Annotated in this window: 50 protein-coding genes, 4 tRNA genes, 1 pseudogene, 1 riboswitch and 1 other annotated feature (2 of these 57 running past the window's edge); of the genes and pseudogenes, 51 read left to right on the plus strand and 4 right to left on the minus strand. The window is 58.8% G+C overall.

The genetic code is table 11. The features are described 5' to 3' along the window. The 33 genes and pseudogenes from ACTQY5_RS08845 to leuA form a co-directional block, all read left to right on the plus strand. A protein-coding gene (locus tag ACTQY5_RS08845; protein WP_154487896.1) for a PIN/TRAM domain-containing protein crosses the window boundary here: on the plus strand, positions 1–479 show its 3' portion. It extends 631 nt beyond the left edge of the window; only the last 479 of its 1,110 coding nucleotides appear in the window; its start codon lies beyond the left edge, outside the window; the stop codon is at positions 477–479. A gap of 16 nt (positions 480–495) precedes the next feature. Then, positions 496–1,683 carry a 2-C-methyl-D-erythritol 4-phosphate cytidylyltransferase gene (gene ispD, locus ACTQY5_RS08850; protein ID WP_022487006.1) on the plus strand — a complete coding sequence of 396 codons (1,188 nt, stop codon included), beginning with the start codon at positions 496–498 and terminating at the stop codon, positions 1,681–1,683. A 23-nt stretch (positions 1,684–1,706) separates the two neighbouring features. Further along, entirely contained in the window at positions 1,707–3,179 is a 1,473-nt protein-coding gene (gltX, locus tag ACTQY5_RS08855; protein ID WP_308664094.1) for a glutamate--tRNA ligase, read from the plus strand. Positions 3,180–3,194: 15 nt separating this feature from the next. After that, the gene (cysS, locus tag ACTQY5_RS08860) at positions 3,195–4,640 is read left to right on the plus strand and encodes a cysteine--tRNA ligase (protein ID WP_279127501.1); all 1,446 of its coding nucleotides are present in this window, start codon (positions 3,195–3,197) and stop codon (positions 4,638–4,640) included. Then, positions 4,637–5,116, plus strand: coding sequence for a Mini-ribonuclease 3 (locus tag ACTQY5_RS08865; RefSeq protein WP_302575001.1), 480 nt, complete (start codon positions 4,637–4,639; stop codon positions 5,114–5,116). The genes cysS and ACTQY5_RS08865 overlap by 4 nt, the downstream gene beginning before the upstream one ends. Further along, entirely contained in the window at positions 5,116–5,823 is a 708-nt protein-coding gene (gene thyX, locus ACTQY5_RS08870; protein WP_374047528.1) for an FAD-dependent thymidylate synthase, read from the plus strand. The genes ACTQY5_RS08865 and thyX overlap by 1 nt, the downstream gene beginning before the upstream one ends. 6 nt (positions 5,824–5,829) lie before the next feature. Then, positions 5,830–6,513 (plus strand): hypothetical protein, encoded by a 684-nt coding sequence (locus tag ACTQY5_RS08875; RefSeq protein ID WP_308664092.1) that lies wholly within the window; start codon positions 5,830–5,832, stop codon positions 6,511–6,513. 84 nt (positions 6,514–6,597) lie between these two features. Next, positions 6,598–6,674: transfer RNA gene (locus ACTQY5_RS08880), tRNA-Asp, on the plus strand. A 2-nt stretch (positions 6,675–6,676) separates the two neighbouring features. Further along, a tRNA-Phe gene (locus tag ACTQY5_RS08885) sits at positions 6,677–6,752 on the plus strand. Positions 6,753–6,761: 9 nt separating this feature from the next. Further along, positions 6,762–6,836 (plus strand) — tRNA-Gly (locus ACTQY5_RS08890). Positions 6,837–6,845: 9 nt separating this feature from the next. After that, positions 6,846–6,919, plus strand: a tRNA-Cys gene (locus ACTQY5_RS08895). 60 nt (positions 6,920–6,979) lie between these two features. After that, positions 6,980–7,492 (plus strand): phosphatase PAP2 family protein, encoded by a 513-nt coding sequence (locus ACTQY5_RS08900; protein WP_154487894.1) that lies wholly within the window; start codon positions 6,980–6,982, stop codon positions 7,490–7,492. A 366-nt stretch (positions 7,493–7,858) separates the two neighbouring features. Continuing rightward, entirely contained in the window at positions 7,859–8,320 is a 462-nt protein-coding gene (rimP, locus tag ACTQY5_RS08905) for a ribosome maturation factor RimP (RefSeq protein ID WP_022487820.1), read from the plus strand. A 30-nt stretch (positions 8,321–8,350) separates the two neighbouring features. Continuing rightward, on the plus strand, positions 8,351–9,439 hold the full coding sequence (gene nusA / locus ACTQY5_RS08910) for a transcription termination factor NusA (RefSeq protein WP_279127009.1): 1,089 nt from the start codon (positions 8,351–8,353) through the stop codon (positions 9,437–9,439). Beyond that, the gene (gene rnpM, locus ACTQY5_RS08915; protein WP_022487822.1) at positions 9,436–9,708 is read left to right on the plus strand and encodes an RNase P modulator RnpM; all 273 of its coding nucleotides are present in this window, start codon (positions 9,436–9,438) and stop codon (positions 9,706–9,708) included. The genes nusA and rnpM overlap by 4 nt, the downstream gene beginning before the upstream one ends. Further along, entirely contained in the window at positions 9,695–9,991 is a 297-nt protein-coding gene (locus ACTQY5_RS08920; RefSeq protein ID WP_022487823.1) for a L7Ae/L30e/S12e/Gadd45 family ribosomal protein, read from the plus strand. The genes rnpM and ACTQY5_RS08920 overlap by 14 nt, the downstream gene beginning before the upstream one ends. Positions 9,992–10,007: 16 nt before the next feature. Next, a complete protein-coding gene (gene infB / locus ACTQY5_RS08925) occupies positions 10,008–12,611 on the plus strand; it encodes a translation initiation factor IF-2 (protein ID WP_303226399.1) in 2,604 nt (867 codons plus the stop codon). 9 nt (positions 12,612–12,620) lie between these two features. Beyond that, entirely contained in the window at positions 12,621–12,977 is a 357-nt protein-coding gene (gene rbfA / locus ACTQY5_RS08930) for a 30S ribosome-binding factor RbfA (RefSeq protein ID WP_022487825.1), read from the plus strand. Then, entirely contained in the window at positions 12,970–13,926 is a 957-nt protein-coding gene (locus ACTQY5_RS08935) for a DHH family phosphoesterase (protein ID WP_441369088.1), read from the plus strand. The genes rbfA and ACTQY5_RS08935 overlap by 8 nt, the downstream gene beginning before the upstream one ends. Beyond that, entirely contained in the window at positions 13,926–14,819 is an 894-nt protein-coding gene (gene truB / locus ACTQY5_RS08940; RefSeq protein ID WP_441369089.1) for a tRNA pseudouridine(55) synthase TruB, read from the plus strand. Before ACTQY5_RS08935 ends, truB begins: the two co-directional genes overlap by 1 nt. Further along, complete coding sequence (locus ACTQY5_RS08945) at positions 14,816–15,769, plus strand: bifunctional riboflavin kinase/FAD synthetase (RefSeq protein WP_441369090.1); 954 nt, start codon at positions 14,816–14,818, stop codon at positions 15,767–15,769. The genes truB and ACTQY5_RS08945 overlap by 4 nt, the downstream gene beginning before the upstream one ends. Positions 15,770–15,864: 95 nt before the next feature. Continuing rightward, positions 15,865–16,128 (plus strand): 30S ribosomal protein S20, encoded by a 264-nt coding sequence (rpsT, locus tag ACTQY5_RS08950; RefSeq protein WP_012938698.1) that lies wholly within the window; start codon positions 15,865–15,867, stop codon positions 16,126–16,128. A gap of 140 nt (positions 16,129–16,268) precedes the next feature. Then, positions 16,269–18,074: a translation elongation factor 4 gene (gene lepA / locus ACTQY5_RS08955; protein WP_441369091.1), complete on the plus strand. Its 1,806-nt coding sequence runs from the start codon at positions 16,269–16,271 to the stop codon at positions 18,072–18,074. Between the two features lie 21 nt (positions 18,075–18,095). Continuing rightward, positions 18,096–18,281: pseudogene (locus ACTQY5_RS08960) on the plus strand (GntR family transcriptional regulator); the annotation flags it as partial. Between the two features lie 144 nt (positions 18,282–18,425). Further along, positions 18,426–19,100 carry a GntR family transcriptional regulator gene (locus ACTQY5_RS08965; RefSeq protein WP_368509238.1) on the plus strand — a complete coding sequence of 225 codons (675 nt, stop codon included), beginning with the start codon at positions 18,426–18,428 and terminating at the stop codon, positions 19,098–19,100. 424 nt (positions 19,101–19,524) lie between these two features. After that, positions 19,525–20,616, plus strand: a complete 1,092-nt coding sequence (locus tag ACTQY5_RS08970) for an SLC13 family permease (protein WP_441369092.1) — start codon at positions 19,525–19,527, stop codon at positions 20,614–20,616. Between the two features lie 61 nt (positions 20,617–20,677). Beyond that, positions 20,678–21,577: a L(+)-tartrate dehydratase subunit alpha gene (ttdA, locus tag ACTQY5_RS08975; RefSeq protein WP_022487832.1), complete on the plus strand. Its 900-nt coding sequence runs from the start codon at positions 20,678–20,680 to the stop codon at positions 21,575–21,577. Then, the gene (gene ttdB / locus ACTQY5_RS08980) at positions 21,577–22,197 is read left to right on the plus strand and encodes a L(+)-tartrate dehydratase subunit beta (RefSeq protein ID WP_022487833.1); all 621 of its coding nucleotides are present in this window, start codon (positions 21,577–21,579) and stop codon (positions 22,195–22,197) included. Before ttdA ends, ttdB begins: the two co-directional genes overlap by 1 nt. Positions 22,198–22,281: 84 nt before the next feature. Next, a complete protein-coding gene (locus tag ACTQY5_RS08985) occupies positions 22,282–23,163 on the plus strand; it encodes a DMT family transporter (protein ID WP_154487890.1) in 882 nt (293 codons plus the stop codon). A gap of 1,178 nt (positions 23,164–24,341) precedes the next feature. Further along, complete coding sequence (locus tag ACTQY5_RS08990) at positions 24,342–24,980, plus strand: hypothetical protein (RefSeq protein WP_308664404.1); 639 nt, start codon at positions 24,342–24,344, stop codon at positions 24,978–24,980. A 56-nt stretch (positions 24,981–25,036) separates the two neighbouring features. Further along, entirely contained in the window at positions 25,037–25,951 is a 915-nt protein-coding gene (locus tag ACTQY5_RS08995) for a radical SAM protein (RefSeq protein WP_441369093.1), read from the plus strand. A gap of 65 nt (positions 25,952–26,016) precedes the next feature. Then, positions 26,017–26,095, plus strand: a riboswitch (ZMP/ZTP riboswitch). Positions 26,096–26,142: 47 nt separating this feature from the next. Next, complete coding sequence (locus ACTQY5_RS09000; RefSeq protein ID WP_308664402.1) at positions 26,143–27,318, plus strand: phosphoribosylaminoimidazolecarboxamide formyltransferase; 1,176 nt, start codon at positions 26,143–26,145, stop codon at positions 27,316–27,318. Between the two features lie 122 nt (positions 27,319–27,440). Beyond that, positions 27,441–27,686, plus strand: a binding site (T-box leader). Positions 27,687–27,745: 59 nt separating this feature from the next. Next, the gene (gene leuA, locus ACTQY5_RS09005; RefSeq protein ID WP_022487210.1) at positions 27,746–29,434 is read left to right on the plus strand and encodes a 2-isopropylmalate synthase; all 1,689 of its coding nucleotides are present in this window, start codon (positions 27,746–27,748) and stop codon (positions 29,432–29,434) included. Between the two features lie 45 nt (positions 29,435–29,479). Here the strand turns inward: leuA and sfsA are convergent, their stop codons facing one another. The 4 genes from sfsA to ACTQY5_RS09025 all read right to left on the minus strand — a co-directional run bounded on the left by sfsA (position 29,480) and on the right by ACTQY5_RS09025 (position 32,979). Continuing rightward, positions 29,480–30,157, minus strand: a complete 678-nt coding sequence (sfsA, locus tag ACTQY5_RS09010) for a DNA/RNA nuclease SfsA (protein ID WP_154487889.1) — start codon at positions 30,155–30,157, stop codon at positions 29,480–29,482. 17 nt (positions 30,158–30,174) lie between these two features. Next, complete coding sequence (locus ACTQY5_RS09015; RefSeq protein ID WP_154487888.1) at positions 30,175–30,798, minus strand: Flp family type IVb pilin; 624 nt, start codon at positions 30,796–30,798, stop codon at positions 30,175–30,177. A gap of 25 nt (positions 30,799–30,823) precedes the next feature. Then, positions 30,824–31,624: an MBL fold metallo-hydrolase gene (locus ACTQY5_RS09020; RefSeq protein WP_022487203.1), complete on the minus strand. Its 801-nt coding sequence runs from the start codon at positions 31,622–31,624 to the stop codon at positions 30,824–30,826. A 179-nt stretch (positions 31,625–31,803) separates the two neighbouring features. Then, positions 31,804–32,979, minus strand: a complete 1,176-nt coding sequence (locus tag ACTQY5_RS09025) for an ATP-binding protein (protein ID WP_022487204.1) — start codon at positions 32,977–32,979, stop codon at positions 31,804–31,806. A gap of 84 nt (positions 32,980–33,063) precedes the next feature. Here ACTQY5_RS09025 and ACTQY5_RS09030 point away from each other — a divergent pair, with 84 nt between their 5' ends. The 18 genes from ACTQY5_RS09030 to ACTQY5_RS09115 form a co-directional block, all read left to right on the plus strand. Continuing rightward, a complete protein-coding gene (locus tag ACTQY5_RS09030) occupies positions 33,064–34,437 on the plus strand; it encodes an SLC13 family permease (protein ID WP_022487205.1) in 1,374 nt (457 codons plus the stop codon). Positions 34,438–35,314: 877 nt separating this feature from the next. Continuing rightward, positions 35,315–36,355 (plus strand): hypothetical protein, encoded by a 1,041-nt coding sequence (locus ACTQY5_RS09035; protein ID WP_229778429.1) that lies wholly within the window; start codon positions 35,315–35,317, stop codon positions 36,353–36,355. A 249-nt stretch (positions 36,356–36,604) separates the two neighbouring features. After that, positions 36,605–39,616 (plus strand): PD-(D/E)XK nuclease family protein, encoded by a 3,012-nt coding sequence (locus tag ACTQY5_RS09040; RefSeq protein WP_441369094.1) that lies wholly within the window; start codon positions 36,605–36,607, stop codon positions 39,614–39,616. A gap of 4 nt (positions 39,617–39,620) precedes the next feature. Beyond that, the gene (locus ACTQY5_RS09045; protein WP_441369095.1) at positions 39,621–42,959 is read left to right on the plus strand and encodes a UvrD-helicase domain-containing protein; all 3,339 of its coding nucleotides are present in this window, start codon (positions 39,621–39,623) and stop codon (positions 42,957–42,959) included. Between the two features lie 592 nt (positions 42,960–43,551). Next, positions 43,552–44,214 (plus strand): HAD-IA family hydrolase, encoded by a 663-nt coding sequence (locus tag ACTQY5_RS09050; protein WP_326831108.1) that lies wholly within the window; start codon positions 43,552–43,554, stop codon positions 44,212–44,214. 15 nt (positions 44,215–44,229) lie between these two features. Further along, positions 44,230–45,057: an S-methyl-5'-thioadenosine phosphorylase gene (mtnP, locus tag ACTQY5_RS09055; RefSeq protein WP_022486840.1), complete on the plus strand. Its 828-nt coding sequence runs from the start codon at positions 44,230–44,232 to the stop codon at positions 45,055–45,057. 8 nt (positions 45,058–45,065) lie between these two features. Beyond that, complete coding sequence (locus ACTQY5_RS09060; protein WP_022486841.1) at positions 45,066–46,349, plus strand: amidohydrolase; 1,284 nt, start codon at positions 45,066–45,068, stop codon at positions 46,347–46,349. Between the two features lie 92 nt (positions 46,350–46,441). Continuing rightward, complete coding sequence (locus tag ACTQY5_RS09065; protein WP_326831107.1) at positions 46,442–47,284, plus strand: sulfide/dihydroorotate dehydrogenase-like FAD/NAD-binding protein; 843 nt, start codon at positions 46,442–46,444, stop codon at positions 47,282–47,284. Beyond that, positions 47,269–48,669, plus strand: a complete 1,401-nt coding sequence (gene gltA, locus ACTQY5_RS09070; RefSeq protein WP_288174301.1) for an NADPH-dependent glutamate synthase — start codon at positions 47,269–47,271, stop codon at positions 48,667–48,669. Before ACTQY5_RS09065 ends, gltA begins: the two co-directional genes overlap by 16 nt. A gap of 9 nt (positions 48,670–48,678) precedes the next feature. Continuing rightward, a complete protein-coding gene (locus ACTQY5_RS09075; RefSeq protein ID WP_154487883.1) occupies positions 48,679–49,845 on the plus strand; it encodes a hypothetical protein in 1,167 nt (388 codons plus the stop codon). A 408-nt stretch (positions 49,846–50,253) separates the two neighbouring features. Next, a complete protein-coding gene (locus ACTQY5_RS09080) occupies positions 50,254–51,312 on the plus strand; it encodes an OmpA family protein (protein ID WP_279128023.1) in 1,059 nt (352 codons plus the stop codon). A gap of 96 nt (positions 51,313–51,408) precedes the next feature. Next, the gene (locus ACTQY5_RS09085) at positions 51,409–51,906 is read left to right on the plus strand and encodes an HD domain-containing protein (RefSeq protein WP_022486846.1); all 498 of its coding nucleotides are present in this window, start codon (positions 51,409–51,411) and stop codon (positions 51,904–51,906) included. Positions 51,907–51,909: 3 nt separating this feature from the next. Next, positions 51,910–53,034: a hypothetical protein gene (locus tag ACTQY5_RS09090; RefSeq protein ID WP_154487881.1), complete on the plus strand. Its 1,125-nt coding sequence runs from the start codon at positions 51,910–51,912 to the stop codon at positions 53,032–53,034. 16 nt (positions 53,035–53,050) lie between these two features. After that, positions 53,051–54,622 carry a DUF4127 family protein gene (locus tag ACTQY5_RS09095; RefSeq protein WP_441369096.1) on the plus strand — a complete coding sequence of 524 codons (1,572 nt, stop codon included), beginning with the start codon at positions 53,051–53,053 and terminating at the stop codon, positions 54,620–54,622. Between the two features lie 51 nt (positions 54,623–54,673). Beyond that, positions 54,674–55,972: an amidohydrolase gene (locus tag ACTQY5_RS09100; RefSeq protein WP_022486849.1), complete on the plus strand. Its 1,299-nt coding sequence runs from the start codon at positions 54,674–54,676 to the stop codon at positions 55,970–55,972. Positions 55,973–56,344: 372 nt separating this feature from the next. Continuing rightward, positions 56,345–56,866, plus strand: coding sequence for a hypothetical protein (locus ACTQY5_RS09105; protein ID WP_022486850.1), 522 nt, complete (start codon positions 56,345–56,347; stop codon positions 56,864–56,866). A 2-nt stretch (positions 56,867–56,868) separates the two neighbouring features. Next, positions 56,869–57,303 (plus strand): HD domain-containing protein, encoded by a 435-nt coding sequence (locus ACTQY5_RS09110; protein ID WP_022486851.1) that lies wholly within the window; start codon positions 56,869–56,871, stop codon positions 57,301–57,303. A gap of 37 nt (positions 57,304–57,340) precedes the next feature. Then, positions 57,341–57,671: the start of a tetratricopeptide repeat protein gene (locus tag ACTQY5_RS09115; RefSeq protein ID WP_441369097.1), read on the plus strand. It continues 572 nt past the right edge of the window; the window shows 331 of its 903 coding nt (coding positions 1–331); its start codon is at positions 57,341–57,343; its stop codon lies beyond the right edge, outside the window.

The raw sequence follows: 57,671 nt of genomic DNA on the forward strand, positions 1-57,671 counted from the left end.
AGCTCCAGAAGATCGCCGATTCCGGGGATACCCTGAAACGGAACCGGGGCCGGAGAGGGCTGGACATTGTCCGGGCCATCCAGGGGGACAAAAACGCGGTGGTGGAAATCGCCGACAAGGATTATGACGACATTACGGAAGTGGATACCAAGTTGGTCCGTCTGGCCAAAGAGCGGGGCGGCATGGTGGCCACCAATGACTTCAACCTGAGCAAGGTGGCGGAGATCCAGGGGGTCCGGGTGCTGAACATCAACGACCTGGCCAATGCCCTGAAGCAGTCCGTACTGCCGGGAGAAGAACTCCAGATCTATCTGGCCAAGGAAGGCAAGGAACCGGGCCAGGCCATCGGCTACCTGGATGACGGTACCATGGTGGTGGTGGAAGGGGGCAAGCGCTGTGTGAACTTCACCGTACCGGTGACGGTCACCTCCGTGCTCCAGACTTCTGCCGGACGGATGATCTTTGCCAAACTGAAATAAGATAAGGAATGATGGGATGGAAAAGGAATTGGTTTGCATCATTGCCGCCGCAGGTATGGGAAAACGGCTGGGTTTGGGGTATAATAAAAATTATGCCTCTGTCCGGGGAATCCCCATCCTGGTCCGGAACCTGCATCAGCTGAGCCAGGTGCCCGGCCTGACCCTGGCCCTGGTCACTGTGGCCAAAGGGGAAGAAACGGGAGCCCGGCAGCTGCTCCAGGAGTGGCAGGACCGGCAGTTCCCCGGCCTTGCCTGGCAGGTGGTCACCGGCGGGAAAGAGCGGCAGGATTCCGTGGCCCATGCCCTGGCGGCTCTGCCTGAGGATGCCTCCTGGGTGGCGGTCCACGACGGGGCCCGTCCCTTTGCCGGGCCGGAACTGTTCCAGCGGGTGTGGGACAAAGCCCGGGAAACCGGGGCAGCCATTGCTGCAGTGCCCTGCAAGGATACCATCAAAGTGGATGACTGCGCCGGTTCTGTGGACCACACCCTGGACCGGAGCCGTCTCTGGGCGGTCCAGACTCCTCAGATCTTCCGGCCGGAGCTGCTCCGGGAAGGATTTGCCCTGGCCCGGGAACGCCGGCTGGATGTGACCGACGATGCCAGCCTGGTGGAAGCCCTGGGCGGTCAGGTGGCCCTCATCATGGGGGACTATGACAACCGGAAGATCACTACGCCGGAAGACCTGGCCTGGGCTCAGGATCTGGCAGAACGCAGGGAGGGAAAGCCTATGGAATTCCGGATCGGATCCGGGTATGACGTGCACCGGCTGGTGGAAGGCCGGCCTCTGATCCTCTGCGGGGTCACTGTGCCCTGGGATAAAGGACTGGACGGCCATTCTGACGCGGATGTGGCTCTCCATGCCCTGATGGACGCCCTGCTGGGGGCGGCGGGCCTGGGAGACATCGGCCGGCTGTTCCCGGATACGGACGACGCCTATCTGGGGGCGGACAGCCGGAAACTGCTGGCGGCGGTGCTGGAGAAGCTCCGGGCAGCCGGCTGGCAGGTGAACAACGTGGATGTGACCATCATCGCCCAGCGTCCCAAGCTGGCTCCCTATGAGCCGGCCATGCTGGAGAATCTCATCGCGGACCTGGGGCTGCCCCGGGACGCGGTGAACGTAAAGGCCACCACCACGGAAAAACTGGGCTTTACAGGCCGGGGAGAAGGCATTGCTGCCGAAGCCGTGGCCAGTCTTACAAGATAAAAAACCTTTGGGAGGAAGATACAATGGAAAAGAAACTGAAAGTACGTTTTGCACCCAGCCCTACCGGGCCGTTCCACATCGGGGGCGCCCGGTCTGCGCTGTTCAACTGGCTGCTGGCCCGGAAGGAAAACGGGGTCATGCTGCTGCGGATCGAAGACACCGACCAGGACCGGTCCAAACCGGAATGGGAAGCCAACATCAAAGCGGCCCTGAAATGGCTGGGCATCGACTGGGATGAAGGGGTGGATGTGGGAGGCCCCAACGGCCCCTACCGGCAGATGGAACGGCTGGACATCTACAAGAAATACACCGACAAGCTGCTGGCAGAAGGCAAGGCTTATTACTGCTACTGCACTCCGGAAGAACTGGAAGCGGAACGGGAAGCCCTGACCGCCCAGGGGAAGACGCCCCGGTACATGGGAAAATGCCGGAACCTGACTCCGGAGCAGCGGGCCGCCTACGAAGCGGAAGGCCGGAAACCCACCATCCGGTTCCGGGTGCCGGAAGACCAGGATATTGTGGTCCACGATGAAGTCCGTGGGGATGTGCATTTCGATTCCAACGGCATCGGGGACTTTGTCATCGTGAAAAGCGACGGGATCCCCACCTACAACTACGCCGTGGTCATCGACGACGCCCTGATGGGGGTCAACTGTGTGATCCGGGCGGAAGAACATCTGTCCAACACGCCCCGGCAGCTGCTGCTGTACGATGCCCTGGGATTCGAAAAACCCACTTTCGGCCATATTTCCCTGATCCTGGGACCGGACCACAAGAAGATGAGCAAACGGCATGGGGCCACCTCCGTGGACCAGTACCGGCAGATGGGCTACCTGCCTGACGCCATTGTGAACTTCCTGGCTCTCCTGGGCTGGGCTCCCAATTCCGACCAGGAAATCTTCTCCCGGGAAGAACTGATCCAGCAGTTCTCTCTGGACCATGTGGCCAAGAACCCGGCGGTATTCGACATCAAGAAACTGAACTGGCTGAACGCCCACTACATGCGCCAGCTGTCCGACGAAGACTATGTGGCTTTTGCCGTACCCTTCATGAAGGAAGCCGGGTACATGACCGGGGAAGAAACCGGGGACAAGCTGGAATGGCTGAAGAAAGTCATCCTGACCGCCCGGGACCAGGCGGAATTCGGGAAGGAAATCCCGGAAAAAGTGGCCTTGTACTTCACTGATGAATTCGATTTTGAAACCCCTGAAGCAGAAGCCGTACTGAAGGAAGAAACGGTGCCCCAGGTAATGGGCCTGTTCCTGGACAAACTGGCGGCTGCAGAAAATCTGGACCATGCCAGCACCAAGGCCCTGTTCAAAGCCGTCCAGAAGGAAACCAAACTGGGGGGCAAGAAAGTGTTCATGCCCGTACGGGTGGCCCTCACCGGCAACCAGCACGGACCGGAACTGGCGGAAATGATTCCCCTCCTGGGCAAAGACCGTGCGGCCGCCCGGATCCGGGGCAGCCTGGCCAAAGCCGGCGTGAACCTGTAAGGAAAGGAGCTTTCTATGAGCATCCGTGTATATAATGACATGACCCGGCAGAAAGAGGAGTTCGTGCCTCTCCATCCCGGGAAGGTGGGGATCTATGTGTGCGGGGTCACTCCCTACAACCATCCCCATATCGGCAATGCCCGGCCCTTTGTGGTGTGGGACACCATCCGCCGGTTTTTGGACCATGAAGGGTACGATGTGACCTATGTCCAGAACTTCACCGACGTGGACGACAAGATCATCCGGGCCGCCAACGAGGAAGGGGTCACCTGGGACGTGATCGCCAACCGGTACATCAAAGCCTATTTCGAAGTGATGGACAAGCTCCATGTGAAGCGGGCCCATATCTATCCCCGGGTTTCCGAACACATCCCTGACATCATCCACACGGTCCAGCAGCTGATCGACCATGGCTACGGCTATGTGGTGGACGGGGACGTGTACTACCGGGTGGAAAAGTTCGCCCATTACGGGGAACTGTCCGGCCGGAAGCTGGATGACATGATGGCCGGCGCCCGGGTGGACGTGGACGAACGGAAAGAGAACCCCATGGATTTCGCCCTGTGGAAATCCGCCAAACCGGGAGAACCCTCCTGGGACAGCCCCTGGGGCAAAGGCCGGCCGGGCTGGCACATTGAATGCTCCACCATGAGCACCAAGTACCTGGGCAACACCCTGGACTTCCATGGGGGCGGCAGCGACCTGATCTTCCCTCACCACGAAAATGAAATTGCCCAGAGTGAAGGAGCCACCGGGGTCCATCCCTTCGTCCGGTACTGGGTCCACAACGGATTCATCACCATCAACGAAGAAAAGATGTCCAAATCCCTGGGCAACTTCAAGACCGTGTATGATCTGCTGAAAGAATACGAACCGGAAACCATCCGGTATTTCATCCTGAACACCCACTACCGGAGCCCTCTGGACTTCAGCCAGGAACGGCTGGCGGAAGCGGGACGGAGCCTAGAACGGCTGCGCACGGCCCAGAACAACCTGCGGGAGATCCAGCAGGTGATCACCGTGGGACCGGATGCGGAAAGCCTGGCTCTCCGGGACAAAGTGGCGGAACTGCGCCAGGGGTTCTTCGACGCCATGAGCGACGATTTCAACACTTCTCTGGCCATCAGCTATCTGTTCGCCCTGGCCAAGGAAATCAACGTGTACCACAACGCCATCCTCAGCGGCGCCAGGAAGCCTGACGGCAAACTGGTGGAACAGATGGACAAGGCCTGGAAGGAAATGACCGGGGTCATCGGGATCCTGGAAAGTGAACCGGCCGCCAACAGCGAAGGGGGCGCGGTGAGCAACGAGGAAGCGGAAATCGCCGCCAAGATCGAAGAACGGCAGGCTGCCCGGAAAGCCCGGGATTTTGCCAAAGCCGATGCCATCCGTGACGAACTGGCCGCCAAGGGGATCATCCTGGAAGACACGCCCCAGGGCGTACGGTGGAAGAGAAAGTGAGATACGAACAGTATCAGCGGCTCCTGGACCATGTGCTGCATACCTGCGGTACCCCGCAGACCCTGCCGGAACCCCGGCTGATCCACCCGGTGGAACTGGCCTATATCGGGGATGCGGTGTTTTCCCTGTATGTGAGGATGCGGCTGCTGCCTGTAAGCAGCCATGTGCAGGTGCTCCACGACCTGGCCAGCCGGATGGTATCCGCGGTGATGCAGGCCAAAGCCATGGATGACATGGAAGAAGCCGGGATCCTGACGGAAGAGGAAGCCCAGATCGCCCGGCGGGGCCGGAACACCAAAAGCACGGTGCCCAAAAGTGCCAGTGTCCGGGAATACCGCCAGGGCACGGCTTTCGAGGCCCTGATGGGCTACCTGTACCTGACGGACCGGAAGGACCGGCTCCAGGAACTGATGGACCGGTCCTTTGAGCTGATCCGCCGGGCCATGGAGGACGAAAGGAAACAGAAAAAGAAATGATGCATGTAAAACTGCTCCGCTATACTCCCGAACCGGACCGGACCGTGGCCATGAGCGCCCGGCTCTGCTATTCTCCCATCGGGGCAGCGGAACTGGAAACCAAGATGACCGACCAGGAAGTGGCCAGCCTGGTGCGCCGGCTGGGCCAGATGGGGCACACCTCCACCTTTGAGCATGTAAGCTTCACCTTTGCCATCGAAGGGGTGTCCCGGGTGCTGACCCATCAGCTGGTGCGCCACCGGATCGCTTCCTACAGCCAGCAGAGCCAGCGGTATGTGAAGGAACACGATTTCGAGACCATCCTGCCGCCTACCCTGGCAGCCCGGCCGGAATGCAAGAAGGAATTTGAGGACCTGTGCAGCCGGATCCAGGACCTGTACAACAAATGGACGGAGGCAGGGGTGCCTGCGGAAGATGCCCGGTACATCCTGCCCAACGCGGCGGAAACCAAGATCGTGGTCACCATGAACGCCCGGAGCCTGCTCCATTTCTTCCAGCTCCGGTGCTGCGCCAGGGCCCAGTGGGAGATCCGGGCCCTGGCCTGGGAAATGCTCCGGCAGGTGAAGGAAGTGGCTCCCATCCTCTTTGAGAAGGCCGGCCCCACCTGCGACAGCGACCGGATCTGCCACGAAGGGAAAATGAGCTGCGGCCGGCTGGAAAAACTCCTGGCCCAGGACGCCGCCAAAGCTGCTGAAAAGAAGGCGTAACCGGCCATGGGGTACAAACCGATTGAAGAGATCCAGCAGGAGACCCGTCAGTGGGATTTCATCAAAGGGCTGCCGGACCAGGTGGGAAAGTTCACCAAGAAACTGGTGGACACCATCGACGGCCAGGTGCTCACCATCTGCCGGTATGAAGCTCCGGAACTCCGGGCCAAGCTGGATATCATCTACACTTCCGAGACCTTCGACTATATCGTGGTCCACACCATGGGGATGAATTCCTACCGGGACATCCGGTTCATCTACAAGGACAAGGATGTGTTCGCCAAAAACGTCCAGGCCTACCTGCCCGGGATCCTCCACAGCATGGAAGAACCCACCAGCGTGAACCTGGGAGAGCAGGTGGCGGAACACGGGATCCTGACCTGGGACTACGGGAACCATCTGCCGAAAAAGATCGGCCCCTTTGAACTGTACATCAAACCCGCCAACGCCATCGAGCACATCAACGGGTCCATCATCATGATCGACTATTCCAACTTCGACCGGATGGACCAGCTGATCATCATGTACAACCGGCTGCGGGACCAGTTCTTCGGGGAAGTGAAGATCAACTCCGTATTCCACGCCTCCATGGATTTCGACAGCAAAAATCTCAAGGAGCTGGAAGGCAAACTGAAAGAACACCTGGAAGAAACCCTGAAAAAGGTGGACCAGGCAGATCATACCATTTGACCGGAGAAGGAGAAAAAAGTCCTTGACTTTTTTCTCCTTCTCTCGTATACTATACAAGTCGGCGCTTGAAGAAGACGCCGCAACGGCCCAGTAGTTCAGTTGGTTAGAATGCCGCCCTGTCACGGCGGAGATCGTCGGTTCGAGTCCGTCCTGGGTCGCCAATGCCTCGGTAGCTCAGTTGGTAGAGCAAAGGACTGAAAATCCTTGTGTCCGCAGTTCGATTCTGCGCTGAGGCACCATTTCTTCAAGCGGAAGTAGCTCAGTGGTAGAGCATCACCTTGCCAAGGTGGGGGTCGCGAGTTCGAATCTCGTTTTCCGCTCCAATTTTTTATGGCGACGTAGCCAAGCGGTAAGGCAGAGGTCTGCAAAACCTTTATCCCCAGTTCGATTCTGGGCGTCGCCTCCAAATGAAGTAAAAGGAGCTGTTGCATGCGCAACAGCTCCTTTTTTACAGAAAGGAATCCCCATGCACTTCGAACGCCATTATGACCGTACCTATGCCCGGCTGACCCGGCCTTTCCGGGGCCGGCCCTGGGCTGTCCGGGGGCTTTTTCTTCTGAACGGGGCTCTGGTGGTGCTGATGTACATCGCCTATCCTCTGCTCCTGTGGCAGCTCTATACCCAGGGGGGAATGGCCAGCCCCGGCCTCCGGAAGGCCTTCTGGATCCCGGCCATTTCTTTCCTGCTCCTTACCCTGGTCCGCAGCAGGATCAACCGGCCCCGGCCCTATGAGGCCTGGCCCATTACCCCCCTGATCCCTCGGAACAAACAGGGGGAATCCTTCCCCAGCCGCCATGTGTTTTCCTCCACCATCATCGCCATGACGTATCTGTACTTTCACCCGCCGGTGGGGGCAGCTTTCCTCCTGGTGAGCCTTATCAGTGCCCTGGTGCGGGTGCTGGCCGGAGTGCACTATCCCACTGATGTGGGGGCGGGGATGATGGTGGGGGTTATAGCTGGATTGGCTTTGTGGGGCTGACGCATAACCCCTGGGCGCCATAGCGGGCCATCTGCTTTGTCAGGCGGAATTTGGAAGCCGGGCATGTACCACTTTGTACTATGCCCAACTTCCAAATTCCGCCTTTCGCGCATCTGACCCACTCTGACGCCCAGGGAAAAGGTCGAAAGGTGGGGTGTTTTCGCGCATCTGGGGCCTTCTTGTGTGCAGGGAAGGGGGTTGCCCGGAGGGCCGCCGACCGTTGACACATACCCGGTTTCATCGGGCTTGTTGCCATTTTCCCCGTGGGGTGCTATAATAAATAAGAAAACTGAGGCAGACCTTAGAGAGTGGGTATTTGATACCCGCTCTTTCGTTTACTAGGAAGAAAAAAGCAGAGGTGCCTGAATGGACAAAAAGAAAATCACCGAACGGGTTACGGAACTGGTCTCTCCTATTGTGGAGGCGGCCGGTCTGGAACTGGTGGATGTGGAGTACGTGCGGGAACGGGACTGGTTCCTGCGGGTCTTCATCGACAAAGAGGGCGGCATCGACATCGATGACTGCTCGGCGGTCAGCAATGCTCTGGCCAAGAAGCTGGACGAGGAGGACTTCATCAAGGAGAAGTATTACCTGGAAGTCTCTTCTCCGGGGATCGACCGGCCCCTGAAAAAGGACAAGGACCTGGAAGCCCACTATGGCAAGAAAGTGGACCTGGCCTTCTTTGCTCCTTATGAAGGGAAGAAGCAGCTGACGGCGGTGCTGAAAAGCCACGACGCCGAAAAGCTGGTGCTGGAAGACGCCAAAAAGAAAGAACTGGCCATCGACCGGAAGCTGATCGCTTCGGTCCGGCCCCATATCGATTTTTAAAGGATACAACTGTTAAGGAGGAATTTTGAAGTGAATGCGGATTTCGTGAAAGCCATTGCGCTCCTGGCCAAGGAGAAAAGCATTTCTCCCGACGTACTGTACAGTGCAGTGGAGGAAGCCCTGATCACCGCTTACAAGAAAAACTACGGTTCTGCCCAGAATGTACGGGTTTCCATGCATAAAGAAACCGGGGAGATCCATGTCTATGCCCGGAAGAACATTGTGGAGGAAGTCACGGATCCCACTACGGAAATCAGCCTGGAAGACGCCCAGAAGCTGAATCCCCACTACCAGGCCGGGGATATCCTGGAAACGGAAGTGACCCCCAAGAACTTCGGCCGGATCGCCGCCCAGAACGCCAAGCAGGTGATCGTCCAGCGGATCCGGGAAGCGGAACGGGGGATGGTGTACGAACGGTATTCTGACCGGGAAAACGACATTGTCACCGGTACCGTCCAGCGGATCGAAGGCCACAATGTGTTCATCGACCTGGGCACGGCGGAAGGCCTGCTGCTGCCCAACGAACAGATCCCTCATGAAACCTACGACTACCATCAGCGGCTGAAATGCTATGTGGTGGAAGTGAAGAAGACCACCAAGGGTCCCCAGATCATCCTGTCCCGGACCCATCCCGGCCTCCTGAAGCGGCTGTTCGAACTGGAAGTGTCCGAAATCCAGGATGGCACCGTGGTCATCGACAGTGTGGCCCGGGAACCGGGGATGCGCAGCAAGATCGCCGTCCACAGCACCAATCCCAGCGTGGATCCGGTAGGGGCCTGTGTGGGACCCAAGGGCATGCGGGTACGGGCCATTGTGGACGAACTCCGGGGAGAAAAGATCGACATTGTGAAATACAGTGAAGATCCGGAAGAATATGTGGCCAACGCCCTGTCCCCCTCCAAGGTGGTTTCCGCCCGGGCGGACAAGGACGAAAAGATCTGCCGGGTGGTGGTCCCTGACTACCAGCTGTCCCTGGCCATCGGCAAGGAAGGGCAGAACGCCCGTCTGGCCGCCAAACTCACCGGCTGGAAGATCGACATCAAGAGCGAATCCCAGGCGGCTGCTGCAGAAGCTGCCCAGGCTCAGGAAGCCCCTGAGGAAAGTGGTGAGGACGCATGAAAGTAAAGAAGATTCCCCAGCGGACCTGCATCGGCTGCGGGGAAATCCACAATAAGAAGGAAATGGTCCGGATCGTCCGGTCTCCGGAAGGAGCCGTGAGCCTGGACCGTTCCGGGAAGAAACCGGGCCGGGGTGCCTATGTGTGCCCCCAGGCTTCCTGCATCGAAAAGGCCTTCCAGAGCAAAGCCCTGGAAAGAGCCCTGCAGGTGAAGGTTTCTCCGGAAACGAAGGAAGCATTGCTGGCGGAGCTCACCCATGAAAACGGATGAACAGCTCTGCTTTGCCCTGAGTCTGGCGCAGAAGGCCGGGAAGCTGGCATCCGGCGATCAGGGCGTATGGGACACGCTGAAAAAAGGCCGTGCCCGTTACGTGCTGATTGCCGCTGATGCCTCGCCCCGTACGGTGGAGAAGATCCAGCGCTGGTGCGATGCCGGGAAGATCCCTTACGGGAAGATCCTGGACCGTGCCCGGCTGGGTGCCGCCATCGGAAAAGCGCCCCGGGCGGCTGTGGTCCTGATGGATGACAACTTCCGGAAGATGATGGGCTTTTGACTATGGAGGTGTGCGGATGACAAAATACAGAATCTATGAGATCGCCAAAGAATTGAACCTGGACAACAAAAAGGTGCTGGGGTTCCTGGCTGACCATAAAATCACGGTGAAGAACCACATGAGCACGGTGGAAGCCGGGGTCCGGGACATGATCGTCAAGGGCCTGAAGAACAACCAGGGTGCCGTGAAGGCGGCTGCCCAGAAGGTCCAGGAAAAAGTGACCCAGGCAGCGGCTCCGGTAGCGGCCAAAGTGGCCCAGGTAAAGAGCGATGTGGCAGTGGGCAAAGCGGCCATCCAGGCCCATCATGCGGCCCAGGCCCAGCAGAAGGAACAGAACCGGAACAGCCAGCGTCCGGAAGGCCGGAACGACCGGAATGACCGGAGAAACGACAGCCGTCCGGAAAACCGGTCCAACGACCGGAACCATGGCCAGAACCGGAACGACCGGAGAAACGACCGTCCCCAGAACGGCCAGAACCAGAACCGGGACAACGGCCGCCGGAACGACCGTCCCCAGAATGGCCAGAACCGGAACGGGAACGGCAGCGGGAACAGCCGGTTCAGCCACAACGACCGGAACAACGGCCAGAACCGGAACGGAAACAATGGGAACAACAACCGGAACAAGCCCCAGAACAACCGGGGCGGGAAAGCCGGTGCCCCCATCAACGGCAACAGCGCCCATGCCGGCAAGGATATGGGCAAACGGAACGGCAGCCACAACCATCAGGAAAAACGGGAGAAAATCAAGGGCTCTTACGCCACCCGGGAGGACCGTCCTACCCGCAGTGCTGATCATATGATGAAAAACCATAAACACAAAAACAACAATAACAACAACCGGAACGCGGCTCCTGCCAGAAAGACCGAAGTGGTCCGTCCCACCAGCGTGGAAGTGGGAGAAAGCATCAGCGTGAAGGATTTCGCCAAGCTCCTGTGCCGGGACGTGAACGAAGTGATCAAAAAGCTGTTCATGCTGGGCAAGATGGTCACCATCAACCAGGAAATCGACCATGAAACCGCTGAACTGGTGGGCATGGACTTCAACTGCGAAATCAAGGAACCGCCTCCTGAAGCGGATCCCACGGAAGTGCCGGAAGTGGAAGACGACCCGGCTCTGCGGGTGCCCCGTCCCCCTGTGGTGACGGTTATGGGCCACGTGGACCACGGCAAGACCTCCCTCCTGGATGCCATCCGGAAAACCAACGTAACCGCCCGGGAAGCTGGCGGGATCACCCAGCACATCGGTGCTTACCGGGTGGTGTGCCAGGGCAAGCCCATTGTGTTCCTGGATACTCCCGGCCACGAAGCCTTTACCGCCATGCGTGCCCGTGGGGCCCAGGTGACGGATATCGCCGTGCTGGTGGTGGCCGCTGACGACGGGGTAATGCCTCAGACCATCGAAGCCATCAACCATGCCAAGGCCGCCAAGGTGCCCATTATCGTGGCCATCAACAAAATCGACAAGGAAGGGGCCAACCCGGACTTCGTCATGCAGCAGCTGTCCGAACACGGACTGATCCCGGAAGCCTGGGGCGGGGACACCATCATGGTTCCCGTATCTGCCCGGCAGAAGACCGGTATCTCCGACCTGCTGGAAATGATCCTGCTGGTGGCTGAAATGCAGGATCTGAAAGCCAACCCCAACCTGCCTGCCCACGGCACCATCATCGAAGCCAAACTGGACAAGGGCAGAGGGCCTGTGGCCTCCGTGCTCATCGACCGGGGGACCCTGCACATCGGGGATTCCATCCTGGCCGGCACCTGCTACGGGAAGGTCCGTGCCATGGTCAACGACCGGGGCGAAAAGGTGAAGAAGGCGCTGCCTTCCACCCCTGTGGAAGTACTGGGGCTCAATGACGTGCCGGAAGCCGGGGACATCATGGACGCCTGCGACGAACATGTGGCCCGGACCGTGGCGGAAAAACGTCTGGCCAAGCAGAAGATGGAAGAACAGAAGAAGGCCAAGGTTTCCCTGGACGATATTTTCAACCGGATCCAGGAAGGGGAACTGAAGGACCTGAACATTGTGGTGAAGGCCGACGTACAGGGCACCATCCAGGCCCTGGAACAGGCACTCACCAAGATCAAGAACGATGAAGTGAAAGTGGTCATCGTCCATTCCGGGGTAGGGGCCATCAACGAATCCGACGTGATGCTGGCTTCCGCTGCCAACGCCCTGATCATCGGCTTCAACGTCCGTCCGGATGCCAATGCCCGGAAGACCGCCGAACAGGAAAAGGTGGACATCCGCACCTACCGGGTCATCTACGATGCCCTGAACGATGTGGAAGCCGCCATCAAGGGGATGCTGGCTCCCAAATTCAAGGAAAAGATCATCGGCCATGTGGAAATCCGGCAGGTGATCCCCATCAACAAGATGCTGATCGCCGGTGCCTATGTGAAGGACGGCAAGATCACCCGGTCTGCCAAAGTGCGGCTGGTCCGGGACGGCATCGTGATCCACGAAGGGGAACTGGATTCCCTGCGCCGGTTCAAGGACGATGTGAAGGAAGTGGCGGCCAACTTCGAATGCGGGCTGACCCTGGCCGACTACCGGGATATCAAGGTGGGCGACCAGCTGGAAGTCTACACCATGGAAGAAGTGGCGGCAGAATAAGGAGGGACCATGTCCAAACTTCGTGCGGAAAAACTCCAGGCGCTGATCAAGCAGGAAATGAGCAACATGCTGATCCGGGACGTAAAGGATCCCCGGGTGAAGTTCGTTACCATTACCGGCGTGGAAGTGAGCAACGACCTGAGCTACGCCAAGATCTATGTAAGCCTCTACGGCAGCGAGGAACAGCAGGCGGCAGCCTGGAAGGGCCTCCAGTCCGCCCTGGGCTTCTTCCGTCGGGAAATCGCCCGGCGGATCGATCTGCGGGTGGCTCCGGTGCTCAGCTTCCACAAGGATACCTCCATGGAATACAGCGCCCATATTGAATCCATCCTTCATGAGCTGAAGAAAGAAGAGCATCATGAGTAAGGCACTGGATCTGAAAGAAACCTGGCAGCTGCTCATGAGCGTCCAGGACCTGGTGCTGGTGAGCCATGTGGGGCCTGACGGGGATACCCTGGGTTCCACCCTGGGCCTGGCCCGGGCCCTGCGCCAGGCTGGGAAAAAGGTGCGGCTGCTGGTGGATGATATCCTGCCGGCGGTGTACCAGTTCCTGCCCGGGCTGGATGCCTATGAACAGCCCAAACAGGGGGAGAAGATTGACTGCGACCTGACGGTGGTGGTGGACGCTTCTTCCAAGGACCGGATGGGGGAGGCGGAAAAATGCCTTTCCGCGCCGATCCTGAACATCGACCATCACGTGTCCAACACTCGGTATGCGGATTATCTGCTGCTGGATGACCAGGCGGCGGCCACCGGGGAGATCATGTATCTGATGCTGGAAGAGAACGGGGTGCCCGTGGACCAGGAACTGGCCACGGACCTGTACACGGCCATTGTCACCGACTGCGGCTATTTTAAGTACGCCAACACCACCCCCCGCTGCATGCGGGTGGGGGCGGACCTTTTGGCCCTGGGGGTGAAGCCCAACGAGATTTCCGACCAGCTGGAACTGAAGGCCCGGAATTCCGTGGAGCTGCTGGCCAAGGTACTGCCCAGCCTGAGCTTCTATGCAGGAGGGAAGATCGCCACCCTGGAGGTGCCCCTGGCCCTCTATGACAAGACCGTTTCCACCGAAAGCTTCATCTACCATCCCCGGTACATTGCCGGGGTGGATGTGGCAGTGCTGTTCAAGCAGGTGGAACCCCGGTCCACCCGGGTGAGCATGCGGTCCAAACAGGTGGATGTGAGCAAGGTGGCGGTGGCCTTCAACGGCGGGGGACACCCCAAAGCCGCCGGCTGCACCATCGGGCTGCCTCTGGAAGAAGCCAAGAAGGCTCTCCTGGAAGCTCTGGAAAAGGCCCTGGAGGAACTGTGATGGACGGGATTTTCAACGTACTCAAACCACCGGGCATGACCAGCCATGATGTGGTGGGGGCCCTGCGGAAAATCCTCAACATGAAGAAAATCGGCCACGGGGGCACCCTGGATCCTCTGGCTGCCGGGGTACTGCCGGTGTTCACCGGCACTGCCACCCGGTTCCTGGAATATGCGGCCCATGAGGAAAAAAGCTACCGGGCAGAACTGACCTTCGGGTTCCAGACCGATACCGGGGATACGGAAGGGAAGGTCATTGCCCAAAGTCCCGTGCGTCCGCTGACGGATGAGGAAATCGAAGCAGCCCTGGCTTCCTTCCGGGGAGAGGGGACCCAGATCCCGCCCATGTATTCCGCCATCAGCGTAGGGGGCACCAAGCTGTACAAGCTGGCCCGGCAGGGCATCGAAGTGAAGCGGGAGCCCCGGCCCATTACCCTCTATGAACTGGAAAAGGTGGACTATACCGGGGACACCCTGGTGTTCGACGTGACCTGTTCCAAGGGCACCTTCATCCGGACCCTCTGTGAGGATCTGGCGGAAAAGCTGGGGATGAAGGGGACCATGAGCTTCCTGCTCCGGCGGAAGGCCGGGGTGTTTACCCTGGAAGAGTCCCATACCCTGGAAGAGATCGCCGCCGACCCGGAAGGGTGCTGCACCGGGGTGGAAACGGTACTGGCGTCTTTCCCCAAACTGGTGGTGAACAACCTCCAGGGCCGGCGGATCGCCCAGGGGGTGGCCACCACCTTGCCCGGGATCCATGACGGTACCCTGTACCAGCTGTGGACCCGGGAGGGGCTCCTGGTGGGCGTGGCCAAAGCTGTGGACGGCCGGCTCCGGCCCCACAAGATCATCCACATCCCTGACGTGGAAACAAGGACGGAAGATAGACCATGAAACTGATTACATCGCTGGACGAACTGCACAGCGCCCATCTGCTGCCTTCTGCGGCGGCACTGGGGACCTTTGACGGGGTCCACCGGGGCCACCAGGAGGTGATCGGGACCACCCGGCTCTATGCCCGGGAGCACCATCTCCAGCTGATGGTCTTTACCTTCAGCACCCATCCCCTGGCCAGCCTGAAGCCGGAGCTGGAACCGCCCCGGCTGCTGGACAATCCCGCCAAGGAAAAGCTCATGGTGGAACTGGGGGTGGACATCCTGGTGAACATCCCCTTTACCCGGGAACTGGCGGCCATGAGTGCCGACGCGTTCCTCCAGATGCTGGTGGACTGCGGGGTGAAGGCTGTGGGCATCGGGGACAATTTCAGCTTCGGTGCCGGAGGCAAGGGGAATGTCCGCCTTTTGAAGACGGAACACAGCCGGTTCGGGCTCACCATCCTGTCCCGGCCTCTGCTGAAGCAGGACGGGCTGGTGGTGAGCAGCACCAACATCCGGAAGGCCATCGCCGAAGGCCGGGTGGAGCTGGCGGCCCAGATGCTGGGACGGCCTTATGCCATCCGGGGCCAGGTGGTGCCCGGAGATCACCGGGGACGGCTGCTGGGGTTCCCTACGGCCAACCTGAAGATCCTGGGCCAGCATTTTGCCGTGCCTGCCTTCGGGGTGTACGCCGGCCGGGTACTGGTGGCAGGGCAATGGTATGACGCCATGGTGAACGTGGGGGACAATCCCACCTTTGCCAACCAGGAAGCCCGCCTGGAAGCCCATCTGTTCCGGTTCGAAGGGGATCTCTACGGCCGGGAGGTGCTGGTCCAGCTGGTGGCCCGGCTCCGGGGAGAAGAAAAATTCCCTGACCTGGACCGGCTCCAGGAACAGCTCCGGAAGGACGCCCGGAATGCCCAGAGCCTTTTGGCCATGGAGGAAGAATCCACCGGCCGGAAGGGCTGAACAGAAAGATTGAGAAATAAATGGAAAAATCCCTTGCACAAAGGGAGCATCCATGATATTATATTTTGGTAAAGCTTATTGGTGGAGGTGAGAACATGCCGAATATTAAGTCTTCCATTCGTAGTGTCAAGACTGATGCCGAACGGCGCGCTGCCAATGGCCCGGTGAAAGCTGAAATCCGCAGCACCGCACGCAAGGTTGAAGCTTTTGCTGCTGCAGGATCCAAAGAAGAGGCCCAGGCCACTTTGAAAGTAGCAGCGAGCTTATTAGATAAAGCTGCTCGGAAAGGCACGGTGAACAAAAAAGCCGCAGCCCGCAAGAAATCCCGTTTAGCTAAGAAAGTCAACGCAGTAAAATAAGGCTGAACAGCAGGAAGGCTGACAACTTCGGTTGCCGGCCTTTTTTGTTGCGTGTGGAAGGGTCTCCCCATACATGGTATAATAAAGTATTGAAACATCTCCGCCTGTTTTCCAGGCGTTGACAGAAAGTGAGAGAATCCATGGCAAAACGTGATCATATTCGAAATTTTTCCATTATCGCCCATATCGACCACGGCAAATCCACCCTGGCCGACCGGCTCATTGAAATGACCGGGACCCTGTCCAAACGGGAAATGGAGGACCAGATCCTGGACTCCATGAGCCTGGAACGGGAACGGGGCATCACCATCAAGGACCAGGCAGTCCAGCTGGACTACAAGGCCAAGGACGGGAATGACTACATCCTGAACCTGATCGACACCCCGGGGCATGTGGACTTTACCTATGAAGTTTCCCGGGCCCTGGCGGCCTGTGAGGGGGCGCTCCTGGTCATCGACGCCACCCAGGGCATCGAGGCCCAGACCCTGGCCAATGTGTACCTGGCCATGGACCACGATCTGGAGATCATCCCGGTGATCAACAAGATCGACCTGCCCAGCGCCGACGTGCCCCGGGTGGAAAAGGAAATCGAGGACATCCTGGGCATCGATAAAAGTGACTGTGTCCTGTGCTCCGCCAAAACCGGCCTGGGAGTGGACCAGGTGCTGGAAGCGGTGGTGAACCGGGTGCCGGCCCCCAAAGGGAACCCGGAAGCCCCTCTCCAGGCTCTGATCTTCGATTCCAAGTTCGATGCCTACAAAGGGGTCATGCTGTATGTGCGGGTGGTGAACGGCTGCCTGAAAAAGGGCATGTCCATCCGTCTCATGGCCACCGGCAAGGTCTATGACGTAACGGAAGTGGGAGTGTTCAAGCCGGCCATGGTCAACGTGCCGGAACTGGGAGAAGGCCAGGTGGGTTTCCTGGCGGCAGCCATCAAGACCGTCAAGGACGCCCGGGTGGGGGATACCATCACCGACAACAACCGGCCGGCCAAAGAGCCTCTGCCAGGGTACCGGAAGGCTACCCCCATGGTGTACTGCGGCCTGTATCCCATCGAGAACTCCGACTATGACAACCTCCGGGACGCCCTGGAAAAACTCCAGCTCAACGACGCTTCCCTGACCTTCGAGCCGGAAACCTCTTCCGCCCTGGGCTTCGGGTTCCGGTGCGGGTTCCTGGGTCTGCTCCACATGGACGTGATCAAGGAACGGCTGGAACGGGAATACGGCCTGAGCCTGATCACCACCGCCCCCAACGTTATCTACGAAGTGGTGAAGACCAACGGGGACATCGAAATGGTGGACAACCCTTCTCAGTTCCCCAACCCCACGGTGATCGAGCATGTGGAGGAACCTTTCGTGAACGCCACCATCATCGTGCCCAAGGACTTTGTGGGGCCGGTCATGGAACTGTCCCAGGAAAAGCGGGGAGAATACCAGAACATGACCTACCTGGACGAAACCCGTGTGATGATCCACTATGCCCTGCCCCTGTCGGAAATCATCTTCGACTATTTCGACCGGCTGAAAAGCGTGTCCCGGGGCTATGCTTCCCTGGACTATGAGCTCAGCGGCTACCGGCCTTCGGACATGGTGAAGGTGGATATCCTCCTGAACGGGGATCCGGTGGATGCCCTCAGCGCCATCGTCCATCGGGACCGGGCCCAGTACTGGGGCCGTGCCCTGGTGGAAAAGCTCCGGAAGCTGATTCCCCGGCAGCTGTTCGAAATCCCCATCCAGGCGGCCATCGGCAGCAAGATCATCGCCCGGGAAAACGTCAGCGCCCTCCGGAAGGACGTGCTGGCCAAGTGTTATGGCGGGGACATTACCCGGAAGCGGAAGCTGCTGGAAAAGCAGAAAGCCGGGAAAAAGCGCATGAAGCAGGTGGGCAGCGTGGAACTGCCTCAGGAAGCCTTTATGGCCATCCTGAAAATGGACGACAAATAACCGGTGAAAGGAGGGAGGGCCATGGTGACCCTGCAGAAATCCACCCAGGATCTGATCTGCCAGTCTCTCCGGAGCCGGATCGCCTCCGGTGATCTGGAACCGGGGACGGAACTGAAGCAGGTGGAACTGGCCAAGACCTACGGGGTGTCCCGGATGCCCATCCGGGAGGCCCTCCAGGGCCTGATGCTGGAAGGACTGGTGACCCGGCTCAGCAACCGGCACATGGTGGTGTCTTCCCATGCCCGGGAGATCCTGGAGAACCGGAAGGTGCCCCGGACTGAGGAAAATGAGGCTCCGGCACCGGAAGAAAAGGCGGCTGGTTCCCCGGCTTACCGGGTGGAGACGGAAACGATGCCGGAAACCATCGGGAAGATCCATCTCCTGCCGGCCCGGGAACAGGTGGCCTCCTATCTCCGGAAGGCTATTCTCCGCCGGGAAATCCCGGAAGGGAGCGTCCTGACCCTGGAAGAGACCGCCCGGCACATGGGGGTGTCCACCACCCCGGTCCGGGAAGCCCTCCAGCTGCTGGCCACCCAGGGGCTGGTGAAGCTGCGGCCCAACAAGGGGGCCGTGGTGCTGGGCATCGATGAAAAATCCATCCGGGACCATTTCGCCGTCCGGGAGATCCTGGAACGGGAAGCGGCGGCCCTGGCCGCCCGTCCCGGCAGCGACCTGCGGGAAGTGGAGCGGGTGTACGCCGGGATGCAGGAGTGCCTGGCCCAGCACCGGTACGCCGAATACAAGCACTACAACGAAAGCTTCCATATGGCCCTGTGGGAGGCCGCCGGGAATCCCAAACTGACCCAGATCCTGGCCAGCCTGTGGAACGGCCTGTCCCTGGGTTTCCTGGTGACGGAAACCGATTACGCCAAGATCTCCTTCTTCGAACACGAGCAGCTGATGGAAGCCCTCCGGGCCCACGACCCGGAAAGAGCCAAAAAGCTCATGGACGAACACATGAAACGGAGTATGGACAATATCCTCACCAACTACCGGGAGCAGGTGGGGAAGGGCGGGGGTGCGTGAGCGCCCCTTTTGAGTCGGCAGCCTGGAGTCGGGAGTCGGAAGCCTCAGGAAAGGATCCGCCTGGTTGGACGGATCCTCTCGATTATATGGAACCAGACTCGAAATCGACCTGGGATATCCTTTAATCCAAAGGTTCTACACATTCAAAAATTTGCCTGCAAATTTATCATTTGGCTTCAGACTCCAGACTTGAGCCGTTATGCGGCTCTACAGCTAGAGGCTGTTGCACGTTCTGTGCAACAGCCTCTTTTTGTATTTATGATATTATATCCAAATTTGTAGTCAAAAATCAGATAATTCCATAACCCCATTGACTCTTTCTGCCAATGGGGTTATAGTATCATCAAGAAATGGATACATTATCAAATATCAAAATTAATTCACGCGCGCAGGATTGATGGAGAACAAAGGAGGAGAAAACATAATGTCACCCATTGCCATTACTTTGACTTTGCTGGTACTGGTCATCATCCTGTTTGTCACTGAAAAACTTCCCCTGGCGGTTACGTCCATGATCGCCCTGATGGTTCTGGTCCTTACCGGGGTACTGAGCCCCAAGGATGCCTTTGCAGGCTTTGTGGACAGCAACCTGATCCTGTTCGTGGCCATGTTCGTCATCGGCGGTGCCTTTTTTGAAACGGGCATGGCCAACAAGGTAGGGGGCATCGTCACCCGGTTTGCCAAAACCGAACGGCAGCTGATCGTTTCCGTGATGCTGGTCACCGGCATCATGAGCGGCTTTTTGTCCAACACCGGTACGGCGGCCATCCTGATCCCCGTGGTCATCGGCATCGCATCCAAATCCGGTTTCGCCCGGTCCCGGCTGCTGCTGCCTCTGATTTTCGCGGCGGCCATGGGGGGCAACCTGTCCATCATCGGGGCCCCTGGTAACCTGCTGGGGAAAAGCGCCCTGGAAGCCATTGGCCAGGACATCAGCTTCTTCGAATACGGCTATGTGGGACTGCCCATCCTGCTGATCGGCACCCTGTTCTTTGCCACTGTAGGCTACCAGTTCCTGCCAGACCATCAGGCCAAAGCCGGAGAAAGCATCTATGACAAGGCTCCGGATTTCTCCCAGGTAGCTCCCTGGAAACAGAAAGTTTCCCTGATTGTCATGGTCCTTACCATTATCGCCATGATCTTCGAAAAACAGATCGGCATCAAGTTCTACCTGTCCGGTTGCATCGGGGCTCTGGTGCTGGTGACGGTGATCCTACTGCTCAGCTGCATCATGACCAACTTCATGAGCAACTTCGGCACGGCGGCCCTTTTGATCCCCATCAGCGTGAACATTTCCGAAGCCATGGGGGCTGACCCCAAGGCCGTGATCGTAGCCACTGTCATCGGTGCTTCCCTGGCCTTCGCCACTCCCATCGGGATGCCTGCCAACATGATGGTGTTCGCCCCCGGGGGCTACAATTTCAACGATTATGTGAAGGCCGGCCTTCCCATGGTGATCATCGGCTACATCGTCTCTCTTGTCCTGCTGCCCATCCTGTTCCCCTTCTATCCCTGATGGTACGGGAACATGTGAATAGAAAACAACCTGTGTGTTCAAGTATAAGGAGGAAATGAAAATGTCCAAAGAAGCCCAAGTCAAACAAATGACCGACATTATGGCCAAGTTCGTCGGCTACACCGCCAAGGTGCTGCCCGATGATGTGGCCGCCAAACTGAAGGAACTGGCCGAAAAGGAAACGGTGCCCATTGCCAAGCTGCTGTATGAAACCTACGCCAAGAACCAGAAGCTGGCCAAGGAACTGAACCGTCCTTCCTGCCAGGATACCGGCGTGCTCCAGTATTTCGTGAAATGCGGCACCAACTTCCCCCTCATCGGGGAACTGGAAGGGCTGCTGAAGGAAGCCACTGTACAGGCCACCTTCGCCACCCCCCTGCGCCACAACAGCGTGGAAACCTTCGATGAATACAACACCGGCAAGAATGTGGGGAAAGGGACTCCCACCGTGTTCTGGGAAATCGTGCCCGATTCCGACACCTGCGAAATCGACACCTACATGGCCGGGGGCGGCTGCACCCTGCCGGGCCACGCCATGGTGCTGATGCCCGGGGAAGGGTATGAAGGGGTCACCAAGTTCGTCCTGGAGCGGATGTACACCTATGGACCCAACGCCTGCCCGCCCTTCCTGGTGGGGGTAGGGGTGGCCACCTCTGTGGAAACCGCCGCTCTCCTGTCCAAAAAGGCTCTCATGCGTCCTCTGGGTTCCCACAATCCCAACCCCCGAGCTGCGGAAATGGAAAAACTCCTGGAAGAAGGCATCAACAAGATCGGTCTGGGGCCTCAGGGCATGACCGGCAGCGCTTCCGTACTGGGTGTACACATCGAAAACACCGCCCGGCATCCGTCCGCCATCGGGGTGGCTGTGAACATCGGCTGCTGGAACCACCGCCGGGGCCACATCATTTTCGACAAAGACCTGCATTACACCATCACTTCTCATAAGGGGGCTGAATTATAATGGCTAACAAAGTTGTGCTGCATACACCCATTAAATCCGAAGACATCGAGAACCTGAAAATCGGGGACATCGTCTATCTGACCGGCAAGATCACCACCTGCCGGGACGTGGCTCACCGCCGGCTCATCGAAGAAGGCCGGAAGCTGCCGGTGGACCTGGAAGGGGGCGCCATTTTCCACGCAGGCCCCATTGTCCGTCCCATTGAAGGCCAGGAAAACGCCTATGAAATGGTTTCCATCGGACCCACCACTTCCATGCGGATGGAAAAATTCGAAAAGGATTTCATTCCCCAGACCGGCGTGAAGCTGATCGTGGGCAAAGGGGGCATGGGCCAGGACACCATGGATGCCTGCCAGAAGTACAAAACCATCTTCTGTGTGTTCCCGGCCGGCTGTGCCGTGGTATCCGCCGTCCATTTCAAGAAGATCATCGACGCCCAGTGGAAAGACCTGGGGATGCCGGAAACCCTGTGGACCAGCGAAGTGGAAGAACTGGGGCCCCTGATCGTGGCTGTTGACACCAAAGGCGGCAACCTGTTCGAAGAAAACAAGAAGACCTACAAGAAACGGGCCGAAGAAGTATACGAGGAAATTATCCCCAACGTCCGGTTCATTAAATAAGCAACAAAAAAGGAGCTGCTGCACGTGCAACAGCTCCTTTTTTATGGTATCCTTATTCTTACAATGTGTGAAAAGGGGAATACTATGGATCGCATGAAAGGAAATCTGCTGCTGCTGCTGACGGCCCTGATCTGGGGCAGCGCTTTTGTGGCCCAGAGCGTGGGCATGGATTATGTGGGGCCCTTTACCTTCAACGCGGCCCGGAATCTTCTGGCCACCGGGGTGCTGGTGCCGGTGGTGCTGGCCTTTGGGGGAAAACGCCAGGGAAGCCTGTGGCAGCGGCTGAAGCCGGATGGAGTGACCCTGAAAGGGGGCCTTTGCTGCGGGCTGATCATGGGAATCGCCAGCAACCTCCAGCAGGTGGGCATCGCCCAGACCACCGCCGGGAAGGCCGGGTTCATCACCGCCCTGTACATTATCCTGGTGCCCATCCTGGGGCGCTTCCTGGGCCGGACGGTGCGGAAGATCATGCTGCTGTGCGTACCCATGGCTCTGGTGGGATTCTATCTCCTGTGCGTGAAGGGGGATTTCACCGTTTCGTTCGGGGATTTCCTGGTGTTCTGCTGTGCGGTGTTCTTCGCCCTCCACATCCTTTTTGTAGACCATTTCCTCCGGAAGGGAGCCAGCGGGGTGCGGGTGGCCTGGCTCCAGTTCGCCATGACCTGTCTTTTGTCCGCCCTGGGGGCCGGGATGTGGGAAAGTGTGCCGGCAGGGGGATTGGCCAGTGCCCTGTGGGCGGCCCGGTGGCCCCTTTTCTATACGGCGGGGCTCTCCAGCGGGGTGGCCTATACCCTGCAGATCATCGGCCAGAAATACACGGAACCCACCACCGCCACCCTGATCATGAGCCTGGAATCCGTGTTCGCCGTGCTCTCCGGCTGGCTGTTCCTGGGAGAAGTGATGACAGGACGGGAAATCGCCGGCTGCGTGCTGGTGTTCGTGGCGGTGCTGCTGGCCCAGGTGTGAGGGGGCTGCTGCAGAGACCGCAGGTCCCGTCAGCTGTCAACGGTCAGCGGCCGAAGAATCAATTTGCAGTCAGATTTTCAGGAATGGAAACGCAGCCTGCGGCTGCTAACCCACCACCATTGCGCAAGCGCAACGGTCCCCCGCCCTTGCAAAGGGCGGATATACGCTGGGGCTGGCGCCCATCGCTTTTTGTAAATACCAGGGCGCGAGCCCGCGTATTTTATCCGTCCTTTGCAAGGGCGGGGGACCAGCCGCAAGGCTGGTGGTGGGTTAGCAGCCCAAAGGGCTGCGTTTCTTTTCAAAAGAACCCGTCAGCCACGGGTTCTTTCCATCGGCCAGTGACCGGGGTTGTTCACACAACGTGCCACCTTAGTGTAAAATAGTTCTCGGTGAAATGAATAATCCATTATAAACTTGCAAAAAGAAAGACCTTCATCTTATAGTATAAGTCACGACACCAACACTATAGATAGGAAAAGGTCTTCCATGGATTTTACGGTCCCAGCAGTACTGAACTGGTGATGGGAACGGACCCAAAGTCCGCCCTGTGAGGGGCGGGGGACCAGCCGCAAGGCTGGTGGTGGGGGCATCGGCGACAGCCGATACTTCGCAGGACCGGCAGACAACAAGAAAGCGTATGGCAGGAGCAGGAATATGATGATTTCAGTTTTCGTTGCTGCATTCCCAGCCGATGAGCCCGTACCCCCGTCAAGGTATTCGGTCCTTTCAGGACCTCATGCCCCCACCACCGGGCAAGCCCGGTCCCCCGCCCCTGCAGGGCGGACTTGGCCTCCGGCCTTGCTGGTACTTTTTGCGGGTATACATCGATTCTCCCGGCGGAGAGCCCTCGCGGGTGTATGGGTATAGAAGTTTTGCCCTCTGGGCGGCCGGGACGGGTTTGCCTGCGGCGAAACCCCTACATCGTTGGGGTCAGAGATTCGTACATCTGGCGAGTCGCCGGTTGTGCGGCCTCTACGGGCCCATGCTCTTCACTCTGCACTCTGCACTCTTCACTTTCGGACATGGATGAATAACTATACTGTGATGAAGGTTTTACTGAGAACTTGTTGACACATACCGGTTCTGGCGGTACCCTTGAAATTTCTGCCTTTTTCGCGTATAATTAAAGAGATTTCTTATGCTTTTGAATCTTAACGTTGGGAGATGTGCATGACTGCATGAATAAAGTCGTACTCACTGCTGTTGTCTTTTCTTCGCTGACTGTGTCCGTATCTGCCTCTGCAGCCGGTATGGCCCGCCGTGCCGTGCCTTTTAACTATGGCGCTCGTGCGTCTTCTGCTGCATCGGCAAGGGCTTCCAGCAATCCGGGCTACCGGGTTTCCACCATGGAAAACCGGAGGAAGGCTTTGTCCTATACGCCTATTTCCACCAAGCAGGCCTATGCCTGGCGTCGGGATTTCGGCAAAAGCAACCTGCGGAAGTGGAGCAGCACCGAGGGGATGGATACTCCCTGGCGGAGCAACAGTACTACGGATACGGCTCATTTCAAAGCCTCCACGGTGGCCTTCCTGGACCATCTGAATGAGCTGGCCCGGCGGAACGGAGTCACCTTTGTGATCACCGGCGGGGCGGAACGGGGCTACCATGCGTCCGGCACTTATTCCCACGAAAACGGATACAAGGTGGACATTTCCGATGAAGGCGCCATGTGGGGGTCCAAGTCCTTCAAGGTGCTCCATATGGCGTTGGCGCCCTTCAAGCACCAGATTACCCACGAACTGGAAAATGCCCATTACGACATTACCATTTATCCCTACAATTACCGGGGACGGTATTCCTGGGGGTATAAATACTGAATTGGAGAGGGGCTGTTGCACGTGCAACAGCCCCTTCTTTTACGAAAGGACCCAACATGACCAAATGTACTCTTTGTCCCCATGAATGTGGGGTGGAACGGCCGGAGACTTCCGGGGACCCCGGGCAGCTGGGGTGGTGCCGGATGCCCTGGCGGCCCCGGGCAGCACGGGCGGCCCTGCATCTTTGGGAGGAACCCTGTATCAGCGGCACCTCCGGAGGCAGCGGCACGGTGTTCTTTTCCGGCTGCACTCTCCAGTGCGTGTTCTGCCAGAACAGCGAAATCAGCAGCGGGGGAAAGGGCTGGGAAGTGACCGCCGACGACCTGCGGCGGATCTACCAAAATCTCATCGCCCAGGGGGCCCACAACATCAACCTGGTGACTCCCACCCATTTCCTTCCCACCATCCTGGAATCCCTGGAGCCGAAGCTGCCGGTGCCGGTGGTGTACAACTGCGGGGGCTATGAAAAGGTGGAGACCCTCCGGAGGCTGGAGGGGAAGGTGCAGATCTACCTGCCGGATCTGAAATACGTCAGCGAAGAAGCGGCCTGGCGGTACAGCCATGCAAAGGATTATTTCGCCGTGGCCACGTCAGCCATCCGGGAAATGTTCCGGCAGACCGGGCCTTACGAAATGGATGAGGGAACCGGGCTCCTGAAAAAAGGGGTGATCATCCGGCACATGATCCTGCCGGGGCTTTTGGAAGACAGCAAGCGGATCATCGACTGGGTGGGGTCCAATTTCGGCCCGGGCCAGGTGCTGTTCAGCCTGATGCGCCAGTATGTGCCCTGCGGCCTGGCCAAAGAGGGAAAGTATCCGGAAATCGGCTGGCCCCTGACCGAAGAAGAATACCAGGAAGTGGAGGACTACCTGTTCCAGAGCCCCATCGAGGACGGGTTCGTCCAGGAAGCCAGTTCTGCCGACAGCCAGTTCATCCCGGCCTTCGACGGGACGGGGGTGAAGGGGGAATGAAGGACCCGGCTGCGGGCTGTGACCCCTTCTTGACCATTTCCCGCTGACAATGCTATAATGAAACGGACAGATCATGTGACTGACGGAAGTGGGTTTACCCACAGGGAGCATGGTCGTAGAATGCCGACCGTCTGGGCACCTGCTGTGGCCCGGGGTCGGCTTTTTCTTTTGACCTTAAGGAGGAATCTTTCATGAAAGAACTGAAACTGAAGTATGGCTGCAATCCCAACCAGATCCCGGCCCGGATCTATATGCAGAGCGGGGCGGAACTGCCCATTACGGTGCTCAACGGCAGACCCGGGTACATCAACTTCCTGGATGCCTTCAACAGCTGGCAGCTGGTGCGGGAACTGCGGAGAGCCACCGGTCTGCCGGCAGCTGCTTCCTTCAAACATGTAAGCCCGGCCGGGGCGGCTGTGGGCCTGCCTCTGACGGATACCCTGAAGAAGATCTACAGCGTGGAAGGCATGGACCTGTCCCCTCTGGCCAGTGCCTATGCCCGGGCCCGCGGGGCGGACCGGATGAGTTCTTTCGGGGATTTCGTGGCTCTGTCCGACGTGTGCGACAAATCCACCGCCCTGGTGCTCCAGCATGAAGTGTCCGACGGGGTCATTGCGCCCGGGTACGAACCGGAAGCCCTGGAAATCCTGTCCGCCAAGAAAAAGGGCAAATACAATGTGATCCAGATCGACCCGGCCTATGAACCGGAAGAACTGGAAACCAAGCAGGTCTTCGGCATCACCTTTGAACAGAAACGGAACAACGACCATATTACGGAAGACCTGCTCCAGAACCGGCCTACGAAGAACAAGGAAATCCCGGAAGCAGCCCGGCGGGATCTGCTGATCGCCATGATCACCCTGAAATACACCCAGTCCAACTCCGTATGCTATGTGAAGGACGGCCAGACCATCGGCGTGGGCGCCGGCCAGCAGTCCCGGATCCACTGCACCCGTCTGGCCGGGGACAAAGCGGACAAATGGTGGCTGCGCCAGAGCCCCAAGGTGCTGAACCTGCCCTTCCGGGCGGATATCCGGAAACCGGACCGGGACAACACCATCGACGTGTACACTTCTGACGACTGGGAAGATGTGCTGGCTGACGGGGTATGGGAAAACTTCTTTACGGAAAAACCGGAACCCATGACCCGGGAAGAACGGAAGGCCTGGATTGCCAAGAACACCGGGGTAGCCCTGGGTTCCGACGCCTTCTTCCCCTTTGGGGACAACATTGAACGGGCCCACCGGAGCGGGGTGGAATACATCGCCCAGACCGGCGGCAGCATCCGGGACGACAATGTAATTGCCACCTGCGACAAATACAACATCGCCATGGCCATGACGGGAGTACGGCTGTTTCATCATTGATGGGGAGGGTGCTGTTGCTTATGCAACAGCACCTATTTTTTTTAAACATTTTTCCACAAAACTGTTGACAGCCATTATAAAAGGCTCTATAATAAGCACCATCAAGTTCAAAAGTGTAACCAACAATGACTGCGAAGGAAAGAAGATCAGAAAGGGAATTCACAGAGAGTCGACATTTGCTGGGAGTCGATAGTTCGCTTCTGAATGATAACTGGTTCCAGAGTCGTCCGGGTGATAAGTAGTCCGGAACGGGAGGTCCCGTTACAGACCTTAGCCTTATACTTGCTTGAGTAAGAGGTGAAAGGGCCGGCTTTTTGGCTGGCTGAATCAGGGTGGTACAGCGTGGAATTATTTGCCTCGCCCCTAGAGAAAACAGGGGGCGGGGATTTTTTTATGACCGCCTCGAAAATCCAAGGAGGAATTCATTATGCATAAGCCCATTAAAAAGTACATTCCCTTCCAGGGAGTCAGCCTGCCGGACCGTACCTGGCCGGACAAGACCATCACCAAGCCCCCCATCTGGTGCAGCGTGGACCTGCGGGACGGGAACCAGGCCCTGGTGACCCCCATGCAGCTGGAAGAGAAGCTGCTGCTGTTCACCACCCTGGTGAAGATCGGTTTCAAGGAAATCGAAGTAGGGTTCCCTTCCGCTTCTGATACGGAATATGAAATCCTCCGGACCCTGATCGAGGACAACTACATCCCCGATGACGTGACCATCCAGGTCCTGGTCCAGGCCCGTCCGGAACTGATCAAAAAGACCTTTGAAGCGGTGAAGGGCGCCAAGAACGTGATCATCCACTTCTACAACTCCACTTCCACCCTCCAGCGGAAAATCGTGTTCCGGAAGGACATGGAAGGAATCACCAAGATTGCCGTGGACGGGGCCAAACTGATCCGGGAACTGACGGAAAAGGAAATCGCCAAAAGCGGCATGAACATCCGGTACGAATATTCTCCCGAAAGCTTCACCGGCACGGAAACCGACTATGCGGTGGAAATCTGTGAAGCGGTGATGGATACCCTGGGAGCCACCAAGGAAAAACCGGTGATCATCAACCTGCCTTCTACGGTGGAAATGTCCACCCCCAACACCTATGCGGACCAGATTGAATACTTCATCCGGCACCTGAAGGACCGGGACCGGGCCATTATCAGTGTCCATCCCCACAATGACCGGGGCGAAGGGGTGGCTGCCACGGAACTGGCCATGATGGCCGGTGCGGACCGGGTGGAAGGGACCCTGTTCGGCAACGGGGAACGGACCGGGAACGTGGACATCGTCACCCTGGCCCTCAACATGTACACCCACAATGTGGATCCCCAGCTGGACTTCTCCCACATCAACCGGATCAAACGGATCTGCGAAAGCGTCACCAAGATGAAAGTGGAACCCCGTCATCCCTACGCCGGGGAACTGGTCTTCACCGCTTTCTCCGGATCCCATCAGGATGCCATCCGGAAGGGCTTCAAGTACATGGCAGATACCAACAGCCGGTACTGGGAAGTTCCCTATCTGCCCATCAACCCGGCGGATATCCACCGGGAATATGAACCGGTGATCCGGATCAACAGCCAGTCCGGCAAGGGCGGCGCCGCCTTTGTAATGCAGCAGGCAGTGGGGTATTACCTGCCGAAAGAAATGCATCCGGAATTCGGCCATATGGTGAAGGAAGCCGCCGATGAATACGGGGACGAACTGAGCGCCAGCCAGATCGTGGAACTGTTCAACAAAAAGTATGTGGACTATAAGGGCAAGTTCGAACTGGGAGCCCACAAGGTGTACGACAACCACGAAGGGGATGAGGATACCAGCACCATCTTCGAAGGGGATGTGAAGGCCGACGGTACGGTGATGCACGTGACCGGCAACGGGAACGGGCCCATCGATGCCTTCTTCAATGCCCTGAACAAGATCGGGGTGGACGGGTTCGAGTTCATCAACTATCACGAACACGCCATCAGCCAGGGGTCCAATTCCAAGGCCATTTCCTACATCGAACTGAAGAAACCGGACGGAAACCACATTTTCGGTGTGGGCATCCATCCCAATATCAACACCGCATCCCTGTTGGGCATCGTCAATGCCATCAACCGGGCGATCGGACAGAAATAAAAAAATGTGGGGTGCTGCACGTTTTGTGCAGCACCCCACATTTTTTTACAACACAATCTCCACCTGCTTCCCGATCTCCAGGGTCCCCGGGGTTACGTTACAATCGTAGGCCAGGAGGGTCACTCCTTTGTTTCGGGCTTCCTGGAGGGCCTGGGCGAAATCCGGGTCGGTTTTCCGGTTGGGTTCGAAATGGTCCACATCTGCCATCTGGATCACCAGGAACACATAGGCTCCGTAGCCTTCTTCCGCCGCCCGGATCAGTTCGTGGAGGTGCTTGGCACCCCGGGCGGTGGGGGCATCGGGAAAACGGACCACCCCGTCTTCTTCCAGGGTGACGCCCTTCACTTCCAGGAAGGATTTCCTGTCCCCCTGTTCCAGGTAGAAGTCGAACCGGGACTGGTCGTACCGGAATTCGGGCTGGATTTTGGTCAGGCCGGGGAGGCCTCCCTGTTCCAGCCATTCCTGGACCACCTTGTTGGGAGCCTGGGAATCCATGTTGATGAGCCGGGAGCCTTTTTCCACGGCCACCAGGTCGTATTTGGTCTTCCGTTTGGGATTGTCACTGGCGGTAAGGTACACGGCGGCACCGGGGACCAGCAGTTCCCGGCACCGGCCGGTGTTCTTCACATGGCAGGTTTCTTCCTTCCCGGCAATCTCCACCTGGGCGATGAAACGGTTGGGCCGGGAAAGGAAGGTACCGGCTGTGATGTTGGGATAGTGCATACAGTCAGGTCCTTTCGTCAGGGATTCCAGATTTCTTTCTTGTAGTTGTTGCTGTCGGAAGGCCGGAACCCGTCTTTATTTTCATTGGTGTAACCGGTGCCTTCCCGGTATTTCACCTGATAGGAGTTTTCCCCTGTCCGGGTGATTTCCACGCCGTACCAGTCTACATTTTTCTGGTCCACGGAAGCCCCGGTATAGGATTTTTCCCCGTCAACAGACTTCCAGAAACCGTAAAATCCCCCGTTAGCCATATAGTTTTTTCCGTTGACTGTCACTGAGCCTGTTTTTCCCACCAGGCCGTTGATGTGGTAACCATCGGCGTTCCCGTTGTTGGCATTCTGGGCATAGATGCCCACGGTGGCTCCTCTGTCAAGCTGAACCGTCCCCTTGGCAATGGCTGCCTTCAGCATTTTCGCCATGGCGTCTGCATAGCCCCGGTCGTGGATCACCGCCGGGTCGCTTTCTTTTTCCACGGTGGCCAGCAGGTTGTTGGCATTCCCGAATACGGCCTGTATTTTCTGGCCGAAGTTGTTCTGGCTGTAGATCAGGAATCCGATGCCTACGATAATGGCCAGCATCAGGGCGTATTCAATGATGTTCTGTCCTTTGGAGCGCAGAGCGTGTTTTCTGTTGTGCTGCATGAGAAGGCCTCCTTTCCCTCTCTTCTTACCACAGTTTCATTTGTTCCAAATCATCCGGCACCCACAGATTTCCCCGGTAGTAGTTCTTTCCTTCAGCGGTATACAGCTCTTTCCGCTGGGGCAGGTGGTTGTCTTCGGTGTGGTACAGGATCAGATTGGGCACCTGGAGCCGGTCGGCGTTTTCACAGGCTTCCCGTACAGTGGAATGGTGCTTTTCGTAGGGACGGAACCGGTCCCGGTCCCGGTACAGGCAGAAGGCTTCATGGAGGAGCCACTGGCTGCCGGAGAGCCGGGTAAAGTTATGGTCGTTCATGGGTTCATCCCCGCAGCAGCCCAGTTTGTGGCCGTTGCTTTCCAATACATAGCCGAACTGCTTGGCCTTGGTGGAATGGATGTCGAAAAAGGTCACGTCCCAGCCCCGGATCTTCCGGGTCTCTCCGTCTTCCACGGTGATGAAGTGGAGCCGGGTGTCCAGGTATTTCAGGTCTCCCGGGTCCAGCAGCAGCCGGGCCGTGCTCCGGAGCAGGGTGATCACCTCATCGTGGCCGTAGATCCGGGCTTCTCCCACATAGGTGCCCCGTTTCATGGCCTTCACGATCATCCGGATTACCCAGAAGACCCCCAGCACATGGTCCATATGCCGGTGGGTGACAAAGATGTCCTTGATCTTTTGCCAGGGCAGCCGGGCCCGCTTCAGCTGGCGCAGGATCCCGTTGCCGCCGCCCCCGTCCACCAACAGGTAACGTTCATTCTGGCGCAGGACATAGCAGGTGTTGTAGCACCGGGTGGAGATGGCATGGCCTGTACCTAAAAATAAAATTTCCATACAGTTGTTTTCCTTCCCTTATCTTACCATTAAGTATACTCTATATGGACGCTGTAGGGAAGGGGGAGGTTCCGGATGGGTGTGGTGACAGTGTCTATACGGACATTAACTGTTGGAAGACAGTCGGCCGTTGACCGCTGACAAAAAAGAGACTGTTGCATGCGCAGCAGCCTCTTTTTTTACATGTCCTCCAAAAACGAATGTTCCTTTCCTTTTTCCTTGTACTTCAGTACCGTGTCCAGGTTCACGTTTTCCAGGCTGTGGAAGATGTTGGCGGGGACCTGGGGGTTCTTTTCCGCCAGGGCGGCAATGAGCTTCTTCACTTCCAGCCGCTTGGAATCGGTGGTGCCGTCGGTGTGGCAGGTGGAGCAGGTTTCGGTGAACTTGCAGGCGCACTGGATGAAGTACAGGCCGTTTTCGTCCCGCCAGCTTTTGATGTCGGCTTCCCGTACATAGTACAGGGGCCGGATCAGCTCCATCCCCGGGCAGCTGGTGCTTTTCAGCCGGGGGAGCATGGTGCGGATGGCGCCGGAATAGAGCATGCTCATAAGATTGGTCTCGATCACGTCATCGAAATGGTGGCCCAGGGCGATCTTATTGCATCCCAGGTCCCGGGCCTTCCGATACAGGTACCCCCGGCGCATTTTGGCGCACAGGTAGCAGGGAGAATCCTCCACATGGAACACGGATTCGAAAATGTTGGTGGAAAAGAAGGTCAGGGGCACCTGGAGCAGTTTGGCGTTTTCCTCGATGATCTTCCGGTTCATTTCATTGTATCCCGGGTCCATGCACAAAAACACCAGGTCAAAGGGAATCTTGTTGTGGCGCTTCAGGTCCTGGAACAGTTTGGCCATGAGCATGGAATCCTTGCCCCCGGAAATGCACACGGCGATCCTGTCTCCGGGCTGGATCATGTCATAATCGCAGATGGCCTGGACGAATTTGCTGGAGATCCGCCGTTTGTACTTCCGGCGCAGGGAGGATTCGATCCGTTTCAGCCGCTGGGAATCTTCCGCTGCCAGGGCGTTCTCCCGTTCCAGCTTCTTCTGGAGCCAAAGGGAATAGCCCCCCTGAAGGGAAACGGCGGTCCAGCCCTGGTCCCGGAGGTTGGCGGCAAGGCCCAGGCTGATTTTTCCCCACATGCAGAGCAGGACGATCAGTTTGTCTTCCGGCAGGTCCACGCTGCCTGCCTGGAGTTCCAGGGGGTTCAGGTTCACGGCGCCGGGCACCGTGCCCCGGTCAAAAGCCGCCGGGTCCCGGATATCCGCCAGGAACACCTGTTCCGGGGCCAGGGCCGCCAGTTCCTCCACCGTGATTTCAGTTTTGTCTTCCCAAAGGGAAAGGGTAGTATCCATAGATGCAAAAGCTTCCTTTATAGTAGAATATTTTCCATTTTACCATGCTATAATGAACCTATCAACCAAAAGGGGGGAAGGGTCATGAAGAAACGGATCTGCCTGGGGCTGGGGCCCGGGCTGCTTTTGCTCTGCCGGTGGGTTTTGGCAGGGACCTTTGGGGCCGGCGGGGCCTGGGCTCTGGGAGTGTCCCTGTGGATGATCTTCTGGTGGATCACCCGGCCAGTGGGGCTGACGGTGACGGCCCTGGTGCCGGTGGTGGCCAATGCCTTTCTAAGCCTGGCGCCCATGGACCATCTGCTGGCCCAGTACGCTTCCAGCAGCATCGTCCTGCTGTTTGCCGCCACCCTGCTGACCCTCCCCTGGGAAAAAATCGGCCTGGACCACCGGATCGCCCTCCGGTGCCTGGCCTTTATCGGCCCTTCCATGAAAAGCCAGATCACCGTATGGTTCCTGGCGGCCACCCTGTTTTCTATCGTGCTGCCCAATGCGGTGGTGGTAGCCGTGTTCACCCCCACGGCCCTGGCCATGCTGAAGGCTGCCGGGTACCGGGGCAGCGACCCGGCAACGGGGCCCATCCTCTGCGCCATTGTGTTCGGTTCCGTGGTGGGAGGGGTGGGGACTCCGGTGGGAGGCGCCATGGACGTAATTGCCGCTGCCCTTTACCAGCAGGCCACTGGAGAGGAATTCCTGTTCACCCGGTGGTTCGGAGTCTTCCTGCCCTATCTGGGAACAGCCACCGCGGCCACCCTGGGGGTCCAGCTGCTCCAGAAGGACCCGGTGAGCCGGCTCCAGGGTACCCGGGAATACTTCCTGGCGGAATGCCGGCGGATGGGGGCCATGAGCCGGGATGAAAAGATCTGCCTGGGACTGTTCGGCCTGGCCCTGGCAGGGTCCTTTCTCCGGCCTTTGTATGCCCCTGTGCTGCCCGGGCTCCAGCCGGCCTATCTGTACGGGAGCCTGGGGTTCCTGTTGTTCTTTATCAATGGAAAGGACGGAAAGCCCCTGCTTACCTGGAACTATGCCCAGCAGCACATGATCTGGGGCGTACTGATCCTCTTCGCCGGAGGCCTGGCCATGGGGAATCTGCTGGAAGCCTCAGGAGCCAACGGCCGGCTGGCCCGGTGGGTGGGGGGAATGGCTCCGGCGCCGGGGCTGCCTTTGGTGGCGGGAATCGTCCTTTTGGGGGCCTTTCTGTCCGAAGTGTCCAGCATCACCATCTCTTCGGCCCTGACGGTGCCCCTGGTGATCACCTACACCCAGAGTGCCGGCCTGCCCCTGCTGCCCTACTGGATGGCGGCGGTGATGGGGTTCAACGGAGCTTTTCTGCTGCCCACCGGCATCCGGGCCATTCCCTGCGGCGCCGGCCTGGATACGGCCACCCTGTTCCAAAGAGGGCTGCCCGTGTGTGCGGTGCGGATCTTGTGTGCAGCGGTGATGGGATGGATGGCCGGATAGACGGCAAGCCATCGTCAACGGCCGCTGACTGTTGACCATTGACAGGAAGGAGTTGCCCTGGCACCCTATGCAGGTACTCATCAATGCAGCATTGCCAATTACAGACCCAGCAGCAGTTCCATGGGACACTTGGCCGCAGCACTAAACTGGTGATGGGAACGGACACAATGTCCGCCCAGGGAGGGGCGGGGGACCGTGCGGAGCACGGTGGTGGGGGCATCGGCGACAGCCGATATTTTGCAGGTCCGGCAGACAACAATGGAGTGTACGGGTAGGAGCAAGGCCTCTGGGTCTACAGTTTCCATTGCTGCATTTCCAACCGCTGAGTCCGTTCCCTCGCCAAGGTATTCGGTCCTTTCAGGACCTCATGCCCCCACCACCGGGCAAGCCCGGTCCCCCGCCCCTGCAGGGCGGACTTGGCCTCCGGCCTTGCTGGTACTTTGTACGAGTATACATCGATTATTCGGGAGCCGGGAGGGCAGGCCCAGGAGGAGTCGGCGGGACAACATCGGGTGTTGTCGCTCCTGGGGTGGAGCACGCGGGCGATAGAGTCCGGTTTCCTGGTCCGTAGCCGCAGCCTTTGACCGAAAGGGCAAGGCGATAGGCTGTGAGCCTCCCGCCAGGGACGAACGGGTCTGCCCTCCCGGCGGAGCGCTTTCGCGGATGGAAGAGTATAGAAGCTTTTTGCCTTCTGGGCGGCTCCTACGGTTCTGTGCTCTTCACTCTGCGCTTTCGGCCCCATGAACGAATAACTATACTGTGATGAAGGGTTCACCGAGAACTTGTTGACACATACCTCGTCACTCCCTTCCTGTTGCCCACGCAACAGCCCCATGGTATACTGATAGGAATGAAACAAAGGAGGCTTTTTTTGTCCATGACGGAGGAAAAGAAGAAACGGTCCTGGATCCGGTCCAAACTGCCCTTTCTGGTACTGACCCTTTTGGTGATCCTGGGGGTGGTGGGGTACAATTACCGGACGGACATCGAGATGCGCATCGTCCATTTGAAACCCCAGCCGGTGCGCCAGGTGGAACTGGGAAAAATGGGGCTCCAGCTCCAGCGGTTCAATACCCCGGAAATCACCAGCTACGATGTGGACAAGATCCTCAGCTTCGTGATCCGGGACGACCGGTTCTATCTGGCCCTCCGGAGCCAGGACGGGGACAGCACGGCAGTCCAGGCCTATGAACGGAAAGAGGGGAGCCTGTTTCCTCTCCGGAGCTTCGGGAAAAAGGGCACCTACACCATCCCGGATAAAATGGTCCTGAGCGTGAATATTGCCGAAAACGGGGACATTGTGTATGTGAAGAAGGGACTCCATACCCTCCGGGACGGGAACGACATCATCAGCCTGAAGGGGAACACCACCGCTACCCGGGTGGCCTTCCTGCCCAGTGGGGAACAGGCCTATCTGTACGGCAACGACAATTTCACCCTGGCGGAGTACCATGACGGAGCCTTTGAAAAGAACAAGCCCGCCTTCCTCCACAACCGGGCCAAACCTTTTGCAGGAGGCCTGACCCAGGTGCGGATCACGAAAGACGGAACCATTTTCGGGGGCGGACGGATCAAGCCCAACGGCCTGAATATGGTGGAAGCTTTCAACAGCAGGGGCAAGGCTCTCCGGAGCTTTGGCAGTCCCATCCAGACGGATAAGGATTCCATCTACAACCTGATCGATATGGCGGTGCTGGACCATTATCTGGTGGTCATCGACGGGTTCACCCTGAAGTTCTGGACCCGGGAGGGACAGTACCTGGGGACCCTGAACAGTTCCAAGGTGCTGGGAGACAACCTGAACTGCGCCAAACTGGCTCCCATCGACGGGAACACCCTGGGGATCCTGGCCTTCGTCCGGAATGCCCAGACCCGGCTGGTGGAGATCCGAATCTTCGCACTGACGTTTCCAAGGTGAACCAGCCTCATGAACCCCATATTTTTGAACGTGTAAATCGGTACCGTAGGGGCTGCACGCCGGGCAGCCCGCCAAATCATCGATGATCTGCGCATTTTGCGGGGCGCCGGGCCTGCGCCCCCTACGGTTATACACAGTGATACACAATAAAAAGAACCTGGTCAAAGGACAGGTTCTATCCAGTGGCCCGAGACCTGAAAAGGAGGCTGTTGCTTTTGCAACAGCCCCTTTTACCGAAAGGAGCCAATCATGTCCAACATCCTTCACTGCCTCCAGCTGGGGGAATCCATGGGAGACCGGTTCATAGCCGCGGCCCGGGAGCTGCCTTACGGGGCGGCTCTGTTCCTGGTGCCCAACCGGTACTTCTTCCAGAAGGTCCGGGAAACCGGGGCGGTCCGGGCTGCCATCCTGGATGCCCTGCCCCGGGAAATCCTCCGGTGGAACCGGGCGGAAACGGAATTCACCCGGATCACCCGGCCTGCCCAGAAAAAGATCCTGGAAGACACCCTGGACTATCTCAAGGGGCAGCTGTCCTACTTTTCCTCCCTGGTGGGGAAGGACGGGTTCCGGGACAGCCTGCTGACCCTGTTCGACGAATTTTCCCGGGATGATCTGGACCCGGCCACTTACCAGCAGGTGCTGCTGAACTGGAACCGGGAGGGAGCACTCCGGAACAAAGACATGGACCTGGCCAAGCTGTATCTGGTGTACAGCAGCAAAGTCCGGGAGCGGCGCCTGGAAGACCTGTCCCAGGAATACGCCCGGGCGGCGGAGGTGCTGGAACAGGGAGGCACCGTGCCCTGGGAAAAATGCTTCTTCAGCGAATTCTACCAGTTCACCCCGGTCCAGCTCCGGCTGCTCCGGGCCCTGGGACACTGCTGCGAAGTGGAAGTGGGCCTGTTTTATGATCCCAAACGGCCGGAACTGAGCCAGGTGACGGAAAAGATCTACGGGGATTTGCTGGGGGACGGATTCCTTCCGGTCCAGGAAGAACCGGTGACAGAAAAGCTGGAAGACCTGACCGCCCTGACCCGGGACTGGAAGCCGGGAGCCCGGACGGATACCGGGGCGCCCCACATCCACCTGGGGGAAGGGGTGAGCCAGGAACAGGAAATCCGTCTGGCCCTTACGTCCATTAAAGAACGGCTCCAGCAGGGAGTGAAGCCGGAGGAAATCCTGGTGCTGGTCCGGAAACTGGCGGATTACCAGGGTCTGGTCCGGTCCTTTGCTGAATACGGGATTCCCTGCCGGCTGCCCCAGGCGGCGGACCTGAAAAGCCAGCCTCTCACGGATTTCTTCACCAAGCTGCTGGCAGCGGCCAAAGAAAAGTGGGACCTGGCCCAATGGCAGGCCCTGTTCCGGTGTCCCCTGATGGAAGTGCTGTACCGGACGGACCGGGAAAAACTGGACCTGCTGTACACCCAGGAATATTTTCCCACCGCCGGCAGCCTCCTGTCCCATATCCAGCGGAAGGAACTGGTAGATACGGATTTCTGGACCTTGACGGACTTCCTCCAGGGCTCCCATACCCCGAAAGAATGGCGGGACGCCCTTACGGAAAAACTGGATGGATGGCAGCTGGCCCTGGCCTGGGGAAAACTCCACCAGGAGGGGAAGGTGGACCTGGCCCAGGTGAAGGTGCTGGCCAAAACGGAGGATTTCGTCCGGAAGACTCTGGACAGCCTGGTGAAGACCTGGGAACAACTGGGAAAAGCAGATGAAGAAATCAGTCTGGACCTGGTGCAGAAATTCTGGAAGGATTCCCTGGACCAGGGCAAACTGCCCCTGACCCCCGGGGAACCTCAGGGGGTGCCGGTGCTGGAAGCCGGGGAGATCCAGGGAGTATCCTTTCCCTACGTGTACATCCTGGGTGTCCGGGAAGGGCTGTTCCCGGCGGTGAAACGGGAAAGCTGGCTCTACAGCGACCAGGAACGGGGAGAACTGAATGCCCTGGGCCTGGAACTGAGCCTGACCGCCCGGGCCCTGGATACAGACCGGTACTTTTTCGGGTCCGCCGTGGCCCTGGCCGGCCGGGAGCTCCACCTCAGCTGGTACCGGGATGAGGAAGGGGGCCCCAGTCCCTACATTACTGAACTGGACCATTTCTTCGGGACAGAGGCCCTGCCGGTGACGGTCTATGAAAACACCCCGGACCGGTGTGCCAGTGCGGCCCAACTGGCGGATTTCCTGGGGGAACAGCCCCATCTGGCCCCCCGGGAGAAGGCCTTCCTGCTGGAAGCAGCCGGACAGGACTTTTTGGAACGGTCCCGGACGGAACAGCGCCGGTGGGAAGAGACGGACAGCCCCTGGAACGGTACGGTGCCCGGGGTGGTGAAGCGGCCCCTCCATCTGTCCGCTTCCAGCCTGGAGGGATATCTCCAGTGTCCTTTTGCCGCCCTGGTGAGCCAGGTGTGGAAGCTGGAACCCTGGGAGGAACAGGGTGCCTTCCCTGCGCCGGATGTGGTGGGGGACCTGATCCACCGGACCCTGGCGGCTTTTCTGGGGAAACATCTGGGAAAGGGCCTGGCCGGACTGGACCGAAAAGCCCTGGAACAGGAACTGGATGGGGTTTACCGGGACATGTTCCACAAGCTCTGCCTGGAAGGGAAGATCCCGGACAGTCCTCTTCTGGATCATCTCCGGGACCGGTACGGGAAATGGCTGAAGGCCTGGCTCCGAAAGGAAATGGAATATGAAGCCGCCGACCTGCTGGGCCTGAAGCCCGGCCGGGTGGAATGGAGCTTTGGACGGGAGCACAGCCCCTGGCCGGATCTGGTGAAAACCATCGACGGGGAAAAGGTGTATTTCTCCGGCCAGATCGACCGGATCGATACCAATGGAAAGAACTGGACTCTGCTGGATTACAAAACCGGCACACCCCCTTCCGGCCAGGACATCCTCCAGGGAAAGGCGGTGCAGCTGCCCCTGTACCTGGAAGCCCTGGAAACTCTGGGAAAAGTGCCCAAAGAGCAGATCCTGGGGGCCGGCTATGTGCACCTGCGCAGCGGGGACCGGAAGGGTGGGGCCTGGGACAAGGCTGCAAAGACCGCCTTCCCCTGGATGGCCAAAGCCCGTCCCCCGGAAATGAAACAGGCTCTGGAAGCCGCCCAAAAGGCGGTGGACCAGGCGGTGGGGGATATGAGAAAGGGCCGTTTCCCTGCCCGGCCTGCAGGAAAATGCCCGGCCTGGTGCCCGGCCCGGGACCTGTGCCGGATCGGGGAGAACCCCCACAGAACTGAGATCGAAAAGGAAGAGGAGTGATACCATGGCCAGTTTTACCCCACAGCAGCAGGAAGCCATCTCCACCCTGGACCGGAACGTGTCCGTATCCGCCGGGGCCGGGTCCGGGAAGACCCGGGTGCTGGTGGAACGGTTTTTGAAGATCCTCCAGGAACGGAAGGCCACTGCCCAGGAAATCCTGGCCATCACCTTCACCCGGAAAGCCGCCCGGGAAATGCAGGAACGGGTGCGGAAAGGGATCCTGGAACGGCTGACGGAGACTCTGGATCCGGAAGAAAAGGCCTACTGGCAGGAACAGCTCCAGCTGGCGGACCGGGCTCCCATTACCACCATCGACAGCTTCTGTTCCCAGGTGCTCCGGGAGAATCCGGTGGAAGCCGGCCTGGATCCTGATTTCGCCGTCAGGGAAGAATACCAGATCCGGGCCTTCCGGGAAGAAACCGCCCAGGCCTTTATCCAGAAGGAAATCCAGCAGCAGGCCGGGGATGTGGCGGCCCTGTTGGACCTGTACCCGGCGGACCGTCTGGCGGGGATCCTGACCGCCCTCATCGATGATCTCCCGGCCATCCTGGCGCTGCCGGGAGGGCTGGCCGCCCCCTATGAAGCCAGCCTGGCAGGGGAAGAAGAGGGGAAGATCGCTGCAGAAGGGGCCCTGGATGCCCTGCTGGAAGCCCGGGACCAGGCAGGCCCCAAAGGCCGGGAAAAGCTGGAAGTCCTGGCCGGCCAGCGGGAAGAGATCCACCAGTGGATCGCTGAGGGGTGCTATGACAGGGCCGCTGCTGCCTTAAAACCCGTTTCCGCCGCCGGAAAGGTGAAAGACCTGGTAAAGGAGGCCAAAGCCGCCCTGGACCGGCTCCAGGTGCTGTCCCTGGATGCCCTGGGGGCGGAGCAGGCCCGGAACTGGGAAACCGTCCTTGGCCGGTTCCGCCAGACCCTGCTGGATACGGCGGAAGCCAAAGAAATGTACAGTTTCGGGTACCTGTCCGCCAAGGCGGTGGACCTTCTGGAAAAACGGCCCAATGTACTGCTCCGGTACAAGAGCCGGTTCAAGTATGTGATGGTGGACGAATTCCAGGACACCAACGAAGAACAGAAGAAACTGGTGTATCTCCTCAGCGGAGGCAGCAGCCAGAGCCTCCAGGGCCGGAACCTGTTTGTGGTGGGGGACGCCAAGCAGTCCATCTACCGGTTCCGGGGGGCGGATGTAAGCGTGTTCCGTCAGGTCCGGGACGCCATCGGAAAGACCGGCGGGAACAACATTGTCATGGACGACAACTTCCGGTCGGCGCCGGAGATCATCGGGGCCTGCAACACCCTGTTCGACGACCTTCTGGGCACCGACAGCCAGTCCGATGTGACCGCCCAGCCCCTCCATCCCCATCAGCCCTCGTCCCGGAATCCTGTTTTTGCGGTGCTGAAGAAGGGGGACTGCACCCTGGAGGAATGCCAGCAGGCGGAAGGCCGGTATGTGGCCCAGGCCATCCGGCAGCTCCAGGAGGATACCGGGCTCCCCTACGGCCAGATGGCCATCCTGCTGCCCGCCATCCATCTGTCCCGGCAGTATGAGGAAGCCCTTACCGCCCTGGGGATCAAATCCCAGGTCAGTGACGGGAAGGGGTTCTATGACCGGCAGGAAGTGGTGGACTGGATCAACCTGCTCACCTTCCTGCTGAACACCCGGAAGGACTGGGCCCTGGCCGGGTTCCTCCGGTCCCCCTTCTGCGGGATCAGCGACCGGCAGATGACGGATCTCCTGAAGCCCTGGCCGGAACTGAGCCTGTGGGAAAGCCTGGAACAGAGCCTGGAAGAACCCTTCGTGACCCTGTCCCGGAAGCTGGAGACCCTGCACCGGACTGCTCTGTTCCAGTCCCTGCCGGAGCTGATGGACGGCTTCCAGGAAGCCTTTGCCGTGGAACCCACCCTGCTGGCCCAGCGGGGCGGACGGGAAAAACTGGCCAACTTCCGGAAGCTCCGGGCCCTGGGGGTGAAGGCGGCCATGGAAGAAGGGTTCACGGCCCGGGATTTCCTGGACCGGCTGGATCTTATGCGCCAGCTGTCCGCCCGGGAAAGCGCCGCCAACCAGGAGGAAGATCCGGAGGCGGTGAAGATCATGACCATCCACAAGTCCAAGGGACTGGAATTCCCGGCGGTGTTCCTGCCGGACCTGTCCAAAAAGGATCCTTCGGACCATCTGGGGATCCAGTTCCTCCCCGGCCAGGGGTTCGGGGTCAGGGTGGATCCGGGGGACGGGAACCTGGCGGAAACGTCCGTATACACCCGGCTGAAAGGGGAAAAACACCGGCTGGAACGGGCGGAAAAGCACCGGCAGCTGTACGTGGCCATGACCCGGGCGGAAAAATACCTGTATCTGGTGAATGTGGACGAAACCAAAGAAAACAGCAAGGCTCCGGACCCGGACAAGGAAAAATGGGGTCAGTCCCTCCAGCGGGTGTTCGCTCCTGGCGGTCCTCACGGGGACCAAATGGACTGGGAGATGCTGGATGTGGCGGAAATCCTGGAGGCAGAGGAAACCCAACAGGCCGGGGAAGGGGAGACCTTCGTCCTGGATCCGGCGGTCTATGACCGGATCCGTCCGGTGACCGTGCCCCGGAACCTGGAACTGTCCGCCAGCGCCCTGCTGGAATACGACAACTGTCCCCGGAGTTTCTATTACCATTATTTCCAGCACATGCCCGGTATCGACCCGGATACGGTGGGCATCGGCACCAGCCGGATTTCCGCCATCGACCTGGGGACCTATGTGCACCGGGTGCTGGAACTGCTCCAGGAAGAACCGGAAAAGGAGGCCCTGGAAGAAGCCCTGATCCTGCTGGACCGGACGGAGGAAGAAAAGCAGGTGTTCCTCCGGGAAGGGCGGAAAATGGTGGAAAAATACTGCGCCAGCCCTCTGTTTCAGGAAATCGCCGGACTGCCCGCCCAGGCGGAACGGGATTTCGAACTGGAACTGTTCCCCCTGGAAGCGGGGAAAGTGACCTTCCAGGGGAGCATCGACCGGCTGGTGACCCTGCCGGAGGGACAGCTGGGGATCGTGGACTACAAAACCGGCCATCCTCCGGCGGACGGGGAAGAAAAGCAGGGGTACACCCGGCAGCTGACCATCTACGCCCTGGCGGCGGAAACCCTGTACCCGGGACAGAAAGTGGCCTGGGCCAGGCTCCATTTCCTGAAGGACTGCAGCAGCTGGGAACTGAAGGACCGGGCCAGGGAAGAAGAAAAGCTGAAGACCCTTCTGGAAAATCTGCTGACCTGGGACAAAGAGGAACAGTTCCCGGCCAGGAAAGAGGGGTGCCAGTGGTGCCCGTACCGGTACTTCTGCACGGAGGGAGCAGCTGACAGTCACTAGGCATCAGTCTGCAGCCAAAGGAAGGAACCTGCGGCGGCAGGTTCCTTTGATGGGAAATGCAGCTGACGCTGCTAACCCACCACCACTGTGCAAGCGCAGCGGTCCCCCGCCCTTGAAAAGGGCGGATATATAAGCAGAATAATAGTTTGAGTCCTGCAGTCTTGGGCCCGCGCGGCGATCTCTCCTTTGAAAAGGGCGGATATATAAGCGGAATGATGGTTTGAGTCCTGCAGTCTTGGTCCTGCAGGAGGCAATATACGCTGGCGCCTGAAATCCATGACTTTTTTGCATCAGGGCTTCAGCCCGATGCGCCATATCCGCCCTTTACAAGGGCGGGGGACCAGCCGTAAGGCTGGTGGTGGGTTAGGCGCCGCCATTTTCGGCGCCGTTTCCTTTTGCCCGCCAGGGAAGAAGGGCGGGCCGTATGTTCTGCGCCGAATGCTTCAGCATTTGGCTTCCTTCGGCCATTGACCATTGACCATTGACCATTGACGGGGCTGCCGCGAGTGCGGCGGCCCCTTTTTAAAATCCTTTAATTTTCTGTCGATTCATGGTAAAATGACCGTTGTAGTATGTTCGAAGGAGGCTTTCTGTGGCTGCACGGGGAATTTTATTTGACTTTGACGGGACGCTGGCCAACACCACGCCCCTGATCCTGGCCACCTTCCACCAGACCCTGGACCATTTCGTCCCAGGGAATCAGGTGGATGACCAGACCATCATCAACACCTTCGGCCTGCCCCTCCGGGACGGCCTGGCCGGGATCACCGGCTGCACCGATCCGGAAGAGATGGACCGGATGGTGGCTTATTACCGCCAGTACAACACCGCCTGGCACGACGCCATGATCCAGCCCTTTCCCGGAGTGAAGGAGGGGCTTGCTGCCCTGCGCCGGGCCGGGGTCCCCATGGCCATTGTCACCAGCAAGTTCAAAGCCAGCTGCCTTAGGGGGCTCCGGTGTCTGGGGCTGGAAGACTGCATCGACGGCATCATCGGGTGCCAGGAATGCAGCGCCCACAAGCCGGACCCGGAACCTATGGAAAAGGGCCTGGAACTGCTGGGCCTTGCCGGAGAGGACTGCCTCTGTGTGGGAGACAGCCCCTATGACCTGGTCAGCGGCCACAAAGCCGGCTGCCAGACGGTGAAGGTGGGCTGGACCTCATTCCGGCAGGAATTCTTCGACCGGTTCATTCAGCCGGATTATGTGATCCGGTCCCTGGGAGACCTGCTTTCCTTTGTTGAACCATCAAACTGAGCGAGGTGATTCCAATTGCGGAAAATCGGCATCATCGGCGGCACCGGGGTGGAGGATGCGTCCTCCTTCGGCCGGCTCACCGCCTTAACGGTGGATACGCCCTTCGGCCAGGCTCACTGCCTGAAGGGGACCGCCGCCGGCCATGAGATCTATTTCCTGGCCCGGCACGGCCTGGACCACAGTGTCCCGCCCCACAAAATCAACTACCGGGCCAACATTTTCGCCCTGAAGAAGCTGGGAGTCACGGAGATCCTGTCCTTTACGGCGGTGGGGTCCCTGAACCGGGGACTGCCTCCGGGGACTTTTGTGGCCACCACCCAGATCCTGGACTTTACCAAAAGCCGGGTGAACACCTTCTTCAACGGGGAGAACGGTCAGGTGGCCCATGTGGATTTCGCCCAGCCCTACTGCCCGGCGCTCCGGGAACGGCTGATCCGTTGCCTGGTGAAACTGGGGCTCCGGCACAGCAAACAGGGGACCTATGTGGTGACGGAAGGGCCCCGGTATGAAACGGCGGCGGAAGTGCGGATGTATGGAGCCATGGGCGGGGACGTGGCCGGGATGACCAACATGCCGGAAGCGGTGCTGGCCCGGGAAGCGGAAATCTGCTACGCCAACTGTTCCGTGGTCACCAATATGGGTTCCGGGCTGGCGGCCCGGGCCCTGTCCCACGAAGAAGTGACGGAAGCCATGGAGAAGCTGGGAAAGCAGATCCTGTCCGTGATCGAAGCCTATGTGCAGGATGACGGGCCTCTGACCCACAGCTGCCATTGCGCCCAGGCCCTGCAGGAATACGGGGGCTTCCGGCTGGAGGCTTTCGGCGGGGACAAAAAGGAGGAATGACGCTGGACATGGTATATGATATCGTATTGCAGAATGTGGAACTGACAGATCCCGGGGACGGGACCCTGTTCAACATCGGGATCAACGGCAGCACCATCGGGTATGTGGGCACAGAACCGGTGGCAGGCCGGGAAGTGATCGACGGACGGAACCACCTGGCGGTGCCCGGGTGGGTGAACGCCCATACCCATGTGGCCATGACCCTGTTCCGCAGCTATGCCGACGACATGGCCCTGATGGACTGGCTCCAGAACCGGATCTGGCCCCTGGAAGCCAGACTGGACGGCCGGGCGGTGTACTGGGGGAGCCTGTTGGGGATTGCGGAAATGATCCGCACCGGCACCACCTGTTTCGCCGACATGTATTTCTTTATGGAAGAAACTGCCAAGGCTGCAGCGGACAGCGGCATCCGGGCAGTACTGTCCCGGGGTCTCACCGGCAGCAGCGTGGCAGACGGGGCCGCCCGTCTGGAGGAGAACACGCAGCTGTACAAGACCTGGAACGGGGCCCAGAACGGACGGATCACCGTGATGTTCGGTCCTCATGCCCCCTACACCTGCAGCCCGGATTATCTGAAATCCGTCATCGCCCGGGCTCGGGAACTGGGAGCGGAGATCCACATGCATCTTTCGGAAACCGCCGGGGAAGTGGCGGACTGCCGGAAACAGTACGGCAAGAGCCCCATTGCCCTGATGGAAGAACTGGGGATGTTCGACGGAGGGACCCTGGCGGCCCACTGTGTCCATGTGGATGAGGAGGATATGGACATTATGGCCCGGCACCAGGTCCGGGTGGCCCACAACCCCCAGAGCAACCTGAAACTGGCCAGCGGCATCGCTCCTGTGGCCCGGATGCTGGAAAAGGGCATCACCGTAGGCCTGGGCACCGACGGGGCCAGCAGCAACAACAATCTGGACATGCTGGAAGAAGTCCGGCTGGCGGCCATGCTGGCCAAGACCCAGTCCGGGGATCCCAAGGCGGTACCGGCTTCCCAGGCCCTTGCCATGGGCACCTGGATGGGGGCGGAAGCTGTGGGCCTGAAAAACCTGGGGAAACTGGAAGTGGGCCAGAAGGCGGATGTGGTGCTCTACAACATGGCCTCCCCGGCCTGGTACCCCCGGCACGACCGCACGTCCCTTCTGGTGTATGCCGGGTCCTCCGCGGACGTGGACACGGTGCTGGTGGACGGGAACATCCTGCTGCGCAAAGGAGAACTGACCACCATCGACCTGGAGAAAGTCACCGCGGAAGTGGGACAGTGTCTGAAGGAAATGACAGCCAGTGCAGAGTGAAGAACGGGGCCGCTGGCCGGACCCCACCACCGTCCTGACGGACGATGAACGGCTGACGATGAATGAAAAACGACAATAAAGGAGTGTTTGGTGTGGCAAAGATCTTGAAAAAACTGCAGCTGGCACCTGCAGTCTGGGAATTTGAAGTGGATGCGCCTCTCATTGCGCACAAATGCAAACCGGGACAGTTCGTCATGGTACTGGTGGATGAAACCAGCGAACGGATCCCTCTGACCATCGGCGATTTCGACCGGGAAAAAGGCTCCATCACCCTGATGGTCCAGGCGGTGGGGAACACTACCCGGCACCTGTGTGAAGATTTCGCCCAGGGAGACGATATCCAGCACATCCTGGGACCTCTGGGCCAGCCTTCTGAAATGGGCAAATTCGGCACTGTGGTCATGGTCTGCGGGGGCATCGGCGTGGCGCCGGTCCATCCCATCGCCCGGGCCTATCACGAACTGGGCAACAAGGTGATCACCATCATCGGGGGCCGTCACAAAGACCTGATCCTGTGGCGGGACCGGATGGAAAAGATCAGCGATGAAATGATCATCACCACCGACGACGGGTCCGAAGGCATCAAGGGCTTTGTTACCGATCCCCTCCGGAAAATGCTGGAAGCAGGGAACCATCCGGATCTGGTGGTGGCCATCGGCCCCATCATCATGATGATGAACGTGGCCAAGGTCACCCGGCCTTACAACGTGAAGACCACTGCCAGCCTCAGCTGCCTTATGGTGGACGGCACCGGCATGTGCGGCGGCTGCCGGGTGCAGGTGGGCAATGAAAGCAAGTTCACCTGCTGTGACGGGCCGGAATTCGATGCCCATCAGGTGGACTTCAAGAACCTGATGCAGCGTTCCAAGATGTACAAGGACCAGGAAGCAGTAGAATACAGTTGCGGGGGGCATTGCAGATGCGTGGAGGAATGAGAAATCCCATGCCGGAACAGCCGGCTGATGTACGGAACCATAATTTCGAGGAAGTGGCCCTGGGCTATCCGGAAGACACGGCGGTGGATGAAGCCCAGCGCTGCCTGAACTGCAAGAATCCCCAGTGCGTGAAGGGGTGCCCGGTGAACGTGGACATTCCCCAGTTCATCCATGCCCTGACGGAAAAGGATTTTGACGGCGCCATCCACATCCTGAAGAACAAGAACTCCCTGCCTGCCGTGTGCGGCCGGGTGTGTCCCCAGGAAAACCAGTGCGAAAAACACTGCATCCTGGGCATCAAGGGAGAACCGGTGGCCATCGGCCGTCTGGAACGGTTCGTGGCGGACCGGGCCCGGGAAAAGGGCACGGACATGGTGAAGGAAGGCCTGGCACCCAAGAACGGCATCAAAGTGGCTGTAGTGGGCGGAGGCCCCTCCTGTCTCACCGCTGCCGGGGATCTGGCCAAAATGGGCTATGACGTGACCCTGTTCGAAGCCCTCCACAAAGTGGGCGGGGTGCTCATGTACGGCATCCCTGAATTCCGTCTGCCCAAAGCCATCGTCCAGCACGAAATCGAACAGCTGAAGGTGCTGGGCGTGAAGATCATGACCGATGTGGTGATCGGCCGCACCTTTACCCTCCATGAACTGTTGGGTGAAGAAGGGTTCCAGGCTGTGTACGTGGGTACCGGCGCCGGGCTGCCCCATTTTATGCGGATCCCCGGAGAAGCCCTCAACGGGGTGTACGCTGCCAACGAATTCCTTACCCGGGTGAACCTGATGGGAGCCTGGAAGTTCCCGAAAATGGCCACTCCCGTGTATGTAGGGAAGAACGTGGCTGTGGTGGGGGCCGGCAACGTGGCCATGGATGCCGCCCGGACCGCCAAACGGCTGGGAGCGGAAAACGTCTACGTGGTCTACCGCCGGAGCGAAGCGGAAATGCCCGCCCGGAAGGAAGAAATCCAGCACGCCAAGGCGGAAGGCATCGAACTCCACATGCTGAACAACCCGGTGAAGATCCTGGGGAACGAAGATGGCTGGGTCACCGGCATGGAATGTGTCCGGACCCAGTTGGGCGAACCGGATGCCTCCGGCCGCCGGAGCCCGGTGGAGATCCCCGGCTCCAACCATGTGTTCGATGTGGACATGGTGGTGATGGCCATCGGCCAGGGCCCCAACCCCCTGCTGAAACACACCACCCCGGATCTGGTGACCAACCGGAAGGGGCTCATTACCGTGGATGAAAAGGAAGAAACCTCCATCCCGGGAGTCTTTGCCGGCGGTGACATCGTCACCGGGGCAGCCACCGTTATTTCCGCCATGGGGGCCGGCAAGAAGGCCGCCCTGGAAATGGATGCCTATCTGAAAGAAAAATTAGGGAAGTAACTGCAGAGCATGAATAAACTGAAACGATGGGGGCTGGCTGCGGCTCTCCTGTGCCTGGGTCTGTTCCAGGCCGGGGAGGCCGGAGCGGCAGCACCCAAAAACACCTACAAACCTGCCAGCGGAGGCTATACCCTGACGGTGCCTCCCGGCAGCAAAGAGATTTACCATACCTCCACGGGGATCCGCTTCACCGTGGGGAAGGATTTCCTGGTCAGTGCGGATCTGTACACCCTGCCCAGTTTTGTGTCCGTCCCCATGAAGCAGTACTCCACGGAGCAGAAGAAAGATTTCAAGAAGTTCCTGGGGAAGATCCAGGACCAGGAAAACGACACCATCCAGGATGACGGCAGCTCCCGGAATTTCGGCAGCCAGCCGGCCCTGGACGGGATCCTGGGAGAAAAGCTCCGAAAGTATCGGAGCACTTCCGGAGAACCGGAACCCAAAAAGGACAAGAAGAAGGATCTGGACAGCTATACCTATGTGGCGGTGCCGGAAGACAAGCTGCGGACCCACCGGCCCTTTCTGATCGGCCGGGCCTACCAGCCGGAAAAGAACGTGCTGCTGGTGGTGAACGTAAGCGCGCCGGAAAACCTGGAAGCGGCGGCCCGGTCCGCCCTCCAGTCCCTGTGTTCCGACCTGACGCTCAGCCGGGTGAAGTACACCGATGTGAACCTTCTCACGGTGCCCGGCATGGGCTATGAAATGGAAATCCCCAGCGGCTGGCGGATGTACACCCTCCGGGCGGACAATGTGCTGTTCGGACGGTCTCTGAGCAGCGTCCACACCGACGGGATGATGGTCCGGGAATTTTCCGATGACACTTTTGCGGAACTGGGGAATTCCACCCCCGAAGGGCTGAAGGAAGCGGAGAGCGCCTTCATCCAGAAGGTGACCCGGTATACGCCCAACATTACGGTACTGCGCCACGAACCCATTTCCGTGGGCACCCTCAACGGGAGCATGGCGGAATGCACCGACAGCGGGGACCTGAAAAAGGTCTTTGTGGTGAACACCTATCTGATGAACGCCCAGGGCAACGGGTATCAGATCCGGTACCAGACCGACGACACCATCAACTACGACCTGAAACTCCGGGCCTTCAAACAGTCCGTGGAAAGCTTCAGCCTCCTCCAGAACAACGACGGAAGCGGCCTGAAGCCGGGGAAGGATATGTGAAAAGGAGGTGTTGCACGTTAGGTGCAACACCTCCTAGCTGTAGAGCCGCATAGCGGCTCAAGTCTGGAGTCTGAAGTCTGGAGCCGAAGGTAAAATTTGCAAGCAAATTTTTGAATATGTAATGTAGGACCTTTGGACGAAATGATCTCTCCTATTGATTGCGATTCTGGTTCTACAGAATCAAAAGGATCCGTCCAGCCAGACGGATCCTGTCCTGAGGCTTCCGACTTCAGACTCCTGACTCCCGACTAGGGGCTGTTGCCTGTGCAACAGCCCCATTTTCACGTTTATGTCACAAACCATTCATAATCTCTTCATCCAGAAAGGTATACAATATGAATTGTAAAGTGACTGGTCAGTCCAGTACTTTTTATATGGAAAAAATTGAACGGGAAGAAGGAATCTTCAATGCAGAAGAAAGCATTTGCAGTGACGCTGGCTGTACTGGCTTCCGTTGCTTCCATGGGTTTTGCAGCTCCCCAGACCAGCTGGGATCAGGGAGAATGGCAGCTGAACGCAGGGGCCTGGGCTCCCAAAGCCAAATTCGACGGGAATGAATCCAGCACCAAATGGAACTTTGACGGTGGCCTGGGTTATGGGATTTCCGATAAATGGGCTCTGGAATACAACTATCGGGGCCTGAAGACCAAAGCCGGAGATTTCAAGACCGACGGGGACCAGAACGAAGTGAACCTGGTATACAGCCTGGGCAAGAACTGGGCTCTGTTCGGCGGCTGGAACCGGATCAACAACGACTTTGACGGCAGCTACCATGGGGCACACACCGGCAGCGCTGACAGCGTGATCAACAACGTGGCTCAGTTCGGTGTACGGACCAAATACGACCTGGCCAAGAACCTGGCTTTCTATGCAGAAGGCGCCCTGGGCACCAAGAAGACCAGCCAGTGGGATGCCGGCCTGGCATACACCTTTGCTGACAACTGGGATCTGAATGCCGGCTACCGGTATGTGGATACCAAGCTGAACGATGACAACAACATCAAATACCGTGGCTTCCTGGTAGGCCTGTCCTATCGGTTCGGCGGCCACAAGAAAGCGGCTCCGGCACCTGTGGAAGAACCGGTGGCACCGACGGTGGCTGAACCGGTTGCTCCGGCTCATGTGTACAATGACTACTATCTGGACAGCATCCACTTCGATTCTGATGTGGATACCCCGAAGGCTTCCGAAGCTGCCAAACTGGCCAACTTTGTAGCCGTAGCCAAGGCTCATCCGGATTCCACCTTCAAACTGGTAGGGAACACCGACTCCGATGCTTCCAACGCCTACAACGAAGACCTGTCCAAACGCCGTGTGCTGAACGTGGCCAAATACGCCAACGACAACGGTGTGGCTGCTTCCCGTATGCAGCTGAACTACAAGGGCGAAAACAACCCTGCGTCCAGCAACGCCACCGAAGCCGGCAAAGCCGACAACCGCCGTGTGGATATCTGGGAACATAAATAATTGAAAAAGCAAAAGGGCTGTTGCACGGGCAACAGCCCCTTTCTTTTTCCCCCTTCTTCCCCTATAATATCCCTATCAGAAAGGTCGTGATCATTTATGGAACCATTGGAAAAAATCGCCCGGGCTGCCATTGCCTATGATGCAGGGGATCCCCGGCGGATCCATCATCTTTTGAAAGTCCATGCTTTTGCCCGGCTGATCGGGCTGGGGGAGGGGCTGGATCCCCGGACCCTGTTCCGGCTGGAAGCCGCCGCCTATCTCCATGATATCGGCATCCACGAAGGAGAACGCCGGTACGGCCACTGCACCGGGAAGATCCAGGAAGAACTGGGCCCGGACATTGCCCAGCCCATCCTGGCAGACGCCGGCATCACCGGAGAAGACGCAGAACGGATCAAGTGGCTCATCGGCCATCATCATACCTATGCCAGCATCGACGGCCCGGACGCCCAGATCCTGGCGGAAGCGGATATGCTGGTGAACCCCTACGAAGACGGAGATAACCGGCAGCAGGATGAAGCCCTGTATCAGCGGCTGTACAAGACGGAAACCGGGAAGAAGTTGTTCGAGGAGCTGTATTTGAAGGACCGATAAATCATGACAAAACAGCAGACCGCCGGGAATCCTTCGCCGGATCCCCGGCAAAAAGAACAGGAGCAGGCACAGGCCCGGCGCCGGAAAAAGAAAAAAATCGCTCTGGGGGCGGCCCTGGCGGTGCTGATCGGGGCCGTTTCCGGCTGGTACTTCCTGTACTATATCCGCACCCCCCAGTATGCGGTGAAACTGATCCGGGAATCAGTGAACAAGCACGATATCGTTACCTTCCAGGACCATACGGACCTTACGAAAGTGGTGGACAAGGGGTATGATGCCCTGCTGGCCGCCCAGGGGGAAAATGACGTGGAGGACGGTTATACCGAAGGGGAAAAGGACGAAATCACCCGGCACCTGGAGGAATTGATCCACAATGCCGTCCTGACCGGGGACTGGACCGATTCCTACCGGAAGACCCACCCGGACAAGGTGCTGCCAGTGGACTGGAATGCCCTGAAGGTGAAGGACATCCAGCCCGGGGCCAGCTATCCCCAGGATGCCCTGGTGAACGTCCAGCTGGATAATCCGGCGGTGGGCACGGATACCCTGGTGCTCCACATGCAGAAAAATGAAAAAGGGGACTGGCAGCTGGTGGAAATCACCAACCTGAAAGGGTATTACGGGAAGATCCTCCAGAAAAATCCCCGGACCAAACAGACGAAACAGGCGGCAGGAGTGGCCGGAGCCGTGCTCCAGGCGGCCCAGGGGCTGGAAGACACCCCCCTGGCTCCCCTCTATGAAGCAGTCCGGGACAAGGTCCAGGAAGCCACTGGCAGTGATGAGCCAGCAGGGGGCAGTGGGACACAGGGAGGCACCCGGCGGAAAAGTGCCGGCAGCCAGGGCACCGTTCTGCCTCCTGCGGTCCAGGGACCCGGAACCACCAGCCCGGAAACCCTGGAACAGCAGCGTCAGGCCCTCCAGAAGGCCCTGAACAGCCCCCTTGTAGGCAAAGTGGTAAGGACACTGGTGGACCACCAGGATGAGATCCTGGCCAAACTGGACCAGCTGGCCCAGGCTGCCCAGAACGGCCAGGGAGATGCCGCCATCCAGCAGGAAATCAGCAAATACCAGGGCCAGCTCCAGACCATAGCCAAGATCCTGGATCTGGCGGCCAGATGGATGAATTAGAAAAAGAGGTGCAGACTTGGGCTGGTGTAAACGTTTTGGTGCTTTTGTTGTGCTGCTGATGGGTGTTTGTGCACCGGCGGCAGCGGAGAAAATCCTTTTCATTCCCCTGGACAACCGTCCCGTGTCCCTGGCCTATACGGTGGACAGCTTCCGGAAGGCAGGGGTCCAGGTGGTGACCCCGCCGGAGAAGTTCCTGGCCAGCGACCGGCAGAACGGGGACCCGGACAAGCTGGCCCAATGGCTGGACCAGGAAGCCCGGGGAGCGGCAGGAGCGGTGGTATCCACGGACAGTCTCATTTACGGGGGCCTGGTGCCTTCCCGGACCCATGAACTGGATCCGGCGGTGCTGGCCCAAAGGGCCAATGCTCTGCTGGCCTTCAAAAAGCGGCACCCGGGAGTGCCCCTTTACGGCTTTGCCACGGTGATGCGCTCCCCCAAGTGGAGCAGCGCTCCGGCGGAACCGGCCTATTATGCCCAGTACGGACCTCAGATTTTCCGGTGGGGACAGCTCCGGGACAAAAAGCGGCTGGGGATCCTCACCCGGAAGGAGAAAAACGAACTGAACCAGGTGGAACAGGCTCTGCCCCTGGATATCCGCCGGGATGTACTGGAACGCCGGGGGAAGAACCTGTTTGTGCTGAAAGGGCTTACCCGGGGCCTGGAAGCAGGGAAAATGGACTATTTCCTCATCGGACGGGACGATTCCGCCCCCTATTCCGAAGCCCACAAAGATGCGGCGGATCTGGAAAGTTTCGCCGACCCGGCCTTCCGGTACAAGTTCCGGAGTTTTTCCGGAGCGGACGAACTGGGGATGGTGCTGCTGAACCGGGCCCTGAACAAGGCACGGGGAGAGACCCCTCTGGTATACGGCTGGTACAATGGGGGCACCGGAGCCGCCACTGTGGCCAGTTACGAGGACAGCCCCATGGGCACCAGTTACCGGCAGCATGTGCTGGCTGCAGGAGGATACCCGGCCCGGACGGACAAGCGGGCGGACCTGGTGCTGGGGCTCTATACCCCGGGGGACGGGGTGACCCTGGGTGCGGATTCTGCCGCCAACGGACCGGATCTGGATGAACAGGGCCAGCAGTTCCTGGCCACTGCCCAAAAGTACGTCCGGCAGGGACGGAATGTGGGGATCGCCGACGTGGCCTTTGGAAACGGAGGCAGCACCGCCCTGGTAAAGGGCCTGCTGACCGGGGAACCGGGGCAGGAGCCTCTGGGGTACCGGCTGGGGTCCTACGCCGGGTGGAACACTGCCAGCAACAGCCTGGGATACGCCCTGGGCCAGGGGATGCTCCGGCCGTATCTGAGCGACCGGGACCGGCAGGACCTTTTGACCGTCCGGTACCTGGACGACTGGCTCTACCAGAGCAAAGTCCGGCAGCAGGTGCGCCAGGAACTGATCTGGCCCCGACAGTGGACGGACGGAAAGCTCACCGATGCCCAGACCGCCCAGGCGGAAACCCTGGTCACCGAAAAAATGCTGAAAGAAGGAGTGCCCCTCCTGGGCAAGCGGCCGGAACAGTACCGGTACAGCCTGCCCTGGCACAGGACCTTCGAAGTGGCAGTGAAGAGGGCAGAGTGAAGAGTGAAGAGAGCTAGAGACTGTTCAAATATATTCAGGGAGGATAAAACCATGACCTATTATGAGGAAGCTTTGGCAATGAAAGACGAAATGATCCAGCAGAGACGGGATCTCCATGCCCATCCGGAAACCGCCTGGACTGAATTCCGCACTACGTCCATCATCGCCACAGAACTGGAAAAACTGGGATATGAAGTGAAAATGGGCGCCGACGTGCTGGACGACAGTGCCCGGATGCTGGTGCCCGACGAAGATACCCTGAAAAAATGCGCCCAGCGGGCCATCAAGGAAGGGGCCAATCCGGTGCTGGTGGACCGGATGAAAGGGGGCATGACCGGCTGCGTGGGGATCATGCACTTTGCCAAACCTGGTAAAACCGTAGCTCTCCGGTTCGACATCGACTCCCTGTTCGTGGCCGAGGACCCGGCACCCAGCCACCGGCCCAGCGCCCTGGGGTTCCAGTCCAAACACCCCGGGCTCATGCACGCCTGCGGCCATGACGGCCATGCCACCATTGGCCTGGCCGTAGCCCGGCTGGTGGCTGCTCATAAGGACAAAATGGCCGGTACCCTGAAGATCTGCTTCCAGCCCGGGGAAGAAGGGGTGGTAGGGGCCAAGAGCATGGTCCAGAGCGGCATTGTGGATGATGTGGACTACTTCCTCAGCGGCCACATCGGCCTGGGGGATTACAACGACGGATCCCTGGTGTGCATGACCAAAGGGTTCCTGGCCACCGACAAACTGGATGCGGAATTCACCGGGGTGCCCAGCCACGCAGGCGCCGAACCGGAAAAAGGGAAGAATGCCCTTTTGGCCGCTGCCCAGGCTGCCATTTCCCTCCACACCATCAGCCGCCACAGCGGTGGTTCTTCCCGGATCAACGTAGGGGTCCTGGAAGCCGGCACCGGCCGGAACGTGGTGCCCGCCAACGGTCTGATCAAATTCGAGACCCGGGGAGAAACTGCCGAAATCAACGACTTCATGGCCAAAGAAGCCAGACGGATGTGCCGGGCCGCTGCCATGCTCTATGATGTGGACGTAAAGATCACCCCCCGGGGCAGCGCCACTTCCTCCAACTCCTCCAAGGAGATGGGAGAAGAAATCTATGATTTGGTGAAATCCCAGAATCTGTACCAGCATGTGGTAAAGGAACAGAAAGTCAGCGGCAGTGAAGACTGCTGCTACTTCATGAGCCGGGTCCAGGAACACGGCGGCCAGGCCGTCTACATGCTCTACGGCACCAAAGAAGCCGCCGGCCACCATCAGAGCGATTTTGATTTCAACGAAGACGTACTGCCCCGCACCGCCGCAACCATCACCCTGCTGGTGGAGCATTTTGGGAACAAGTAAGAGTGCAGAGTGAAGAGTGAAGAGCGGGCCTGTGGCCTGCCCCTACGGCGTCAGGGTCGGATGAAATGATCCCAGAAACGGAATTTTCGACAATTCCGTTTCTGGGATTTTTTTTGGATCGATTGATACCAAGGTTGTAGGGGCTGCACCCAGGGGAACCCGTCCCGGCCGCCGGTTTTTCCATGCAAGGCCAAATGGCCAGGCATTTGGCCTCCATGTGCAGTTCTGTGGGCTGTCTCATGGATGGGTCACTTTCCTTTGATTGTTAAAAAATATCTGTCCCCTTTTTTCCCCATTGGATGTCTTATAATAAGAAGAGAGAAAGCAGAGAACCAAGGATCCAAAGAGAGATTTCTATAGGAGGAATGGAGTATGGAGAGCCAATTGCTGGATCAGTTCGGAACGCGGCACTGTGGGGTATTCCTGGGGGTGGATCCCGAAAATCTGGAAGCCCTGAAGCGGTGGCTGCGTCTGGTGGATTTTCGCTGTGAATGGGTCTGGGGCGGACGGGAGCCCTGCTGTCAGGTACTGGTCCATATGAATGCACTGTACCGGCCGGTGTTGGAACGGCTGGGCCCTGCCATGAGCCGGCGGTTTGGGCAGAAAGGAACCCTTTTTGCCGACGAAAACGGCCAGGCCTGGGAATTTTCCCAAAAGGGAGACAAGGGCAAAGCCCTGGGACCACTGACACCCCAGGTGCTGGATCGGTTTTACAGCAGCCTCCTGGGGGAACCCTTCCACTTTCAGGGGTTCCGATTCATGTACACGGTGAATACCGGAGTGCCTGCCATCATCATGGCCCAGCATGTCCATGAGCTGATGGAAAAATATGAAGACTGGGATGTACGGTTCCTGGAGAGAATGGGAAATCCAAATGTAAATAAGGAGTGGTGAAAATGGATAAACTGGTATTGGCCTATGAAGTGGCAAAGAAATTCCACGCCGGACAAAAGGACCGGGCCGGGAAAGACTACATTTATCATGTGAAGTTCGTATCGGATCAGGTGCTTCCCCTGGGAGAAGAATATGCCCTGGTGGGGATGCTCCATGATACCCTGGAAGATACGGCCATGGACCGGGGAACCCTGGAACAGCTGTTTGGGAAAACCGTGGCAGATGCGGTGGCCCTGCTGACCCATGACAAGAAGGTGCCCTATCTGGACTATGTGCGGCAGATCAAAGAAAGCGGGAATCCCTACGCCATTGCCGTGAAAAAGGCGGACCTGCGGAACAATATGGACCTGACCCGGCTGCCGGAAGTGACGGAAAAGGACCGGAAACGGGTGGAAAAATACCGCAAAGCGTACGGGATTTTAAGTGAAGAGCAGTAGGCCGACAGAGGGCTGGGCATCGCAGGAGGTTCAGACTATGGAGAGCAAAGCAGGGGAAAAAGTAATGCGGGCAGATGCAAAGGAACAGCTGGGGAAAGAAACTTGTGAACTGGATCAACTGTTTTTGAATCTTCCAGCTGGGGAGGCTTATCCTCAAATCCAGGCGAAAGCCTGGGATGGCTGCGGCCGGGCTCTTTTTCTTCTGGCTCTGTACCTGGATGGAGGATATGGAACCTTCTTTCTGGATGAGGGACTGGCCCGGTCTTACGCTTCTGCGGCTTCCCGGGCCGGGGATCCGGTGGCTCCGGCCTTTGGCGCATTGAAAGACCTGCCCGGCCTGGGCGAATCCGTCCGGGTGTTCGTCCGGC

The organism is Acidaminococcus sp. HCP3S3_H5 (assembly GCF_052122235.1).
Taxonomy (GTDB): Bacteria; Bacillota; Negativicutes; order Acidaminococcales; family Acidaminococcaceae; genus Acidaminococcus.

What these genes read in the sequence shown, in the direction of transcription:
- ACTQY5_RS08920 (WP_022487823.1), top strand. Translation starts at nt 9,695, where the DNA reads ATGAAAACGGATGAACAGCTCTGCTTTGCCCTGAGTCTGGCGCAGAAG.
- ACTQY5_RS08935 (WP_441369088.1), top strand. Translation starts at nt 12,970, where the DNA reads ATGAGTAAGGCACTGGATCTGAAAGAAACCTGGCAGCTGCTCATGAGC.
- leuA (WP_022487210.1), top strand. Translation starts at nt 27,746, where the DNA reads ATGCATAAGCCCATTAAAAAGTACATTCCCTTCCAGGGAGTCAGCCTG.
- ACTQY5_RS08945 (WP_441369090.1), top strand. Translation starts at nt 14,816, where the DNA reads ATGAAACTGATTACATCGCTGGACGAACTGCACAGCGCCCATCTGCTG.
- ACTQY5_RS09015 (WP_154487888.1), bottom strand. Translation starts at nt 30,798, where the DNA reads ATGCAGCACAACAGAAAACACGCTCTGCGCTCCAAAGGACAGAACATC.
- ACTQY5_RS09105 (WP_022486850.1), top strand. Translation starts at nt 56,345, where the DNA reads ATGGAGAGCCAATTGCTGGATCAGTTCGGAACGCGGCACTGTGGGGTA.
- ACTQY5_RS09000 (WP_308664402.1), top strand. Translation starts at nt 26,143, where the DNA reads ATGAAAGAACTGAAACTGAAGTATGGCTGCAATCCCAACCAGATCCCG.
- ACTQY5_RS08875 (WP_308664092.1), top strand. Translation starts at nt 5,830, where the DNA reads ATGGGGTACAAACCGATTGAAGAGATCCAGCAGGAGACCCGTCAGTGG.
- infB (WP_303226399.1), top strand. Translation starts at nt 10,008, where the DNA reads ATGACAAAATACAGAATCTATGAGATCGCCAAAGAATTGAACCTGGAC.
- gltA (WP_288174301.1), top strand. Translation starts at nt 47,269, where the DNA reads ATGCGTGGAGGAATGAGAAATCCCATGCCGGAACAGCCGGCTGATGTA.
- ACTQY5_RS08990 (WP_308664404.1), top strand. Translation starts at nt 24,342, where the DNA reads ATGAATAAAGTCGTACTCACTGCTGTTGTCTTTTCTTCGCTGACTGTG.
- sfsA (WP_154487889.1), bottom strand. Translation starts at nt 30,157, where the DNA reads ATGCACTATCCCAACATCACAGCCGGTACCTTCCTTTCCCGGCCCAAC.
- thyX (WP_374047528.1), top strand. Translation starts at nt 5,116, where the DNA reads ATGCATGTAAAACTGCTCCGCTATACTCCCGAACCGGACCGGACCGTG.
- ACTQY5_RS09075 (WP_154487883.1), top strand. Translation starts at nt 48,679, where the DNA reads ATGAATAAACTGAAACGATGGGGGCTGGCTGCGGCTCTCCTGTGCCTG.
- rimP (WP_022487820.1), top strand. Translation starts at nt 7,859, where the DNA reads ATGGACAAAAAGAAAATCACCGAACGGGTTACGGAACTGGTCTCTCCT.
- ACTQY5_RS09080 (WP_279128023.1), top strand. Translation starts at nt 50,254, where the DNA reads ATGCAGAAGAAAGCATTTGCAGTGACGCTGGCTGTACTGGCTTCCGTT.
- ACTQY5_RS09035 (WP_229778429.1), top strand. Translation starts at nt 35,315, where the DNA reads ATGACGGAGGAAAAGAAGAAACGGTCCTGGATCCGGTCCAAACTGCCC.
- ACTQY5_RS08965 (WP_368509238.1), top strand. Translation starts at nt 18,426, where the DNA reads ATGCCGGAAACCATCGGGAAGATCCATCTCCTGCCGGCCCGGGAACAG.
- rpsT (WP_012938698.1), top strand. Translation starts at nt 15,865, where the DNA reads ATGCCGAATATTAAGTCTTCCATTCGTAGTGTCAAGACTGATGCCGAA.
- ACTQY5_RS08995 (WP_441369093.1), top strand. Translation starts at nt 25,037, where the DNA reads ATGACCAAATGTACTCTTTGTCCCCATGAATGTGGGGTGGAACGGCCG.
- rbfA (WP_022487825.1), top strand. Translation starts at nt 12,621, where the DNA reads ATGTCCAAACTTCGTGCGGAAAAACTCCAGGCGCTGATCAAGCAGGAA.
- ACTQY5_RS09020 (WP_022487203.1), bottom strand. Translation starts at nt 31,624, where the DNA reads ATGGAAATTTTATTTTTAGGTACAGGCCATGCCATCTCCACCCGGTGC.
- ACTQY5_RS08985 (WP_154487890.1), top strand. Translation starts at nt 22,282, where the DNA reads ATGGATCGCATGAAAGGAAATCTGCTGCTGCTGCTGACGGCCCTGATC.
- ACTQY5_RS08900 (WP_154487894.1), top strand. Translation starts at nt 6,980, where the DNA reads ATGCACTTCGAACGCCATTATGACCGTACCTATGCCCGGCTGACCCGG.
- ACTQY5_RS09030 (WP_022487205.1), top strand. Translation starts at nt 33,064, where the DNA reads ATGAAGAAACGGATCTGCCTGGGGCTGGGGCCCGGGCTGCTTTTGCTC.
- ACTQY5_RS09100 (WP_022486849.1), top strand. Translation starts at nt 54,674, where the DNA reads ATGACCTATTATGAGGAAGCTTTGGCAATGAAAGACGAAATGATCCAG.
- truB (WP_441369089.1), top strand. Translation starts at nt 13,926, where the DNA reads ATGGACGGGATTTTCAACGTACTCAAACCACCGGGCATGACCAGCCAT.
- ACTQY5_RS08970 (WP_441369092.1), top strand. Translation starts at nt 19,525, where the DNA reads ATGTCACCCATTGCCATTACTTTGACTTTGCTGGTACTGGTCATCATC.
- ACTQY5_RS09045 (WP_441369095.1), top strand. Translation starts at nt 39,621, where the DNA reads ATGGCCAGTTTTACCCCACAGCAGCAGGAAGCCATCTCCACCCTGGAC.
- ACTQY5_RS09085 (WP_022486846.1), top strand. Translation starts at nt 51,409, where the DNA reads ATGGAACCATTGGAAAAAATCGCCCGGGCTGCCATTGCCTATGATGCA.
- gltX (WP_308664094.1), top strand. Translation starts at nt 1,707, where the DNA reads ATGGAAAAGAAACTGAAAGTACGTTTTGCACCCAGCCCTACCGGGCCG.
- ACTQY5_RS09060 (WP_022486841.1), top strand. Translation starts at nt 45,066, where the DNA reads ATGGTATATGATATCGTATTGCAGAATGTGGAACTGACAGATCCCGGG.
- ispD (WP_022487006.1), top strand. Translation starts at nt 496, where the DNA reads ATGGAAAAGGAATTGGTTTGCATCATTGCCGCCGCAGGTATGGGAAAA.
- ACTQY5_RS09040 (WP_441369094.1), top strand. Translation starts at nt 36,605, where the DNA reads ATGTCCAACATCCTTCACTGCCTCCAGCTGGGGGAATCCATGGGAGAC.
- ACTQY5_RS09110 (WP_022486851.1), top strand. Translation starts at nt 56,869, where the DNA reads ATGGATAAACTGGTATTGGCCTATGAAGTGGCAAAGAAATTCCACGCC.
- ttdB (WP_022487833.1), top strand. Translation starts at nt 21,577, where the DNA reads ATGGCTAACAAAGTTGTGCTGCATACACCCATTAAATCCGAAGACATC.
- ttdA (WP_022487832.1), top strand. Translation starts at nt 20,678, where the DNA reads ATGTCCAAAGAAGCCCAAGTCAAACAAATGACCGACATTATGGCCAAG.
- cysS (WP_279127501.1), top strand. Translation starts at nt 3,195, where the DNA reads ATGAGCATCCGTGTATATAATGACATGACCCGGCAGAAAGAGGAGTTC.
- lepA (WP_441369091.1), top strand. Translation starts at nt 16,269, where the DNA reads ATGGCAAAACGTGATCATATTCGAAATTTTTCCATTATCGCCCATATC.
- ACTQY5_RS09090 (WP_154487881.1), top strand. Translation starts at nt 51,910, where the DNA reads ATGACAAAACAGCAGACCGCCGGGAATCCTTCGCCGGATCCCCGGCAA.
- rnpM (WP_022487822.1), top strand. Translation starts at nt 9,436, where the DNA reads ATGAAAGTAAAGAAGATTCCCCAGCGGACCTGCATCGGCTGCGGGGAA.
- ACTQY5_RS09025 (WP_022487204.1), bottom strand. Translation starts at nt 32,979, where the DNA reads ATGGATACTACCCTTTCCCTTTGGGAAGACAAAACTGAAATCACGGTG.